Here is a 55,549-nt window from a genome sequence, read left to right as displayed (position 1 = left end):
TCCTTGCGGCGATGGCGGACGCGGCGCCGGCGCTGGTGAGCGGGAACGAGGCGAAATTCGTGAGCGACGTGGCGCAAGCCATGCACGATGTGCGCGCCCCGGCGAAGGAGCCGGCGCCCAAGCGCGAGAAGCCGCAGCCCGCCCCGCGCGCGCCCGAGCAAGAGGCGCCATCGGCGCCCACCGCGCTCGGCGAAAAGCTGCGCCGCTGGCTGACGGGCTAGTTTTCCGGATTTTCAGAACACGCGACAGGACGCACGAAGATGGGTTTCAAATGCGGCATCGTCGGGCTGCCGAATGTGGGCAAGTCGACGCTTTTCAATGCGTTGACCCGCACGGCAGCGGCCGAGGCGGCCAACTATCCGTTTTGCACAATCGAACCGAATGTCGGCGAGGTGCCGGTTCCCGACCCGCGCCTCGATAAGCTGGCGCATCTCGGCAAGTCGGCGCAGGTGATCCCGACGCGGCTGAGTTTCGTCGACATTGCGGGGCTGGTGCGCGGCGCGTCGAAGGGCGAGGGGTTGGGCAACCAGTTCCTGGCCAACATCCGCGAGATGGACGCGATTGCCTATGTGCTGCGCTGCTTCGAGGATGACGACATCGGCCATGTCGAGGGCCGCATCGACCCGATTGCAGACGCCGAGACGGTCGAGACCGAGCTGATGCTCGCCGACCTCGAAAGTCTGGAGCGCCGCAAGCCAGCGCTGGAGAAGAAGGCAAAGGCGCAAGGCGCCGAGGGCAAGGAGGCGAAGGCCACGCTGGCGCTTATCGACAAAGTGGCGGCTGTTCTGGCCGAGGGACGCCCGGCGCGCGTGGCGGAGATCAGTGAGGAGGAGATGTCCGGCTTCCGGATGCTACAGCTCCTCACGGCCAAGCCGGTTCTGTATGTCTGCAACGTCGAAGAGGAGTCTGCCGCGACGGGCAACGCGCTGTCCCGTGATGTCGAGGCGTACGCGGCCAGGGAAGGCGCCGGCGTCGTCGTCATCTCCGCGAAGATCGAGGCGGAACTCGCGCAGCTCGACGCAGAGGAACAGGCGGAATATCTCGATGAACTGGGGCTGGAGGAGCCGGGCCTGAACCGGCTGATCCGCGCCGGTTACGATCTGCTCGGCCTCATCACCTATTTCACCGTCGGCCCCAAGGAAGCCCGCGCCTGGACCGTCCCGCGGGGCACCACGGCGCCGAAAGCGGCCGGCGTGATCCATACCGACTTCGAGAAGGGCTTTATCCGCGCGGAGACGATTTCATACGAGGATTTCGTCGCCTACGGCGGCGAGGCGCGCGCCAAGGAAGCCGGCAAGATGCGGCTTGAGGGCAAGGAGTACGTCGTCCATGACGGGGACGTGATGCATTTCCGCTTCGCGACCTGATCCTCAGGCCGAGACACGGCGCTGTGCTGGATGGGCAACTTGCGCCTTGCGCCCCTTACTCATCTCCCGGGTGAGCCAGAACCCCGAGGCGAGCAGCAGCGCGCCGCCATAGACCATGCTCATCGCCGGGATCTCCCCGAAGACGAGATAGCCAAGGATTGCCGCCACGATCGGCGAGACGATAATGTCGACCAGCGCATAGCCGTTGGCGCTGATGCGCTTCAGCACGATCGAAATGCCGAAATACGAAAAGCCGGTCGAGATGACGCCGAGGCACACCGCCCATAGTATCACGGGCAGGACCATGCCGATCGTCGGGTAGGGGATCATGCGTGCGATCTCGCCCGGCCCCGCGATGAACAGCATTGGCGACAGCACCAGCGCCGCGGCCAGCATCGACCAGAAGATATCGTTGCCTGTCTCGGTCTTTCCCTCGTGACGCATGTAGGTGACCATCGCGGCATAGATCGCGCCGTCTCCCAGCGCGATGAGGTTGCCCAGCATGTAGCCCTCGGCCAGCGGGTTGGCGATGATCAGCCCGATGATTGCCAGGATGAAGATCAACAGATAGCTGCGTTTGGCCGGCTCTCCGAGGAACGCCCAGGAAAAGATGAACACGAAGAACGGTGCGACGCTCCAGAAGATAACGACATTCGCGATCGGGGCGAGCGTCATCGCATAGTTGAACACGCTGATCTGCGTGGCGATGAGCACCCCGATAAGCGCCGTGTCCGTCAGATTGTCCCAGGGAAAGCGCAGCCGCTCCTTCGTAGCGAGTGGCAGGGCGAGGCCGAGAAACCCCGCGGCGAAAACGAGCGCGTAGAAGTTCAGCGTCTGGATCGGGATCGCGCCGTCCGTCAACTTCACGAACACGCCAATCGTGGCTTCCGAGACGGTGATGAAGGCAAGGAGCAGAACGGTTTTCATCATGTGCCCGAAGACCGATGGCGGGACGCGCTCACTTACGGCTGTCTCGCTATCAGACGATCACGTCGTCAAGCGAACGGCGCAGTGAACGTGGCATCTCCGGCGCGCGGCCCACGCGGATGACGAGGTCCGGCCGACGATCACCGATGCCGAGATAGGACGCGAACTGCTCGCGCACCTCGGGCACCTCCACCGGCTGATTGACGAAGGCATGCTTGAGCCCGAGATGCGTGGCCACGAGCGCAAAGCGTTGATAGGCGCGGCCGACCTCGACCCAGTGCGCCCTGTCATTTTGCTTGGCGGTAAAGACGACGACGGCAGAGGACGAGTTGACATGCTTGATGTTCTTCTCGCGCTCGGCGTTTTCTGTGAAGACGAAGTCGAAAACGATGCGCCCGAGCCAGGGCGGAATGGTCGGGTTGCCCATGCAGCCCGAAAACAGGCCGTCGCGCTTTTCAAGGGCTTCGGCAGAGCTGAAACGGATCCACTCCTTCAGCTCGGCGACGAATTCGGGATCGCGCACTTGCGCATCGCTTCCCGTGGCGACGAACTCCGCGACCTCGCTGATCGGCTGTGCGGCGTTGAGGATGATCGCGTCGACGCCGGGCGTTTCGGCAGCCGCCTGAAGCTGGCGCAATTCGCTGGCGGTCAGCGGCGTGCCGTCATATTCGCTACGGGTACACTGACGCCGAGGGATCGCCTCGAATTCAGGACTGCGGCGGGTCGGTCCTGATCCCAGCGCCACCGCCACGCGCGTTTCGCCGTCCCGGGGTGTCACCTCCGGGACGGCTTCCATCCCGAAGGCTGGCGCGGCTGCCACCATGTTTTCTGCCGCGCAGCCAAGGCTGACGAACAGATGGTGATCGTCCGGGTCGACCGCGGGCGTGGCGCGCGTGAAGTCCGGGCGGATCTCGATCCGGTCTTCTTCAATCGCAAAGGTCCAGGGCTGGGTGTTGTGGCTGTTCGCGGCGAGCGTGCCGTATCGAACGATCTCGCGGCGCTTCTGCGCGGGCGACAGATCGCCGGCTTCGGTGTGCCGCCAGGTCTGCTGTGTCGCAGCACCGTAGGCGTCACTGATGCCGCAGCCCGTCAGCCCCACTGTAGCGATGCCCGTGGCGGCCAGGCCGAGGTTGAATTGCCTGCGACTGATGCGTGCCATGCCGTCCTCCCGCGCCACCCGAACAGACCCGGCAAGCTCTAGCCCTCCGCGCGCCCCGCGGTCAACTCCACGTGCCGCAAGCGGGGCGAATTGCTGGTGGGCAATCGTCGCTCGGCCGCGGGGGAGGCTGTGCTGTCGCTACAGCTTGATGCCCCTGAGCCGCAGCGAGTTGGTGATGACCGACACCGATGACAGGCTCATCGCCGCCGCGGCGATCACCGGGGAGAGCACGATGCCGAAGAACGGATAGAGGACGCCCGCAGCGATCGGCACGCCCAGCGCGTTGTAGCCGAAGGCGAAGACGAGGTTCTGGCGGATGTTGCGCATGGTCGCGCGCGCGAGATGCACCGCCCGGACGATCGCGTTGAGATCGCCGCGCAAGAGCGTCAGGCCGGCGCTTTCGATGCTGACATCCGCGCCGGTGCCCATCGCGATGCCGACATCCGAGGCCGCGAGCGCCGGCGCGTCGTTGATGCCGTCGCCGGCCATCGCCACGACCGCTTCACCTTCGGCCATCTTGCGCACCAGTTGGGTCTTGTCCTGCGGCATGAGATCGGCGTGAACTTCGTCGATCCCCAGCGCCTTGGCCACCGCTTGTGCCGTCTCCCTGTTGTCGCCGGTCGCCATGACGATGCGCAGGCCAGCATCATGCAGCGCGCGTACGGCCTCGGCGGCACGCTCCTTGATCGGGTCGGCCACGGCGAGCAGGCCGGCCAGTTCGCCGCCGATCGCGACGAAGACGACCGTCTTGCCCTGAGCGCGCATATCGTTCGCCGGCTTCTGGCCCTTGGCGGCGTCCACGCCTTCGGCTTCCATCAGGGCCGGCGTGCCGACGGCAATCGCGCGGCCCTCGACCTTCCCGATGATGCCCTGACCCGTCCGCGCCTCGAAGTCCTCCGTCTCCGCGAGCTTCAGATCGCGCTCTTTCGCGGCCTCCACGAAGGCTTCGGCCAGCGGATGCTCGCTCGCGCGCTCAAGGCTGGCGGCAAGGCGCAGCATTTCGTCCTCGCTGACATCGCCCAGCGTCACGGCGTCGCTGAGCTTCGGCGCGCCTTCGGTCAGGGTGCCGGTCTTGTCGACAATGAGCGTATCGACCGCCGCCAGCCGCTCGAGCGCCTGCGCCTCGCGCACCAGCACGCCGGACTGCGCGCCGCGCCCGGTCGCCACCATGATCGACATTGGCGTGGCCAGCCCCAGCGCGCACGGGCACGCGATAATGAGCACTGACACGGCGGCCACGAGCGCATAGGCCATCGCCGGCGGCGGGCCGAAGATCGACCAGGCGATGAACGCGATGATCGCCACGCCCACCACGGCCGGCACGAAATACGCCGCGACTTTGTCCACCAGCCGCTGGATCGGCGCGCGGCTGCGCTGGGCCTGCGCGACCATCTCGACGATGTTGGAGAGCATCGTGTCGCTGCCGACGCGCTCGGCGCGCATGATGAAGCTGCCCGAGGTGTTCAGCGTGCCGCCGGTGACCTCATCGCCCTCGGTCTTTTCGACTGCGACCGGCTCGCCGGTCAGCATCGACTCGTCCACGCTAGAGCGGCCGTCCTCGACCACGCCGTCCACCGGGATCGACTCGCCCGGGCGCACCCGCAGCCGGTCGCCGACATGCACCTGTTCCAGGGGCACGTCCTCTTCCGTGCCATCCTCGGCCACCCGCCGCGCGGTCTTGGGCGCCAGATCGAGCAGTTGGCGGATCGCCGAGCCGGTCTTTTCCCGCGCGCGCAGCTCCATCACCTGCCCGACGAGCACGAGCACGACGATCATCGCCGCGGCCTCGAAATAGACGCCGACAGAGCCATCAGGCCCGCGGAAGGCGTCGGGGAAGATGCCCGGCGCAATGGTCGCGACGACGCTGTAGGCATAGGCCGCGCCGACGCCCAGCCCGATGAGCGTCCACATGTTCGGGCGCATGTTGCGGAAGGAGGCGACGCAGCGCACGAAGAACGGCCAACCCGACCAGAGGACCACCGGGGTCGCCAGTATCAGTTCGGCCCAGCGCGCGATGTCCTCGCCGATCCACTGCTTGACCGGCAAGCCGAGCATAGGTCCCATCGCCAGGATCAGAACGGGCACGCCGAGGACCGCGCCAACGATCAAGCGGCGGGTGAAGTCCACGAGTTCCGGGTCCGGCCCGGAGGGCGCGGCGGCCGGGCTCATCGGCTCCAGCGCCATGCCGCAAATCGGGCAGGTGCCCGGGCCTTCCTGCACGATCTCCGGGTCCATTGGGCAGGTGTAGAGCGTGCCGGGCGGCGCTGGCTCGGGTTCGCCCCGATCGCTCAGATACTTTTCGGGATCGGCGGCGAACTTGTCGCGGCAGCCCTCGCGGCAGAAGTAATAGGTCGCGCCCTCGTAATCGTAACTGATGGCGTCCGGGCCGGGCGTGACCAGCATCCCGCAGACCGGGTCGGTGACTTGCCCGGCCGTTTCGCTGTCATTGTGATGGTGATGGCAGCACGCGCCGTGCGCGTCAGTGCGCTGTGTTTCCTGCATTTCGGGTCCCTTGGCGTCGCGTCATTTTTTCTGACGCGCGACTTGTCCGAAAACCGGTTCCCACTTTTCGGATCGCGCGTTAGCGATACGACTGGAAAACGTCGGTCTGGCCGTCCGCGTCGAAAGAGAGCACGTCGTACGGCTCGGTCCGGTTGCCGAACTCCATGCCCGGCGAGCCGATCGGCATCCCCGGCACCGCCAGACCCTTAACGTCCGGGTGTTCCGCCAGCAGGCGCTTGATGTCGTCTGCGGGCACATGCCCTTCGATGACGTAGCCGCCGACCGTTGCCGTGTGACAGGAGTCCAGGTCCTTCGGAATGCCGGCCAAGCGCTTGACCCCCCACATCTTGCGCGTCTCGGTGACCTTGACCTCGAAACCGGCTGCGCGGAGATGGTCCGCCCATTCGGTGCAGCAGCCGCACTGCGGATGCTTCGTCATTTCCACGATCGGCAGGCTCTGCGCGCGCGTGCTTTGATCCGACGCCTGCACGGGCGTCAGGGGCATCAGCGTGGTTGCCAGAAGGACCATCACCGCAGTGAGAAATGTCATCGCTCGCTCCTGAACGTTTATCACTTTGGTGCAACGTGGTGCTTCCAGCAACTGGAATGTCAAGCAGCGGTGCGTGTTAACCATCCGGGCTGCGCGTCCGAGGCATTTGATTAAAATATGGTTAATCTGCCGGCGAAGATCGGAAAGGGCTATTGATGGCATGGACGCCGGAGGACGAGGAAGATCTGCGGGGCGCGGACCTGTTCCGGGCGCTGCGTGCCGATGCCGTGCAGGCGGCGCTCAATGAGATCGAAGCGGACACCGGCTTGCCGCGCGAGCGGGTGATCGCCGAGGCGGTCGTGTTCGCGGGGCGGGATCGCCGGGCCTTCCTGGCGCATCTCCGCGGGCGGCCATCGAGAGTCCGCGGGAGTGAACCGGAGCGACGCGGGCGGCGCTTCCTGAGCGAAAATGCCGCCCAGATTCTGGTGGCGGGCATGTTTCTGTTGGGCGCGGCGCTGGCGGCGATCCAGATGCTGCTGAGGTGAGGACGGAGTAGTCAGATCATGCGCGTGCTCATCTTCGTCGTTGCCCTCGGCGCTCTCTGGGACGGCTATACCAGCTTTTACGGTATCGCCGAGTTCTACGACCTCGTGATGGGCCAGAGCGCGCCAATGCGCTTCGTTTTCGCCGGCGTCGCCGCGATCACCATCGTGGGCTTCATGGTTGCCACGCGCCTGATCTGGAGCGGGGCGGAGGCGAACAACACGATCTCGATCCTGTTGAAGGTCGCGTGGGTCGTGTGCTTCGCGATTGACCTCTACACCTCGTTCATCGGCACGCGGGATTTCGTGTTCGATGGCATGGCCGGCGGGAGCGCCAACGTCTTCGGCCTGCTGATCATGAGCTTTCTGGTGACGTCGTCTTCGGTGCTCCTGTCGCAGCTCATTACCGGGAAGGGCATCCGCAAGCGGTATCTGTACTAAGGCACGAGCCAGCGGCCGTGCCAATCGCCCTCCTGCCAGAGGAACTCCGCGCGCCGGTGGCCATGGGCGGCAAGGTAGAGCCATTCGATGCGCGTGACGAGCGCCGAGATGACGGCGAAATGGTCCCAACCGTCTTTGCTGTCGTCCGCTGAAAAGGGGACCTCGCGCGGATCGCTCACCGCTTCGCCCGGCCCTTGCATAACCTGATAACAGACGCGGCTGAAATCGCGGGTGGCGGCCCACGCCTCCTGCGCCAGCTCATCGCCGATATGAACGCTAAGCTGGCAGTCGAGCCGCAACTGGACCTTCTGCTTCGGGTCGTACACATGGACCGCGCCGGCCGGATCGGCCGCGATCTCCGCAACCTTATGGGAGCGCCGGTCCGTGTGAAAGCGCAGCCGCCGCGTCTCCGGATCGCAGGCGCGCAGCACCACCGTGCGCACACGCGGCCCGCTGTCGCCATTCGTCGCCAGCACGGGCGTATGCGCCGGCGCCTTGCGGTCCTTCACGCCGCACGCAAGCAGCGACCACGCCGCGCGCAGGCTCCGGTCGAGGTCGTTGTAGAAATCTGGCAGGTCCGGTTCGCCCATCGCGCGTCCCGTTCGTTGGTTGCCCCAAGTTATAGCCAGTCCTGAAGGATCGGGATCAGGGGCAAATCCGCCGGGGGCATCTCGTAGTCCCGCAGCCGCGCCGCGCGCACCCATTTCAGCGCCTGGAATTCCAGCGGTTCCGGATCGCCTTCCCAGGTGCGGGAGATATAGAGCGGCATCAGGAGGTGAAAGTCCTCGTACGCGTGGCTTGCAAAAGTCAGCGGCGCGAGGCAGCGGGCCGGCAAAGTGATGCCCAGTTCCTCCTCCAGTTCGCGGATCAGCGCGGATTCCGGTGTCTCGCCTTGTTCGACCTTGCCGCCAGGGAATTCCCAGAGGCCCGCCATCTTGCGGCCCTCCGGCCGCTGGGCCAGCAGGACGCGGTTGTCCGCGTCGATCAGTGCGCAGGCGACGACAAGCTTGATCGGCTTTGCCGGGGCGGTGGTCATGGCTACGCCCGCTCAACTCCGGTAATCGGCATTGATGTCGATATAGCCGTGCGTGAGATCGGTCGTCCAGACAGTAGCGGCGCCCGCGCCGCCAAGCCCGGCATAAACGCGGATCAGCAGTTCATCGCGCTTCATGTACGCCGCCGCTTCGGCTTCCTCGTAGTCGGGATGGACCTCGCCACCCGCAGCAACAGGAATTTCGCCGAACCAGATGGCCAGCTCGTCCGGGTCAATTTCAACACCAGCCTTGCCGACCGCCATGATGATGCGGCCCCAGTTCGGGTCCTCGCCGGCCAGCGCGGTTTTCACCAGAGGCGAGTTGGCGATGGAAAAGGCGATGGCCTGGGCGTCTTCGTCAGTATGCGCCCCATCGACGCGGACGGTGACGAACTTGGTCAGCCCCTCGCCGTCCTGGACCACCTGATGCGCAAGGTCGAGTGTGAGCTCATCGAGCGCCAGCCGGAATTCCTCCAGCCGCGAGTCATGGGGGTCGGTGATCTCCGGCACGCCCCTGTCGCGGGCCGCGCCGGTGGCGAACAGTAGCACGGTGTCGCTCGTGGAGGTGTCGCTGTCGACCGTGATGCGATTGAAGCTTTGGGCAACGGTGTCCGTGCACAGCGTTTGCAACAGGCCGCCGGGCAGCGGGGCGTCAGTGAAAAGAAAGGCGAGCATGGTCGCCATGTTCGGCGCGATCATGCCCGAGCCCTTGGCGATGCCGTTGATCGTCACCTCGACGCCGTCAATCTGGGTCGTTCGTGACGCCAGCTTCGGGAAGGTGTCCGTCGTCATGATCGCCCGCGCCGCATCTTCCCAGGCGTCAGGGCGGACGGCTTCATGAAGGCCGCGCAGCGTATCGGCAAAGGCGGAGACCTCCAGCGGTTCGCCGATCACGCCGGTCGAGGCCAGGAACACGTCCTCCGGCGCGCAGCCTTCGGTTTCCGCAGCGATCTGTGCGGTCAGGTGCACGGCATCGACCCCGCGCTGGCCGGTGAAGGCGTTGGCATTGCCCGAGTTGACGACCAACGCGCGCGCGTGCCGGCCACTATTCAGTAGGCTCCGGCACCAGTTAACCGCCGGCGAGGGTGTCCGCGATGTGGTCAGCGCGCCGCCGACCTCCGCGCCCTCGGCAAACCGCACCAGCAGCAGGTCCTTTCGACCCTGATAGCGGATGCCGGCTTCGGCGGCGGCCAGCGCCACGCCACCGACCGACGGCAGCGTGGGCAGAGACGCTGGCGCGAACGGCGACGTTTTTGTCATTGGGCGTTGCCGCCGTCCTGTTCGTTCTGCTTCAGGCTTTCGTCGAGGATCTCGACATTGGCCGCGCCACGCAGGTCTGACATCCGCTGCTGGAGCTGCTGGCGGATCAGCGAGGACTTCAGCCGCTCCTTGACATCGGCGAATTTCGGCGGCTTGCGGTCGCGCATCTCCTCGACCTTGATGACGTGCCAGCCGAAGCGGGTCTTGACCGGCTCGGAAATCTCGCCCTTTTCCATTGCAAAGGCGGCCTCGGCGAAGGGAGTCACCATCTGCTCCTTGCTGAAGAAACCGAGATCCCCGCCGTTGGCCGCGCTCGGGCCGGTCGATTCTTCCTTGGCCAGTTCGGCGAAGTCGGCGCCGCCCTCGAGCTTTTCGATGATTTCCTTGGCCTTGTCCTCGGTCTCCACGAGAATGTGCCGCGCGCGGACCTCTTTCTCGGGCTCGGCGCCGCCGATGCGCTCGTCATAGAGCTTCTGGGCCGCTTCATCAGTGACGTTGGCGCGGATCTCCTCCTGGAAAAACACGTCGCGCAGCGCGCGCAGCTCGTAATATCGCGACAGTCGCTTGTATTCCTTGGTCTGGTCCAGTCCGGCTTCGCGCGCAGCGTCGGCCAGCAGCGTCAGTTCGACGACATACTGGAGCACGACCTCGTCGCGCGTCTCCGACGGCAACTGCTCGAGGTCGGGCCCGAGTTCATCCTCAGCCAGATCGAGCTGGCCACGGGTTATCGGAGTACCGTCAACCCGCGCGATGACCTCATCCGGGTTGGCCTCCTGATCCTGGGCGCTGCTGAATGGGGCAAAGGCCGCGCCGGCAAGCGTTACGGCAAGTGTGGCGCAGGCTGCGATAGAAAGGGAACGGAAAGTCACGGAATTCACCTCGATTGACCGGGGTTTCACGGGATGTTTCGGGAGGAACTGGGCGGAGCGGCGCGGCATTTCAACCTGCGCTGGCGCGCCCACATCATTTGATCATGTCCCGGGATGCTTTCGACTTTGCCGCGCCCTTGTAGCCGTTTCGGCGGCGCGATGCAAAGCCGACGAACAAGGCCGGCGAGCAGCGCGGCTGCGCGTTGACAGGGGCAGACGCCCCCCTTATTTCCAAAGTATCCTGCGGCGTGGTCGCGCATGCGTCTGAAGGCAACGGAAAAAGAAACGCGCGGTGGCGATGTGCGCGCGTCGAACAGGCAGATATCATGGCCTCCATCCGAACGAAGATGCGGTCTTGAGAAAGCCGGACGCGGTCAAAGGCCGCTCTGGCACGGTTGCGGCAAGCCGATAACGAGGAAGGCTTTAGGATATGGTTTCGTTGAATGCGATCGTCGGCAAATTTTTCGGGAATCCGAATGATCGCAAGCTGAAGAAATATGCGCCCCGCGTTGAGGCGATCAACGCGCTGGAACCGGAGCTGGAGCAGCTTTCGGATGACGCGTTGCGCGCGCGCACCGATGCGTTCCGCGAGCAGCTGGCGAATGGGGCAAAGCTGGACGATCTGCTGGTGCCTGCCTTTGCGACCGTGCGCGAGGCCGCAAAGCGCACGCTGGGCCAGCGGCATTTCGACGTCCAGCTCGTCGGCGGCATGGTGCTGCACGAAGGCGACATCGCCGAGATGAAGACGGGCGAGGGCAAGACGCTTGTCGCCACGCTGCCCGTTTATCTCAACGCGCTGACCGGGCGCGGCGTGCATGTCGTCACCGTGAACGACTATCTCGCCAAGCGCGATGCCGAGTGGATGGGCGCAATTTACGAATTTCTCGGGCTTAGCGTTGGCTGCATCCTTCATGAACTCAACGACGATCAGCGGATGCAGGCCTACGGTTGCGACGTCACCTACGGCACCAACAACGAGTTCGGCTTCGACTATCTCCGCGACAACATGAAGTATTCGACCTCGGAGATGGTCCAGTTCGGCGGGCGTCCGTGGGAGCTTGCCGGCCATTACTTCGCCATCGTCGACGAGGTCGACTCGATCCTGATCGACGAGGCGCGCACGCCGCTCATTATCTCCGGTCCCGTGGAGGACCGCACCGAGCTTTACACCGCTGTCGACGCCGTCATCCCGCACCTGGAGGAGGATGACTACGAGCTCGACGAGAAGATGCGCACGGTCACGCTGACCGAGAAGGGTAACGAGCACGTGGAGGAGCTGCTCAAGAAAGAGGGGCTCATCAAGGACGACGGTTCGATGTACGACGTCGAGAACGTCACGCTCGTGCATCACGTCAACCAGGCGCTCAAGGCCCACACGCTGTTCCAGCGGGACCGCGATTATATCGTCAAGAATGGCCAGGTCGTCATCATCGACGAATTCACCGGCCGCATGATGGAGGGGCGCCGTTACTCCGAAGGATTGCACCAGGCGCTGGAAGCCAAGGAAGGGGTGAAGATCCAGCCGGAAAATGTCACGCTCGCTTCGATTACCTTCCAGAACTACTTCCGTCTTTATGACAAGCTCGCCGGCATGACGGGCACGGCGGTGACCGAGGCGGCCGAGTTCGCGGACATTTACGGTCTCGGTGTGACCGAGGTGCCGACGAACAAGCCGATGATCCGCGACGACCAGCACGACGAGGTCTACCGGACCTTCGAGGAAAAGATCAACGCGATCATCGAGGACATCAAGGACTGCCGCGAACGCGGCCAGCCCATGCTGGTCGGGACCACCTCGATCGAGAAGTCCGAGATGCTGTCCGCGCGGCTGAAGAAGCTGAAAATCCCGCACCAGGTCCTGAACGCGCGCTATCACGAGCAGGAGGCCTACATCATCGCGCAGGCCGGCGTGCCCGGCGCCGTGACAATCGCCACGAACATGGCCGGCCGCGGTACCGACATCCAGCTCGGCGGCAACCCGGAAATGCGCCTGCAGATGTGGCTGAACGAGCAGCGCGAAAAAGGCAAGGAGCCGAGCGAGGAGCAGATCGCGGCGCAGCGCGAGAAGATCTTCGCGGACGTGGAGGAAAAGAAGCAGAAGGCGCTGGAAGCCGGCGGCCTTTATGTCATAGGCACGGAGCGCCACGAATCTCGGCGAATCGACAATCAGTTGCGAGGCCGTTCGGGGCGTCAGGGCGACCCGGGCGCGTCGAAGTTCTACCTGTCGCTGGAAGATGACCTCATGCGCATCTTCGGTTCTGACCGCATGGACGGCATGCTGCAGCGGCTGGGCCTGGAAGAGGGCGAGGCGATCGTCCACCCGTGGATCAACAAGGCGCTGGAGCGCGCGCAGTCCAAGGTCGAGGCGCGCAACTTCGACGCCCGCAAGAACATCCTCAAATACGACGACGTGATGAACGACCAGCGCAAGGTCGTCTTCGAGCAGCGCATCGAGCTGATGCAGGAGGATGATCTGAGCGACACGGTCCGCGACATGCGTCATCAGGTGATCGACGATCTCGTGGCCAAGCACATTCCGGAAAAGGCCTATCCCGAGCAGTGGGATGTCGACGGCCTGAAGGACGAGATGCAGCGCATCTTCGGCCTGGACCTGCCGATCGCCGACTGGGCGGCCGAAGAGGGCATCGCCGACGAAGAAATCCGCGAACGGCTCATCAAGGAGGCCGACTCTGCAGCCGCCAAGAAGGTCGCGGAGATCGGCCCGGAGATGATGCGCCATATCGAGAAGGCGGTGCTGCTGCAGACCCTCGACAATATGTGGCGCGAGCATCTCGTGACGCTTGAGCATCTGCGCCAGGTCATCGGCCTGCGTGGCTTCGGTCAGCGCGATCCGCTCAACGAGTACAAGACCGAAGGCTTCGCGCTTTTCGAGACCATGCTGGCAAACCTGCGCGAGCAGGTCACCGGCCATCTGATGCATGTCAGCGTCGACTCGGCGCCTTCGGAGCAGGAACTGGAGATGGCTGAACTGCCCGAGATGAGCGCACACCACGTGGACCCGCTGACCGGCGAGGACGAATTCGAGCGCGAGCCGGAAATGGCCATGGAAGGGGCGGAACCCGCAGGGCCTGCCCGCGGCAAGCGCGGCAATGGCGGCACGCGCGCCCAGCCGATGCGTAACAAGCCGGCCGGCGTCGCACTCGATCCGAACGACCCGGCGACCTGGGGCAAGGTTTCGCGTAACGCACAGTGCCCGTGTGGCTCGGGCAAGAAGTACAAGCACTGTCACGGCAAGCTGAGCTGACGCGGCGGCTTCATTTGCGGCGGGAAACGTCGCTGACGAGACGGCCGGTGCGCGGCCGCGCTCGTTAAATGGGGCAAAGCCATCAAACGGGAGGAGAAACCGCCATGGATGTTCGCGCCGCCGTCGCCTTCGAGGCCGGAAAGCCGCTCGAAGTCACCACCGTCCAGCTCGAAGGCCCCAAGGAAGGCGAGGTGTTGGTCGAGGTCCACGCAACGGGTATCTGCCACACCGACGAGTTCACCCGCTCCGGTGCCGACCCGGAAGGGCTGTTCCCGGCGATTCTCGGCCATGAAGGCGCTGGCATCGTCGTGGACACCGGCCCCGGTGTGACCAGCGTAAAAAAGGGCGATCACGTCATCCCGCTCTACACGCCGGAATGCCGCGAGTGCGAATACTGCCTGAACCCCAAGACCAATCTGTGCCAGAAAATCCGCTCGACGCAGGGGCAGGGGCTGATGCCGGACGGCACTTCGCGATTCTCGCTCGATGGCAAGCCGCTGCACCACTACATGGGCACCTCGACCTTCTCGAATTACACCGTCCTGCCCGAGATCGCGGTTGCGAAAATCCGTGAGGACGCGCCATTCGACAAGGTCTGTTATGTCGGCTGCGGCGTGACCACCGGCATTGGTGCGGTCATCAACACGGCCAAGGTGGAGCCGGGCGCGAATTGCATCGTCTTCGGCCTGGGTGGCATCGGCCTGAACGTGATCCAGGGCCTGCGGCTGGTCGGGGCGAACATGATCGTCGGCGTCGACATCAACCCGGCCAAGAAGGAATGGGGTGAGCGCTTCGGCATGACCCATTTCGTGAACCCGAAAGAAGTCGAAGGCGATCTCGTGCCTTATCTGGTCAACCTGACAGGGGGCGGCGGCGACTACACCTTCGACTGCACCGGGAATGTCGATGTCATGCGCGCTGCGCTTGAGTCCGCGCACAAGGGCTGGGGCGAGAGCATCATCATCGGCGTGGCGCCAGCCGGTGCCGAGATTTCCACCCGGCCGTTCCAGCTCGTCACCGGTCGCGTCTGGAAAGGCACGGCCTTCGGCGGCGCGCGCGGGCGCACGGATGTGCCCAAGATCGTCGACTGGTACATGGACGGCAAGATCGAGATCGACCCGATGATCACCCAGACCATAGCACTGGATGACATCAACAAGGGGTTCGAATTGATGCATCACGGCGAGGGCATCCGCACCGTCGTCACCTTTTAGCCCGAAAGCCTCCAAGGGGGAGCATCATGGAGACCATCGGCGAACACCGCAGCTTTGCCGGCACGCAGTTCGTCTGCCAGCACCAATCGCAGAGCACCGGAACGCCGATGACCTTTGCAGCTTATGTGCCTGACAGCGCGCAAGACGCGCCCGCGCCGGTGCTGTTTTATCTCTCCGGGCTGACCTGCACGCATGCCAATGTGATGGAAAAGGGCGAGTACCGCCGCGCCGCGAGCGAGCATGGCGTGATCGTGATCTGTCCGGACACCAGCCCGCGCGGTGACGACGTGCCGGATGACGACGCCTACGATCTCGGCCAGGGCGCGGGCTTTTACGTCGATGCGACTGAAGCGCCCTGGTCACAGCATTTCCGCATGTGGCGCTATATCAGCGAGGAACTGCCCGCGCTGGTCGGCGACTCGTTCCCCGCGGACATGAGTCGTGCGGGCATTTTCGGCCATTCCATGGGCGGGCATGGGGCGCTCGTCGCCGGTCTGCGTCTGCCCGAGACGTTTCGCACCGTCTCCGCCTTCGCGCCGATCGTCGCCCCGTCGCGCGTGCCCTGGGGCGAAAAGGCGTTTTCCACTTATCTCGGCATGGATCAGGATGCCTGGCGCAAATACGACGCCGTGGCGCTGATCGAGGATGGCGCTAAGACCAGCGAAATCCTGGTGGACCAGGGCGAGGCGGACGTGTTTCTGGCCGAGCAGCTCCGCCCGGAACTGCTGGAAGAGGCCTGTGCGGCGGCGTCAATCCCGCTCACACTGCGCCGTCACGACGGTTTTGACCACTCCTATTACTTCATCTCAACCTTTATGGCCGATCATATCGCCTGGCACGCCGAACGCCTCGGCTGACCGCCTCAGCGGCCCTCTGCTTGCGCGAGCCCCCCGGCTCCGCTAAACCTGAGGGTTAACGGCGAAATCGGCGGGCCGAACCGCCGATGGGGGCATGATCCAACCCGGCGAGACACAATGGACAAGATTCGCGTGACCGGTGGCGTCCCGCTCAATGGCGCTATTCACATCAGCGGCGCAAAGAATGCGACGCTCCCGCTCATGATCGCCAGCCTGCTCACCTCGGACACCCTCACGCTCAAGAATGTGCCGAACCTTGCGGATGTCGCGAATCTCGCGCGTATCCTGCGCAATCACGGGGTCGACTCCGCGCTTGATGGCAAGCGCGCCAACGGCGCGCCGCAGCAGGGCGACACGCTGCACCTGACCGCCCGCGATATCGTGGATACGACGGCGCCCTATGACATGGTGCGCCGGATGCGCGCGAGCTTCTGGGTGCTCGGCCCACTTCTGGCGCGGTGTCGAGAGGCGCGTGTATCGCTCCCGGGTGGCTGTGCGATCGGTACGCGCCCCGTCGATCTGCATCTGGAAGGGTTGAAGGCACTCGGGGCGCAGATCGAGCTCGACGGGGGGTATGTCGTTGCCAAGGCGCCGGGCGGCTTGCAGGGCGGGCGCGTCACCTTCCCAAAGGTCTCTGTTGGCGCAACGCAGAACGTGCTGATGGCCGCGGCGCTGGCTAAAGGGGAAGTCGTCATTGAAAACGCGGCGATGGAGCCGGAAGTGAGCGATGTTGCCACGTGCCTGACCAAGATGGGCGCGCGGATCGAGGGCATCGGCAGCTCCACGCTGCACATCCAGGGCGTCGATTATCTCGAGGGCGCGGTGCATACCGTCCTGCCCGACCGGATCGAAACAGGCACCTACGCGATGGCCGTCGCGGCCACGGGCGGCGAGGTGATGCTGGAAGGCGCCCGCGCCGACCTGCTGGAAGCGCCGATCGGCGTGCTGCGCGAGGCTGGCGTCGAGGTGGACGTGACCAACTCCGGTATCCGGGTCGCGCGCAACGGCGCCGGGCTGGCGCCCGTTGATGTGGAAACCGAACCGTTCCCCGGCTTCCCCACCGATCTTCAGGCACAGTTCATGGCGCTGATGTGCAAGGCGGACGGCAGCTCGCATATCCGCGAGACGATCTTCGAGAACCGGTTCATGCACGTGCAGGAGCTGGCGCGGCTGGGTGCGCAGATCGACCTGGAAGGCGACACCGCCACGGTTCATGGCGTCAAGTCGCTGCGTGGCGCGGAGGTGATGGCGACTGACTTGCGTGCCTCGGTGTCGCTGGTAATCGCCGGACTGGTCGCCGAGGGCGACACGGAGATCAACCGCGTCTACCATCTCGACCGCGGCTTCGAGGAGTTGGAGCGCAAGCTGGGCGATTGCGGCGCGCAGGTCGAACGTCTCGCCGCTTGAGCGCGGGCTGCATTTCCGGCAGATTATCCTGCACGTGACGCAGCGCGCCCCTCATACACTGGCGCGCCAAGGGCGTTGGCCCCGTTTATTGCGCGACAGGATTCATCCATGACGGCACTGAAGCTGCATGCGCTGGATGAGGAGGACCTGCAGGTGATCTCCGCGCATCTGCAGGACGCCATCATGCGCGTGCAGGAAATGACCTATCTCCCGCGCCAGCAACGGTTTGCCGCGGTGCTCAATCGTTTCGACTGGCTGGACGCCGAGCGCGGCACTGGCAAGCAGGGACGATATCAGCGGCGCCAGTCCGCGCTGCGCTTCGATCGCGTGCTGGATGCCAAGATCCAGAACATCGACCGGCGGCGGAATGACGGTGTCTTCGAACTGCTGGCCATCCAGTTTCAACCCACCGACCCGCCCGGTGGCGAGGTGCTCCTGATCTTTGCCGGCGATGCCGCGATCCGGCTGACGGTCGAATGCATCGAAGCCGAGCTGCGCGACATGAGCGCGGCCTGGCGCGCGCGCAGAAAGCCTGAGCACGAGATCGACGATACGCCCGCCCAATCGGACCGTACCGATTGACCGCAACGCCGAAAGAGCTGAAATGCCCGTTTCCCTCAACACCGCCGACGCGGATTTCGCACGCCAGTTTGACGCCTTTCTCGCCGCGCGCCGTGAGGAAGAGGCCGACGTCTCCCAGACCGTCGCCCGGATCATCGCGGATGTGCGCGAACGCGGGGATGGCGCATTGGCCGAGCTGACGAAGCGTTTCGACGAAATCGATCTGGCCGCCGCCGGTATCCGCGTGAGCGATGCGGAGATGGCGACGGCCGTGGCCGAGGTCGCGCCGGAGACGATGGACGCTCTGAAGCTGGCGCGTGACCGGATCGAGGCATTTCACCGCCGTCAGCTTCCCAGCGACGATCGCTACACCGACGAGCAGGGCGCGGAGCTCGGCTGCAAATGGACGGCGGTCGACTCGGCGGGGCTTTACGTGCCGGGCGGGCAGGCGAGCTATCCAAGTTCGGTCCTGATGAACGCGGTACCGGCCAAAGTGGCGGGCGTGCCGCGGGTGGCGATGGTGGTGCCGACGCCGGCTGGCGTAATGAACCCGCTGGTGTTCGCCGCCGCGCAGCTTGCCGGCGTCGACGAGGTTTACCGCATCGGCGGCGCGCAGGCCGTCGCGGCGCTTGCTTTCGGCACGGAGACGGTTCAGCCGGTTGCCAAGATCGTCGGGCCGGGCAACGCCTATGTCGCCGAGGCCAAGCGGCAGGTGTTCGGGGTCGTCGGTATCGACTCCATCGCCGGGCCAAGCGAGGTGCTGATCGTTGCGGACAAGGACAACCGGCCGGACTGGATCGCCGCCGACCTGCTGGCGCAGGCCGAGCACGACGCCGCCGCGCAATCGATCCTCATCACCGATGACGGCGAACTGGCCGAGGCGGTCTCGCGTGAAGTCGAGAAGCAGCTTGCAACCCTGCCGCGCGGCAACATCGCCGGGGCAAGCTGGGAACGCTTCGGCGCGCTCATCACCGTTGCCGGGCTGGACGAGGCGCCGGACCTGGTCAACCGCCTCGCGCCGGAGCACCTCGAACTCGCCACCGCTGATCCCGAGGCGCTGATGAAAGACATCCGCAATGCCGGCGCGATCTTTCTGGGCCACTACACGCCCGAGGCCGTGGGCGATTATGTCGCCGGGCCGAACCACGTCCTGCCGACCTCGCGGACGGCGCGCTTCTCTTCGGGCTTAAGCGTTCTGGACTTCATGAAGCGTTCATCTATCCTGCGGCTGAGCGCAGATGCCTTGCGCGCATTGGGGCCTGCGGCGATGACGCTTGCGGACGCCGAGGGGCTGGATGCGCATGCGCGCTCGATCGAGATGCGCCTGAACCGCTGAACGCGGGAACCCGTGAGCCGGAGCCGATGACCGACGACCCCGAGACGCCCGAACGCCGCGATCGGCTCATCGACATCATGCTGGACGAAAAGTCCATCAGCCATAATTCCCCGGAGGTCCAGCACGAGCGCAAGGTGGCGATCTTCGACCTCTTGGAGGAAAACACCTTCATGCTGGCGAATGGCACGCCGGGGCCGTTTCGCCTGCATCTGGAGATCGTCGAGAACCGGCTGGCCTTTCACGTTGCGCAGGACGACGGCGCGCACGCCATGACCTTCCTGCTTTCGCTGTCGCCGTTCCGCAAGATCATCAAGGACTATTTCCTCGTCTGCGAGAGCTATTACGCCGCGATCAAGAGCGAGCCGCCCAGCCGCATCGAGGCGCTGGACATGGGCCGGCGCGGCTTGCACAACGAAGGCACCCAGCTCTTGCAGCAGCGGCTTCAGGGAAAGATCAGCGTGGATTTCGACACCGCCCGGCGGCTGTTCACGCTGATTTGCGCGCTGCACTGGAAGGGATGAGCCGTTGGACGCCCCGCCGCCCAGCGACAAGACGCCCAACCCCATGCCGGACCTGCCCGGCGCTGTGCTGTTCGCCTGCAACATGAACGCCGTGCGCTCGCCCATGGCCGCGGCGCTGTTCAAGCACTTGGCGCGCAGCCGGGTCTACGTCGAGTCCGCAGGCGTGCGCGCGGGCGAGACGGACCCCTTCGCCATCGCCGCGATGGAGGAGATCGGGCTGGACATCGCTGGCCACCGGCCGCATACCATCGCCGATCTGTTCGACACCTCCTTCGATGTGGTCATCACGCTCACGCCGGAGGCGCACCATCAGGCGCTGGAAATGACCCGCACGATGGCGGTGGAGGTGGAATATTGGCCGACGCTCGACCCGACGCTGACAGGCGGCAGCCGCGAGCAGATCATGGAGGCTTATCGCAGCTGCCGGGACTCGCTGTTGGAGCGCATTAAGGCGCGGTTCCCGTTCCCCGGCGCACCGCATGTGTGATGCCAAACGGCCTGCCGAGACGATGTCCGGACGCCGACTGCTAGCCCGCTTCTCGCGCCGCCCGGGCCGCCACGCCGTGCGGCTGAAAGGCTTCCTCCTTGAGACAATCCTGCAGCGCACGATAGCTCTTGACGCCTTCGCGCCGCAGCTCGCGCAGACAAGTCCAGCGGGCTCTGGGCGGGATGGTCACCCAGGGGGCTGAGACAATCCGGCGCGCGCGGCTTTCAAACTCCGCGCAGGCCGCATAGTCGGCTGCTGACGGGCAGACTTCCGACATGCTCCAGTCCGGCAGTTTCTGTGCCGTTGCGGGAGACGCCATAAGCGTCCCGAGGCAGAATGCGAAAATTGTTGCTCCTCTTCTCATCGCGTTCCCTCTTTGATGCGCTGGCCCATATGGCCGCAACATTGATTGCCGACCGCCAAGCTAAGGTTTTTTCGCCGATAAGCAAGCGCGTTCGGCGCAACACACTACGCCCCCTTTCTCGGCTGTCTGTCAGAGCCATGGGAGGACGCGAAGGCCGGCGTCAGACGGCAATATCATCGGGAATCTTCGCAGGGCTTCTGCGGGTGCCCTTGCTCAAGCCGGACCCCGTTTCGGTTTGCTGCCCTTCGCCGGTTCCCGGCGCGCTGCCAGCGTGGCTTACCGGCGCCGCGTTGGCCGTTTTCTCGGCGGCGCGTGCGAAGATCTCGCGGGTGGCTTCCAGATCGGGTGAATAGGGCATCATGCTGTCTGGAGTAAGCCCCATCCATTCGGCCTGCTCGTCGGGGGCGATGTCGGCGCCAAGGAAGATCATCTGCCAACCGAGGGCCTGCTTCTCCGAGACCAGCGTCCGGAGATCGGCCCAGCTATATTCAACCGAGGCGTTGTCCGCTCCATCGGACTGAATGCAGCAGACCACATTGATGGCCTCCGCCGGGCTGGGCATGGTGTCGAGTGCTTGCCCGGCAGGCAGGCTGTCCAGCAGGGTCGCCACGGCCATTATGGTCTTGCAGGCCGCATCGACAAGTGGCGTGCGTCCTTTCGGGAGAAACTCTTTCTGGCTCAGTGGCTCGACCTCGTGTATCGGGGCGCGCTGATAAATGGTATCTGCGCCGCGCCCATGGAACTGGACCATCGTGAACCGGATGTCCGCAGCATCGGATCGTTGCTGGAGGGCGGAAAGATAGCTGTTGAACCCCTCCAGATGGGTCGGTTTGAGGCGCGCCATCGATCCCGTGCGATCGAGCAGAAAGACCACGTAGGTTACGGCCATGTTTCTCCTTTGTGAGCTTGCACAGAATGCCACGCCTGCGACGGCGCGCGTTGCGCATCCGGACAGCCGTGCTTTACCCGCCGGCTCAAGGTCGTATTTCAGTCCTGGCGGCATCGCTGGTTCTTTTCTAACGTCCTTGCGCTAACCTGCGTTCCCGAGAACTGCTTTGACCGCTTGATTTTGGGGCGTGGCGCGCTCATTCTCGCGGCCTCGAATGCCGGTACGCAACGACGCTTTTACGGAGCCTGTGTCCAATCATGATCATGCCGAAGGACATCTCGTTGGCCGGTGCCAAGTCGCGCACGGGCGTCGCCAAGCCCGCGGAGGATGCAGTGACGCACCGTGCCGCGGACCTTACGGCGGCGCGGCGTCCGGGCGTGGAGCGCAAGCCCTTGGTGCTTGCCAGTGCTTCGCCGCGACGGCTTGCGCTGCTGGAGCAGATCGGCATCGAGCCCGACGCGCTGCGCCCGGCTTCCATCGACGAGACGCCGCGCAAGGGCGAGCGCCCGCGCACGCTGGCCCGTCGGCTGGCGCGCGAGAAAGCACGGGCGGCGCGATCGCGCCTGCACCGCGAACCGGAGCTGGCAGATGCCTGCGTTCTCGCGGCTGACACGGTCGTCGCGGTCGGCAACCGCGTGCTGATGAAGCCGGAATACCTGGACGAGGCGGCGGCAGCGTTGCAGCTTCTGTCCGGACGTTCGCACCGGGTCTATACCGCCGTGTGCTTCATCACGTCGGACGGCGCCATACGGATGCGCACGGTGGAGACACGCCTGCGCTTCAAGCGGCTGAGTTCGGAGGAGATGGAATCGTACCTTGCGAGCGGCGAGTGGCGCGGCAAGGCGGGGGGCTACGCGATCCAGGGCATCGCCGGGGCCTTCGTGCAGAAGATCGTCGGGTCCTATTCGGCAGTGGTCGGACTGCCGCTCAATGAAGTTGTGAGCCTGCTGGTCGGCGAGGGTATGCCGGTATATTTCGGCTGGCTCAACCGCGCCGAGATTGACCCTGCATGATGAGGGACGAAAAACATCGCACGCAGAAAGCGAGCAAGGCGAAATGCCCGGTCTGTGGCAAGCCGCGCGATCCGGAGTATCGCCCGTTCTGCTCGCGGCGCTGCGCGGACATTGACCTCGGGCGTTGGCTGTCGGAAGCCTACGCGATGCCGATGCCGGACAGTGAGGCGATCGGCGATCCGGACGAGCCGGAGCGCTGAGCGATGGGAAGGCCATGTCGAGTTCAGTCTATCCGGTAATACTGTGCGGCGGATCGGGCACCCGGCTATGGCCCCTGTCCCGCGCGCAGTATCCCAAGCAATTCATTCCGCTCATCGACGGCTCGGATGACAGCTTGTTGGTCGCGACGCTGCGCCGGCTGCATCCGGACAACGGCTTTCAGCCGCCGACGTTGCTGACGCATAACGACCATCGCTTCCTCCTGCGTGATGAGGTGCAAAGCGCCGGTATCCCGCCGCGCGAAATCCTGCTTGAGCCCGTTGCACGCAACACCGCGCCAGCGATCACGGCCGCGGCGCTGTCCATCACCGCGGACGACCCGGAGGCTGTGCTGGCAGTCATGCCCTCGGATCATTTGCTGGATGACGCGAACGCCTTCGCTGGAACGGTGAGACAGGCAGCGGCGATCGCGGCCGGGGCCCGGCTGATGCTGCTGGGCGTGACGCCGACCGAACCGAACACCGGCTACGGCTATATCCGAACCGGGGCGGCGCTGACCGGCGGCGCGTCGGAAGTTGCCGCCTTCGCCGAGAAGCCGGATGCCGAAACCGCTGCCCGGTATCTCAGCGAGGGCGGCTATCTCTGGAACAGCGGTATCTTCGTGCTGCCCGCAGCAGCGTTTCTGGAAGAGGTCGAGCGGCTGGCGCCGGAGATCATCGAGAATGCGCGGGCGGCTCTCGGGAACTCGGAACGCGATCTGGGCTTCCGCCGGCTGGCGGGCGAGGCTTATGCGCAGTGCCCGAATATCTCGGTTGACTATGCGGTTATGGAGAAGACCGCGCGGGCGGCGGTCATGCCGCTGGAGACCGGCTGGAGCGATGTCGGCTCATGGTCCTCGGTCTGGGCCGAAAGCGCGCATGACGCCAATGGCAACGCGGTGCACGGCGACGCCATGCTGATGGACACGCGCGGCAGCTATGTGCATTCAAACGGCGCGCTCGTCTCGACCATCGGCGTTGAGGACATGATCGTGGTCCACACGCCCGACGCCGCGCTCGTCGCCAAGCGCGACCGGGCACAGGATGTCGGCGAACTGGTCAAGCAGCTCCGCGCCGCGAACCGCCGCGAGCCGGAGCAGCACACGCGCTGCCACCGCCCTTGGGGGCACTTCGAGACGCTCAGTCTGGGCCCGCGTTTTCAGGTCAAGCTGCTGCACGTCAAGCCGGGCGGGCAGCTATCGCTGCAGATGCATCACCACCGCTCGGAGCACTGGGTCGTCGTGACGGGAACGGCCCGCGTGACCTGTGGCGACGAGACGCGCCTCGTCTGCGAGAACGAGTCGGTCTACATCTCCGCCACGCACTGGCACCGGCTTGAGAACCCCGGCAAGGTGCCGCTGGAAATCATCGAAGTGCAGATCGGCAGCTACCTCGGCGAGGACGACATCATCCGCAGCGACGACGTCTATCGCCGCGCCCCGCACGAAACGAAATAGCGCGCGTTTCCGAAGAGTGAGAGCCGGTTTTCGACCAAGAACGCGCGCCTGAATAGCCCCGCGCTAGGCCCGGACGTAATGGCCGGGTGCGTCTTCGATCGGTGGAAAGTCCGGCGCGCCCGGTTCGCGCGCAGAAACCTGTTCGCCGGCCTTCGCTGATAGCCACCGGTCAAAATCCGGCCACCACGAACCGGGCACCTCTTCCGCCGCGGCGATCCAGTCTTCCAGCGTTTCATAATCCCGGATGCTCGGCCCCGGGCTGTCGTCGCCACCCGCCCAGTGCATGTATTTCTCCTTGTAGGGCGGGTTAACGACGCCGGCGATATGACCGGATCCGGCTAGCACGAAGCGCACCGGTCCCCCGAACAGCTTGGACCCGATGAAAACCGAGTCAGGCGGGGCGATGTGGTCCTCGCGCGTGGCGATCTCGAAGATCGGGATCTTCACCTTCGACAGGTCGAGACGCTGTCCGCCCAATTCCATCTCGCCGCGCGCCAGCTTGTTGCGATGGTAGAATTCGCGCAGATAGAAGCTGTGGTTGGCGCGCGTCATGCGGGTTGAGTCGGAGTTCCAGTAGAGCAGGTCGAAGGGGAACGGCTCCTTGCCCAGCAGATAGTTGTTCACAACATACGGCCAGATCAGGTCGCGCGGGCGCAGCATGTTGAACACGGTTGCCATGCGCGAGCCGTCCAGATAGCCGGTCTGCTCCATCATCTTCTCGATTGCGTCGAGTTGCGGCTCGTCGATGAAGACCAGCAGATCGCCTGCCTTCGAGAAATCGGCCTGCGCCGCCAGGAAGCCCGCGGCCGGGAACCGGTCGTCGCCGCGCGCGGCGTTATAGGCCAGCGTCGTGGCAAGCAGCGTGCCGCCGACGCAATAGCCGATGGGGATGACGTGCTCGCTCGCGCAGATCTGCCGTACGACGTCGCTTGCGGTGAGCACGCCTTCGCGCATGTAGTCCTCGAAGGTCTTGTCAGCGAGTTCCGGACCAGGGTTGACCCAGGACACCATGAAGACCGTATAGCCCTGGTCCACGAGGTATTTGACGAAGGACTTCTTCGCCACGAGGTCGAGGATGTAGAACTTGTTGATCCACGGCGGGATAATCATCACCGGCGTTTCGTGGACCGTCTCCGTACTCGGGGAATACTGGATGAGCTGGATCAGCTCGTTTTGGAAGACGACCTTGCCCGGCGTGACCGCCAGGTTTTCGCCGACCTTGAACGCGCTCATGTCGGTCTGGCGGATCTTGAGCAGGTCGCCGGAACTCTCGAGGTCCGCCAGCAGGTTATTCATCCCCTCGACCAGGTTTTCAGCGTTGGAGGTGAGCGTGGTGCGAATTACCTCCGGGTTTGTGAAGGGGAAGTTCGACGGCGACAGCGCGGTGGTAATCTGCTCCAGGTAGAACTGGGCGCGTTTCTTCTTGCGCTCCTCCACGCCATCGGCCTTCTCGACGAGTTCCTCAGCCCAGTGCGAGGTCAGCAGATACGCCTGCTTGAGGAAATCGAACAGCGGATTTTCTTCCCACTCGGGATCGGCGAAGCGCCGGTCGCTCTTGTCCGGCTTGGCCACCGGCTCGACCTCATGCCCGAGAAACCGCTGATAGGTCCTGCCCCATAACTCGACAAAATCGCCGGCCAGCCTGGCTTGCTCCTGGGTGAACTTTTCCGGCTCGCTCAGCCAGTATTTCATGATCTCCGACAGCGCATGGCTCGCTTCGCTGGCCTCGCTCGGGGCGCTGTAAGGTCCGTAGACCAACTTGCGCTCATCAAGCATGCGCGCGAGTGCTTCCATTCCCCGGTCAATGGCCGTGACGAGATTGCGCGAGAACTGATCCGGGACCGTTGCCGGGAGCTGTTTGTCATCGGTTTCGCTTCCGGTCTCGCCCTTGGTGCCGTCCGCCATAATTTTCCCCAATGAATCGTGTCCGAATGAATTGGATAACGCGTTGCATATAGGCTTTCCGCAGTGCAGCGAAAAGCATGCCATGTCGGCAACCGCAAGTGCCGTCCAGGGATTGACCACAACCCGGCTCGGCATTCCGACATAAGTATTGCGGTTGCAGCGCGGCTGTGGAATTTTGCACGCAAAGCCTCCGGTGGTGTGCGTTGATCGCATAACAACGGCCAAAACGGAACCGGCGATGAGGGATAAATCAGCACTGAAGGGAGCCGCCACGGCGGCAATCGCGGTCTTGATGCTGGCAGGCTGTTCCAGCGTCAGCGAAATTCCCTATCCAGAACTGGCAGAGATTACGCCCGCGGAGGACCCGAGCCTGTCGCCTGAAGAGCGGGCGGCCATGATCGAGGATCTGAAGCAGGATCAGCAGACGCACAAGGCCGCCGCTACGGCGGCAATCGAAAAACGCTGACGGCGCGGCGGGCCAGACCGCCTCAAGATAATCCGAACCAATGCGCCGCCGCCGGCGCGGAGCAAATGCGTTTTTCCAGGGAGCGAGACCCCGATGGATATGGATTTTCACCGAATCAAGCGGCTTCCCCCCTATGTTTTCGAGCAGGTCAATACGCTCAAGGCAGAAGCCCGCGCCCGGGGCGAGGACATTATCGACTTCGGCATGGGCAACCCCGACATGCCCACGCCGCAGCATATTGTCGACAAGCTCGTCGAGACGGTGCAGAAGCCGCGCACGACTCGTTATTCGGCCTCGCGCGGCATTCCGGGGCTGCGGCGCGCCCAGGCCGCGTATTACGAACGGCGCTTCGGCGTGAAGCTCGACCCGGACACACAGGTGATCGCCACGCTCGGCTCCAAGGAAGGCTTCGCCAACATGGCGCAGGCCATCACCGCGCCGGGCGATGTGATCCTCGTGCCCAACCCGACCTATCCGATCCACGAGTTCGGCTTCATCATCTCCGGGGCGGCAATCCGCCATGTCCCGGCCTCGGCAGATGATGAATTCCTCGTGCATGTCGACCGCGCACTGCGCCACAGCGTGCCCAAACCGACGGCTCTGGTGCTCAATTTCCCGGCAAATCCGACCGCCGTCGTCGCCGACCGCGACTTCTACCGCGAGGTGGTCAACTACGCGCGCAAGAATGACCTGATCCTGCTGTCCGATCTGGCCTATTCGGAGATCTTCTTCGACATCGACCCACCGCCCTCGATCCTTGAAATCGAGGGAGCGATGGATGTGGCGGTGGAGTTCACCTCGCTGTCCAAGACCTATGCCATGCCCGGCTGGCGCATGGGGTTTGCCGTCGGCAATGAGCGGCTCATCAAGGCCCTCGGGCGTGTGAAGTCGTATCTCGACTATGGCGCGTTCACGCCGATTCAGGTCGCTGCGACGGCCGCACTGAACGGCCCGCAGGACTGCGTCGAGGAAATTCGTCAGGTCTACAAGGCGCGGCGCGATTGCCTCGTCGAGGCTTTTGGCCGCGCCGGCTGGCAGGTGCCTGCGCCGCCGGCGACGATGTTCGCCTGGGCCAAGGTGCCGGAACAGATGCGCGGCATGGCCTCTCTGGACTTCGCGAAGCTGCTGCTGGAAAAGGCTGGCGTCGCGGTCTCGCCAGGCGTTGGCTTCGGCGAGTACGGCGAGGGCTATGTGCGCATCGCGCTCGTGGAGAACGAGCAGCGCATCCGTCAGGCCGCGCGGAATATCAAGCGCTTTCTCGCGGAGTCGGACGAGACGCTGCACAACGTCATCCCGCTGGCCTCCTCGCAGGGCCGCTAGGCTGCTGCGCGCTGACGGGCTTGTCACGAGTGCACTCCGGCGGCTAAGACGGGGTTGATCCACAAGCCCGAACCTGTCTGGAGCTGTCATGCCGAAACCCTTGAGACTCGGCGTCGCGGGCGTCGGCACCGTCGGCGTCGGCGTGCTCACCATGCTGCGCGCCCATGCCGAGCGCCTTGCCACGCGCTGCGGCCGGGACGTTCAGGTCACTGCCGTGTCCGCGCGCGACCGGGAGAAGCGCCGCGGTGTCGACCTCTCCCCCTTCGAGTGGTTCGACGACCCGCGCGATCTGGCGCGCAGCCGCGACATCGACGTGTTCATCGAGTTGATCGGCGGGGCGGGCGATCCGGCCTATAGCGCAGTCGAGGCGGCGCTTGATGCCGGCAAGCATGTCGTCACGGCCAATAAAGCGCTGTTGGCGCATCACGGGGTCGCGCTGGCGGAGCTGGCCGAGGCGCGGGACGTCGCCCTGAAATTCGAGGCGGCGGTCGCCGGCGGCATCCCGGTGGTCAAGGTGCTGCGCGAGAGCCTTTTGGGCAACGAGGTCGCCCGCGTCTACGGCATCCTGAACGGCACCAGCAACTATATCCTCACGCGGATGCAGCACGAGGGGCGCGCATTCGACGAGGTGCTTTCGGAGGCCCAGGCGGCGGGCTATGCAGAGGCCGATCCAACCTTCGACATCGGCGGGCAGGACGCCGCGCACAAGCTGGCGATCCTCACCAGCCTGGCCTTCGGGACGCAGATTTCCTACGACAGCATCTATCTCGAGGGCATCGAGCAGATCGACGATGTCGATATCCGCTCGGCGGACCGGCTTGGGTACCGGATCAAGCTGCTCGGCGTGGCGATGAAAACCGAAAGCGGCATCGAGCAGCGCGTTCACCCGACCATGGTGCCCAAGCACACGGCGATCGCCGAAGTCGACGGCGTGACCAACGCCATCACCATCGAGGGCGATTTCGTCGGCGATATCATGCTGGTGGGGCCAGGCGCGGGCGCAGGCCCGACGGCTTCGGCAGTGGTCAGCGACATCACCGACATCGCGCGCGGTGTTGACGGCGCGCCGTTCATCGTGCCCGCTTCAAAGCTGGCGCTTTACGAGCGGGCGCAGATGCGCGCGCATGAGGGCGGCTACTATATCCGGCTGTCAGTCTATGACAGGCCGGGCGCGTTCGCCGCAATCGCGAGGCGGATGGCCGAGCAGGAGATCTCGCTGAAGAGCATCGTCCAGAGCCCTGAGGAGGGTGACGTCGCGCAAGGGGAAGAGGGCAGCGGCGCGCCGGTGCCGGTGGTGATGATCACGCACCGCACGACCGAGGCGGCGATCCGCCGGGCCTTCGACGCCATCGAGGGTGATCGCCACATCGACCGCCCGCCCAAGATGATCCGCATCGAGGGGATGTAGCCCCCTCTATGCCGTCTGCTTGCGGTCCTCGCGAATCATGTCGGAAGCCTTCTCAGCGATCATGATCGTGGGCGCGTTGGTGTTGCCGGAGGTGATGACCGGCATGATCGATGCGTCCACCACGCGCAGCCGGTCCAGCCCGCGCACGCGCAGGCGCTCATCCACCACGGCCATCGGGTCCGGCCCCATCTTGCAGGTCCCGACGGGGTGATAGATCGTTTGAGAGATCTGGCGCGCGGCGTCCAGCAGTTCCTGGTCGCTCTGCGCCGCTTCGCCCGGCAAGGTCTCGCGGACAACGAAGGGCTGCATGGCTTCGGCGCCCGCCAGATCGCGGCCCACGCGCATCCCCGCCACCGCCGTCTCCCGGTCATGCTGCGTGGCCAGGTAGTTCGGGTGGATGGCCGGGTAGGCCGTCGGGTCGGGTGATCGCACCGCGATATGCCCGCGGCTTTCCGGCCGAAGCTGGCAGACCGAAAGCGTCACGCCGGAATAGGGGTGCATCTCGATCCCCGGCTTGTCGGCGCTCAAGGGCTGGAAGTGGAACTGGATGTCCGGCGTTTCCAGCTCGGGCCGCGTACGCGCGAAGATGCAGACCTGGCTCGCACCCATCGCCATCGCGCCGCGCCGGAGCAACACGTATTGCAGCCCGATGCGCATGCGCAGGAAGAAGTTGTTGATCTCGTCGTTCAGCGTCGGCTCGCTGACCTCGTAGACCATGCGGATTTGCAGGTGGTCCTGGAGGTTCTGCCCGACGCCGGGCATCTCGTGCGCAACGTCAATTCCGGCGGCGCGCAGGGTCTCGCCCGGCCCGACGCCCGAAAGCTGCAGGATTTGCGGCGAACCGATCGCACCGGCGCTCAGGATCACTTCGCCGCCGGGGCGCAGGCGCGCCTCGCGCGGCTGCCCTCGCTGGAAAAAGGCGAGACCGGAGACGCGGCGGGGCTCATCCGGATCGAACAGCAAATGCCGCGCATGGGCGTGCGTGATCACAGTGAGGTTCTTGCGCTTGCGGGCCGGGCGCAGATAGCCGACGGCCGTGGAGCAGCGCCAGCCATTGCGCGCCGTCAGCTGGAAATAGCCGGCCCCTTCCTGTGTTGCGCCGTTAACGTCGTTGTTGCGGGGGATGCCGATCTCTTCGGCCGCGTCGATCAGGGCGTGGCAAACCGGACGGTGAACGCGCATGTTGGACACGGAGATCGGCCCGCCGACGCCGTGATAGTCGTCCTCGCCGTTCTCCTGGTCCTCGGCGCGTTTGAAATAGGGCAAGACATCGGCATAGGACCACCCCGCGTTGCCGAGCTGGCGCCAGTGGTCATAGTCCTGCGCCTGGCCGCGGATATAGAGCAGGCCGTTGATCGAACTGGAGCCGCCCAGCGTCTTCCCGCGCGGCCATTCCAGCGATCTCCCGTTCAGGCCGGGATCCGGCTCGGTCTTATAGCACCAATCCGTTTGGGGATTGTGCATGGTCTTGAAGTAGCCGACCGGCACATGAATCCACGGATTGCTGTCCTTCCCGCCCGCTTCGAGCAGCAGAACCCGGCACTTGCCATTCTCTGTCAGTCGATTGGCCAGCACGCACCCCGCGGAGCCGGCGCCGACGATAATGTAATCGTATTCCATCCCTGCTTTATCTTTGTTGGACCGGGGTTCGGTCGGCGGCGTTAATTCCGCTTGAATCGCTTTTTGGCTTGGCATAAAAATGAGACTGTCAGTATCAAAATTATAACACCCCCGCCCGGACGGGCAATCAGAAACTTGGGAGGAAACCCGTGAAGACAATCTCTGAAAAGCTCCAGGGCATCTCGCGCCGCGACCTGCTCCGCCTGACAAAGCAGTTCGGCATCACCTCGACGATGCTCGCGGCCGGCAGCCTGACCGGGGCCGTCACGTTCTCGCGCCTTGCCGAGGCGGCCAACTCGACCTACGAAAAGCGCTTCAAGACGCCGGCCAAATATGAGTGGAAGTTCGGCGCGGCTGGCTTCAACGAGCAGAACCTGCTGATCGAGCGCGCGGGCTGCCTGCAGTTCGTCCGCGACCTGGAAGAGCGCACGGATGGTGCCATCCGCATCGAGTTCATTGGTTCCAATCAGATCTGCGGCCAGCTCGACTGTGTGAAGAAGACCCAGCAGGGCATCACTGACGTGTTCTCCGCCTCCACCCAGAACTCGGCGGGCGGCGCGCCGTATTACAACGTGCTTGACTATGCCTACATGTTCCCGAGCCGGGCGTCGCAGTACTACTTCCTCTATCACCCGGGCAGCCAGAAGGTGCTTCGCGATCCGTTGCGCGAGCGTCACGGCATCCACTTCCTGTTCAGCCACGCGGAACTGCGCGGCATCCAGCTCGGCCTGAAGTGGAAGGATAAGCCGCTGGTCACGAGCGTGAAGGACCTCGCGGGCACGAAGAACCGTGTGACCGGCACTCAGCTCGGCCGCATCGCCATGGAGCTGATGGACCTCAACCCGACGCCGATTGCCTGGGAAGAGACGCTGGACGGCCTCAAGCAGGGCCTGATCGACGGCGCGGAAACCTGGGCTGCGGCCGTGGCCTACGCCAACATGTCGCCGGTGGTGTCCCAGTGCGTGAACCTGGGCTTCTTCTGCGGCACGGAGCATACCGCGATGAGCGCCTCGAAGTTCGACGAGCTGCCGGGCAACCTCCAGGACGCGGTCATGGAATCGGCCTATCTTGCGCAGGTCTACGTCCAGCACGCCAACGAGGCGTCGCTTGTCAACACGGTCGGCTTCTCCGATCCGCAGCTGCCCGACACGCTGTTCGCCAAGAACAACACGCGGGTGGCGATGCTCACCGATGAAGCCCGCCGCGAAGCCGAAGAGATGTGCTCGCCCGAGTTCAATCCGGAGCCGTGGGCACAATGGCGCGAGCGGCTCGACAACTGGGCCGGCGGCATGGACACCTACAAGTTCATCTACGACATCGCACGCGAAATCCCCAAGGATACGCTGGCGGAGAATGTCGAGCCACGTCGTTGGTGGCTCTCGGCTTAAAGTCCCAAAGCGGAGCCGGTGGGAGGGGCTCCGTCGCGGGCGCCTCCCCCTTCCATGACCCAACTTGTCTCAAGATAGCCGCTGCGACTTGCGGCGCCGCGCCAGGAGTGATCCGCGCGACGAGGGGCATCGCTCATGTTCGTTCTCAGATGGCTCGATAACAACGCCGAAAAGACCATCATCCTCATCAGCTACGTGGTGATGGCGGGGATCATCTTCGTTGAGGTCATCCGCCGGTTCGTCTTCAACGAGCAGGCGCCCTGGAGCAGCACGATCCCGGTCTATCTGTTCCTGTGGGTGGTGTGGGCCGGCTGCGCGCAGAACGTCAAGCTGCGCACGCATCTGCGCTTCGAGGAGTTCCGCTCCCGGTTCGGCTATACCGGCCAGTTCGCCTGCCTGATGCTGGATGCGGTCCTGTGGATCGTCTTCTCGCTGATCGTCATCTACTACACGGCCGAACAGGTTCAGCTCAGCCGGCAGAACTTCGCGATCGTGCCCGGCACCAACGACACCATGCAGTGGTGGTTCTACCTGGCGACGCCGGTGTGCTTCTCGCTTCTCATCATCCGCGTCCTCCAGAATGTCTGGCGCGACATTGCCTGTTATCGCCAGCGGCAGCCCTTCAACCTGCCCAGCAACATCATGGCCGATTGAGGGGGCGAAGATGGACGAAGGAACGCTGATCCTGCTGGTTTCGCTGGGCGTGATGGGCCTGTTTCTCCTGGGCGTGCCGATCTTTCTCGTCATCGGCTTCTGGGTGATCGGCGTCAGCCTGGTGATCGACTTCACGCTCGCCAATCTCGGCGTGACGCTTTACGAGGGGCTCAACTTTTTCGGGCTGCTGGCCCTGCCGCTGTTCATTCTGACCGGCGACCTCATCAACGGCGCCGGGATCGCCAAGCGATTATCGGATTTCGCCTATTCGGTGCTAGGCTGGCTCCGCGGCGGGCTGGCGATGGCCGCGCTGGGCGCGTGCGGCATGTTCGCGGCGATCTCCGGTTCGAACTCGGCGACGACTGCCGCGATCGGTTCGATCATGCACCCGGAGATGACCAAGGCCGGCTATGACAAGAATTTTGCAGCGGCGACGGTGGCCGCTGGCGGCACGGTCGGCATCATCATTCCGCCGAGCATCATCTTCATCGTCTACGGCTTCCTGATGAACCTGTCGATCAGCGACCTGTTCATCGCCGGCCTGTTACCCGGCGCGCTGATGGTGATCGCGATGCAGCTTGCCACCTGGTACGTCTGCCACCGCAACGGGTGGGGCCAGCTCGTGCCGATCTATCCCAAGCGCATCATCAAGACCGCGCTGAGCGCCTGGCTCGGCTTCTTCGCGATCGGCCTCGTGCTGTGGGGCATCTACACAGGTGCGTTCTCGCCGACGGAGGCAGCGGGCGTCACGGCAGGCTTCTGCATGATCGCCGGGCTGCTGAGCTTCCCGATCCACCGCTACCTGATCTCGCCGCGGCAGAAGGCGCGCACGGCGGGCCTGAACGATCTCGAAGCCGACCTTGAGGCGATTGATAACCGCAGCTTCGCCGGCAGTCTGATCGTCGAGGGCTTCAGCCCGGCCCGGCTGCCCCGGCTGATCCTTCGCTCGGGGCAGATCACCGGCCTGCTCGCGCCGCTGATCGCCGTTTCGGTCGTCATGCAGCAGATCCTTACGCTGCTGGGCGCCGAAGCGTTCGTCACCGGGCTGATCAACCAGCTCGGCGGGTTCTATCCGGTCCTGTTCGCGTGCATGATTATCGTCATGGTCGTCGGCACGCTGCTCGAAAGCCTGCCGGTGACGATCATTCTTGCGCCGATCCTGGCACCGATCGCGGCGGGCATCGGCGTCGATCCAGTGCACTTCTCGGTGATCTTCCTCGTGGGTGCAGCGATCGGCTTCGTCACGCCGCCTTACGGGCTCAACCTCTATGTTGCCAGCGGCATCACGGGCATCCCGTATTTCCAGATCGTGCGGCACATCCTGCCGTTCCTGTTGGCCCTGATAATTGCATGGCTGATCATCGCGCTGGTTCCACAGCTATCGCTGGGGTTGCTGGCGCATGAAGGTGCGGGCGTGTTTCAATAGGTGAGACCGATGGGACCGGCCAAGACACTGGTCAGCGCAACCGGAGCGGATATGGACCGAACGCCCGAAAAGGACGGGGAGCACGTGCCGACCGGCGTGCGTTCGCTCTACATTCTGGAGGCGCTCGCCAGGGCCGGGACGCCTTTGACGCCCACCGACATCAACGAGACGCTTGGCCTGCCGAAGCCGACCATTCACCGCCTGTGCAAGCGGTTGGAGCATGAGGGCTTTCTGGAGAAGGACCTCGACGGTCGCCGCTACCTGCCCGGCAAGCGCCTGCGCACAGTGGCGCGGGACGTGCTCGGCTTCAACCGCTTTCTGCAGGCGCGGCAGGCCGTGCTGAGGCGACTGTCCGAGCGGGTCGGGGAGACCTGCAATATCACCCTGCCGGAAGAAGGCGGCATGGTCTATCTGGAGCGCATCGAGACGCGCTGGCCGCTGCGCGTTCAGCTTCCCGTCGGCTCGCTGGTCCCGTTTCACTGCACGGCGAGCGGCAAGCTGTATTTGTCCAGCCTGCCGCCGGCACGGCGCGAAAACCTCGTGCGCACGCTCGACCTGACAGCACATGCGCCCAACACGATCACCGATCCCGAGGAGCTGCTGACCGCGCTCGAGGCCGTCGCGCAGACGGAGATAGGTACCGACAAGGAGGAATTCGTCGAGGGCATGGTGGCGGTCGCCGTACCGATCCTTGATGACAGCGAGCGGCTTGTGGCCACGCTCGCCATGCACGGGCCGACGCAGCGGATGAGCCTGGATGACGCCCTGGCCTTGATCGACCCGCTGCGCGAAGCCGCCAGCGAACTGTGCGGGTTGATGCCGGCGGATGATGCTGATCGCGGTCACGGCTCAGCGGCATAAGCAAAGGCAGTGTTCAGCGGTACGGAGAAGGACGCGACACGAGAAAATGAACACATTTTCATTTTTGGCTGCACGGGCGTAAACGCCGTGCTATAACCAGCCGAAATGTCCGAGCGTGGCACATGGGGATGGGCCGTTCGGATGTGCGGCACCGGGCCATCAGTCCCGAAACGATCGAGGAACGTGTAAAGGCAGGATAAAGGACTTTTTTCATGACACGTATGACCCCGAGCGAAGCATTTGTCGAAACTCTGGCGGCCAATGGCGTGACCGAAGTGTTCGGCATCGTCGGCTCCGCCTGCATGGACGCGCTGGACCTTTTCCCGGCCGCGGGCATCCGCTACATCCCGACCGTGCATGAGCAGGGCGCGGGCCACATGGCCGATGGCTATGCCCGCGTCAGCGGCCGTCACGGCGTGTGCATGGCCCAGAACGGTCCGGGCATCACCAACTTCGTCACCGCCATCGCGGCGGCCTACTGGGCACACACGCCGGTCGTCTGCATCACGCCAGAAGCGGGCTCCATGGGCATGGGGCTTGGCGGCTTCCAGGAGACGAACCAGCTTCCGATCTTTTCCGAGATCACCAAGTACCAGGGCCATGTGAATCACCCCGCGCGCATGGCGGAGATCACCGGCCGCTGCTTTGACCGCTCAATGCTCAAGATGGGTCCGGCGCAGCTCAATATTCCGCGGGACTTCTTCTACGGCGAAGCGGATTACGAGATCCCCGAACCGATCCGTGTCGAGCGCGGTCCCGGCGGCAGGGAGAGCCTGGAAAAAGCCGCACAGCTTCTGGCCAAGGCGAAGTTCCCGGTCATCCTGTCGGGCGGCGGCGTCATCAACGCCGAAGGCGTCGAAGCCTGCATCCATCTGGCCGAGCATCTGAACGCGCCGGTCGTGACCAGCTATCTGCACAACGACGCCTTCCCGGCAAGCCACCCGCTATGGGCCGGCCCGCTCGGCTATCAGGGGTCCAAGGCCGGCATGAAGCTGATCGCGCAGGCCGACGTTGTGCTTGCGTTGGGCAGCCGCCTTGGCCCGTTCGGCACGCTGCCGCAGCACGGCCTCGACTACTGGCCGAAAGACGCGGAGATCATCCAGGTCGACGCGGACCCCGAAATGCTGGGGCTGGTCAAGAAGATTTCCGTGGGGATCAACGGCGACGCGAAGGCCGCGGCCGAGGCGCTCTACGAGGGCCTGCAGAACCGCGAGCTTGCCTGCCGCACGAATGAGGCGGAGCGCCTGGCCACGATCAAGGCTGAGAAAGAGGCCTGGGAAGAAGAGCTTTCCAACTGGAAGCATGAAACCGACCCCTACAGCCTCGATATGATCAAGGCCGAGCCGGACATGATGCATCCGCGCGAGATGCTGCGCGAGTTGGAAAAAGCCATGCCGGCGGATGCGGTCGTTTCCACCGACATCGGCAACATCTGCTCGGTGGCGAACAGTTATCTCCGCTTTGACCGCCCGCGCTCGATGCTGGCGGCGATGAGCTTCGGCAACTGTGGTTACGCCTTCCCGGTGGCCATCGGCGCGAAGGTCGCGCAGCCGGAGCGTCCGGCGGTCGCCTATGTCGGCGAGGGCGCCTGGGGCATGAGCTTCGGCGAGATCCTCACCTGCGTGCGTGAGAACATCCCGGTCACCGCGGTGGTGTTCAACAACCGCCAGTGGGGTGCGGAGAAGAAGAACCAGGTCGACTTCTATAACCGCCGCTTCCAGGGCACCAATCTGGAGAACCCGAGCTTCGCCGAAATCGCCAAGACCATGGGCGCCGACGGCCACCGTATCGAGAAGCTTGGCGATGTCGGCCCGGCGCTGCGCGCGGCCTGCGAGGCCCAGAAGGATGGCAAGACCACCGTCCTGGAAGTCATGGTCAGCCGCGAGCTGGGCGATCCGTTCCGTCGCGACGCCCTCAAGAAGCCTGTGCGCTACCTCGACAAGTACAAGGCTTACGCGTAAAAAAGCCTTAACCATTCAAGATGCGCGCCCGCCGTCCCCCGCGGATGGCGGGCGCTTCCATACGTCCGCCAGCAGGCTGGAGCCACTCGCATGAAGCCTTTCGACGATCTTCTTGAACGCGCGCGCGCCAACCCGAAGCATATCGTCCTGGCAGAGGGCGAAGACCCACGCATTGTGCAAGGGGCTGTTCGTGCGGTGCGCGAGGGGCTCGCGCGAGTCACGCTTCTCGGCGATGAATCGACCGTACGCGAGGCGATCGCTGCCGAAGGCGGCGATGGTCTGGGCATCCAGGTGGTCGATCCGGCCAAGTCACCGGATTTCGACAATTTCGCCGAACTGTTCTGCGAGATGCGCCGGCACAAGGGGATGGACCCGGAGTCGGCCCGCGCGACGATGCGTCAGCCGCTTTACTTCGCCAACATGATGGTGCGCGGTGGTCAGGCCGATGGCACCATCGCGGGCGCGGCTAACACGACCGCCGATACCGTGCGCGCGGCCATTCAGGTCATCGGCGTGGGCAAGCGCTATGACATGGTCTCAAGCTTCTTCATCATGATGCTGTGCGAGCCGCACCACGAGTCGCCGCGCGGCGCGGTGATCTTTGCCGACTGCGCCCTGGTGGTGGCGCCGGACGCCGCCCAGCTCGCCCAGATCGCCCAGGCCTCGGCCGACAGCGCGGCGGAACTTCTGGGCATGGATCCGCGCGTGGCGATGCTGTCCTTCTCCACACGGGGCAGCGCGGCGCATGAACTGGTCGACAAGGTCAGCCAGGCAACAGAGATGGTCCGTGCCGCGAGGCCGGACCTGGTCGTGGACGGCGACATCCAGCTCGACGCGGCGCTTGTGCCTGAGATCAATGCCAGCAAGGCGCCCGGCTCGCCGCTTGAAGGCCGGGCCAACGTGTTTGTCTTTCCCGGGCTGGAAGCCGGCAATATCGGCTACAAGCTCTCCGAGCGGCTTGGCGGCGCCAAGGCGATCGGCCCCATCCTGCAGGGCCTTGCCCGCCCTGCCAACGACCTCTCGCGCGGCTGCTCCGCCGAAGATGTCTACCGCCTCATCGCGGTGACGGTGGTCCAGGCGCAGGCAGCCGACAAGACGGCCTAAGACCACAGTTTCCTTTCGGAAAATCGAAGTTCGTCATCCGGGCGGCGCGTCGCGCGCACGCTGGCGATAGCGCGCGACTTCCCGCGCATGGCGGCCTGGATCGGCGTTGCGCCTGCGCGCACGATGGTGCAGAATGCGCAAGTCTGCACTTTGTGCGTAAGGAATGCATAATTATGCAGGATTACGGAGATGCGCTCTGGCTGGCGCTCGGGCTGCTGGTCTCGGGCGACCCTGAGCTGCTGGAGATCATCGCGCTTTCCCTCCGCGTCAGCCTCAGCGCCATGGTGATCGCGTGCATCATCGGCTTCCCGCTCGGCGCGATCGTTGCGATCAGCCGCTTTCCCGGGCGGGGCGCCGTGCTGGTGCTTATGAACACGCTGATGGGGCTGCCGCCGGTCGTGGTGGGTCTGGTGGTCTATCTGGCGCTGTCGAACGCGGGGCCGTTCGGCTGGCTTCAGCTTCTCTATACGCCCACCGCGATGATCATCGCGCAGACCATCCTCATTACGCCCATCATCGCGGCGTTGTCGCGCCAGGTGATGGAGGACCTGCACAACGAATATGCCGAGCAGTTCCGTTCGCTCGTCGTGCCCCGGTTCACGGCGATGGGCGCGCTGATCTGGGATGCCCGGATTTCACTGCTGACGGTCGCGCTCGCAGGCTTCGGCCGCGCCACGGCGGAGGTGGGCGCCGTCATCGTCGTCGGCGGCAACATCAAGCATCTGACGCGCGTCATGACCACCACGATCGCGCTCGAAACCCAAAAGGGCGAGCTGGCGCTCGCGCTCGCGCTGGGGGCTGTGCTGATGCTCATCGCCATCACCGTCAACGCGCTCGTCATGTCGCTGCGCGCAACCGCGTCGAGGCCCGCCTATGCTTGAGGCGCAACGCTTTGAGGCCGATGTCGCGCGGCTCGCTGATGCCGCGCCGGGGCAGGCGCTGTGCCACGCCAGCGACCTGACTTTCACGATCGACGGCAAGACCCTCGTCGATCACGTCAATCTCACGCTGGCTGACGACACCTTCACCGTCATCATGGGCCCCAACGGGGCGGGCAAGAGCCTGCTGGTGCGGCTCCTTCACGGGCTGATCCCGCCGACGGAAGGGCAAATCCTGTGGGCCGGCGAGCCCATGACGCCGGACATCCGCAAGCGTCAGTCGATGGTGTTCCAGCGGCCCGTTTTGCTGCGCCGCTCGGTCGCCGCGAATATCGACTTTGTGCTGCGCCTGAGGGGGCGTGCGGACAAGGCGCGGCGGCGTGAAATCCTTGAAATGGTCGGGCTGGCCGACCGTGAGCGCCAACAGGCGCGCTTGCTTTCCGGCGGTGAGCAGCAGCGCCTTGCGCTGGGCCGCGGGCTCGCCACCGACCCTGAGGTCCTTTTTCTTGATGAACCGACTGCCAGTCTCGACCCGGCTTCCGTGCTGATGATCGAACAGATCGTCACCAAGGCGCGGGAAGAGCGGGGTGTGAAGATCATCTTCATCACCCACGACATGGGCCAGGCCAGACGGCTGGCCGAAGATGTCATCTTCATGCATCGCGGCAAGCTGGTCGAGCACACCCCGGCGGAGCGGTTCTTCAATGAGCCGGTGTCCCGTGCGGCGCGTGACTACGTCGCCGGGCGGATTGTTTTGTAAGCCCAAGAAAGAAGGAGGAACGTGAAACGATGAAGAAGATGTTCATGAGCGTGCTGGCGGGCGTTGCGCTCGCGCTGGCGACAGCCGTCAATCCGCTGGCGGCCGAGGACTCCATCATCGTCCAGTCGACGACCTCGACCCAGAACTCCGGCCTCTACGACCACATTTTGCCGATGTTCGAGGAAGAGACCGGCATCAAGGTCAATGTCGTCGCGGTCGGCACGGGCCAGGCGCTGGAGAACGGCCGCCGGGGTGACGGCGATGTCCTGCTCGTGCATGCCAAGCCGGCGGAAGAAAAGTTCGTCGCGGAAGGCTACGGCGTCGAGCGTTATGACGTGATGTACAACGACTTTGTCATTGTCGGCCCGGCGGACGATCCGGCCGGCGTGAAGGGCATGGACGACGCCCCCGCTGCGCTTGCCAAGATCGCCGAGGAGCAGGCCGCATTTGCCTCGCGCGGCGATGACTCCGGCACGCACAAGAAGGAGATGAGCCTGTGGGACGTTGCCGGCGTCGATCCCACCAGGGCCAGCGGCACCTGGTACCGCGAAACCGGCTCGGGCATGGGCGCGACGCTCAACACCGGTGTTGGCATGGACGCCTATGTGATGACCGACCGGGCGACCTGGATCAGCTTCGGCAACAAGGGCGACCATGAAATTCTGGTCGAGGGCGATCCGTCGCTGTTCAACCAGTACGGCATCATCATGGTGAACCCGGAGAAGCATCCGAACGTGAACGTGGAGGCCGCGCAGAGCTTCATCGACTGGATCCTGTCGGAGGAAGGCCAGAGCGCCATCGCGTCCTTCGAGGTGCAGGGCCAGCAGCTCTTCACTCCGAATGCCGACAGGGGCGAGGGCTAACGACGCTCTGACGCTCGCTAAACCAACGTCATTGCGAGCGTAGCGAAGCAATGCAGCGTCGTGCACTTGGCTGGATTGCCGGGCCTCGCAATGACAAAGTTGCCGTTCAGGCGCTGTTGAAGTGGACCGTCCCGAAGCCGGAAACGTCATAGCCGCCCAGATCAGCGGCCTTTTCGGCGAATTCGGGCCGGCGGCAGAAGCTCAGCAGGGTCTGGAACGGCGGGTCGAACCAGGCGCGCCGCGACACCAGCAGGTCGAAGCGTTCCGAAATCAGCGGGACGAAGGCCAGCCGGAAGCGGCGCGCCAGACATTTGAGGCCAAAGGCGGCGTCGGCCTTGCCGTCGACGACAGCCAAAACCGCGTCGGCCTCGCTGCGGGCCGGCGCGATGAGTTCGATGTCGTCGTGCTTCAGGCCGGCTTCAGCGCGCAGCGTCTCGAAGAGCGTCTGGCTGCCGGTCTCCGCCGCGCGCGGGGCAAAGACACGCCCCTTCAGATCGGCCAGTTCGCGCACCTCAGCCGCCAGCGTTTCGGGCAGGATAAGCCCGCGCTGGCGCCAGGCCCACTCCACCAGCACGCAATCCCCCTCGGCAAAGCGCGCCGACGCCGTCTCGGTGTTCCAGCCACCCGCCTCATGAATATGCAACCCGGCTGCTATGCCTTCACCACGCGCAAACCGCTCGAGCCCGTCGTGGCTGCCGCCAAGAAAGCTCGCCAACTGAGCGCGGGATTCGAGCAGTGCCCATTCCAGCAACGGGTCATGGCTGCCCAGCACCACGTTCGGCCGCGCAACGCGCGGGGCGGCGGAAAACTGGCCCCCCTCGCCCTGCAGCCAGGCCTCCACCTCCCGACGGGGGAACAAAAGCTTGCCGAGCGCGCGTGAACAGGGGATCGCGCCGCTCGCGGCCAGGTCATAGACCTTGCGCTCCTTGATGCGCAGAAGCGCGGCGACCTCCTTGGTGGTCAGGTATTCCTGCTGCTCGGCCATTGACGTATCGTGTGCACTGTCCTGCAGAATGTCTTTCTCAGCCGAAAATTATGCACCCATCAAGGCCGGACACCGAACTCGGTGAAGGGGATGAAGGCGATGGGATCGCCCGGCGCGATCTCGGTGGTCTTTTCGGGCAGTTCGATCAGCCCGTCCGCTTCCCGGAGCGAGGTGATGAGCCCGGAGCCGGTGCGCTCATAGTTGCGCGCGCGCAGCTCGCCCTCGGTCTCGTCCAGCATACCGCGGATGAATTCGCGCCGCCCCGGCTTCTTCGTCATCGCGAAAGCGGCGGGCATGGTGTACCGCCGCGCCCGGCGCCAGCCCGCGCCGCCGAGACTCTGAATGAGCGGATAGACATAAAGCAGGAAGCAGACGAACGCCGCGACCGGGTTGCCCGGCAGCCCGACGATCGCACTCCCGCCGATCCGACCGGCGCAGATCGGCCGGCCGGGCTTGATCGCCACCTGCCACAGGCTGACTTCGCCGGCGGCGTGAAGCGTGGCGGTCAGGTGGTCCTCCTCACCCAGGCTGGCGCCGCCCGAGCTCAGGATCAGCGGATAGTCCGCCGCCGCCTCCTTTAGCCGGCCTTGCACGGCCTCGCGGCTGTCGGGCAGAACGCCGAGGTCCGTGATCTCCGCGCCGGCGAGATCAGCCAGCGCCTCCAGCATTGCCGCGTTGGAATCGTAGACCGCACCTGGACGGAACGGATCGCCGGGACGCAGGAGTTCATCGCCGCTGGAGAACAGCCCAACCCGCACGCGCCGATAGCAGCGCGCCTCCGCAAAGCCCAGCGACGCGATCGCGGCAATGTCCTGGGGGCGCAGCAGGCAGCCGGGGCGCAGCAGGGTCTGGCCGGCCCGGACGTCCTCGCCCGCCTTGCGCCGGTTCGCGCCCTGTTTCAGTCCCGGCGGGATGTTGACGCCATCGCCGTCGTCGTAGGTGTCCTCCTGCATGGCGACCGTATCGGCGCCGTCGGGCATGACAGCACCTGTAAAGATGCGTGCGGCGGTCCCCCGGTCCAGGGCGCCGTCGAGTGGGTGACCGGCGGCGATGCGTGCGCTCACTGGCAGGTCGGTGCCGTTTTCCGGGTCGTAATCGCTGAATGCAAACGCGTACCCATCGACCGCCGCGTTGTCATGCGCGGGAATGTCGCGCGGCGCGCTGATCGGCGCAGCCAACACGCGTCCGCAGGCCTCAACCAGCGGCAGTGTCTCAGTCGGGGCCACGACGCCGAGCGCATCAGCCAGCATCCGCGCGCGCTCAAGCGATTCCTCGAAGGGCATGCGCGTCGGGTTCGCCTCGAAACAGTCGTCACGGGACATTTTCGTCATGGGCGGTTCGGCAGGATTTCGCGCATCGCGCGCATTTCATATCTGCGAGAGATTGGCAGCGTCCGGGGCCAAACGCAAATGCGCGATGATGAAATCGGCGATGCCGGAGATATCGTCGCGCCGGAAATGCGGGCGTGGATCGTCCTGCGGGTCGTCGGCGGCGAGGGCCACGATGTTCGGCGCGATCTCGTCCATGGGGCGGGTGTCAACCGCCTCGGCACTGCGCACCTCCAGCTTGGGATGTGGCGCGCGCTTGAAACCCTCCACCACCACAAGGTCATTGCTGGCCAGCCGTGGCAGCATGTCTTCCAGGCTCGGTTCGGGCTCGCCATCGCGCAATTCGTGGATCAGCGCCCAGCGGCGGGCCGAGACGATGGCCACCTCGTTCGCGCCGGCTTCGCGGATGGTGTGCGAGTCGCGGCCCGGATGGTCAATGTCGAAGGCATGATGCGCGTGCTTGATGACGCCGACCTTCAGGCCGCGCCCGCGCAGTTCCGTCACAAGCCGGGCGACCAGCGTTGTCTTGCCGGAGTTCTTCCAGCCCGTGATGCCGAACACTGCGGGGGTCACGATGGCATCTCCACGATGCGCTGCGCGCGCTCCAGGTCTTCCGGTGTGTTGGCGTTGAAGAACGGGTCAACGTCCCCGTCCGGCCCGTCGATCATGTCGAAGGATACGGTGACCGTCGTGTGCCGGTCGGTCCAGTCGAGAATCTTGCGCGTGCCGGCTTCGAGTGCGCTGCGCAGATCGCCGATCAGGGCCACCGGCCAGAGCGAGAAAACCGGATGCTCGCGCCCGCCCGATGCTGCCATGGCGATCGCCGGGTGGTGGGGCTGCGCTGCTTCGAGCAGGCGGGCGACATAATCGCGCGGGAAAAAGGGCGTGTCGGAGGCCGCTGTGGCGATCCAGCGCGCGCTTGGCCGGTTGCGCCGCGCCCATTCCATGCCCGCGAGCACACCGGCCAGCGGTCCGGCATAGCCCGCTATAGGATCCGGCACGACATCCAGTCCGAACGCGGCAAAGCGCGCCGGGTCACCATTGGCGTTCAGCACAAGCGCGTCGGTCTGCGGCGCGAGCCGCTCGATGGCGTGGGTCAGCAGCGGCTTGCCCGCCAGTTCCAGCAGGCATTTGTCGCCCCCACCCATGCGCCGCGCCAGCCCACCGGCCAGCAGCACGCCGATGACGGGGTCGTCCCTCTCGGACACGCGTCTTTCTCCTGTCTAATGATCGGGGCGGCTGCCCTTGCGCCGCAGATGTTCCGGTTCGGCCGGGGCGTTTTCGGGCGGGGCGTCGAAAACCACACGCTCCTGACCCGACAGCACGACGAAGCGCTGGCCGCGCATCCGCCCGATGAGCGTCAGGCCGGCTTCACGCGCCAGTTCCACGCCCCAGGCGGTGAAGCCCGAGCGCGAGGCCAGTACCGGAATGCCCATCTTCACCGTCTTGATGACCATCTCGCTGGTCAGCCGCCCGGTGGTGTAGAACAGCTTGTCGTCCGGCTTGATGCCATTCAGGAACATGTAGCCGGCGATCTTGTCCACCGCGTTGTGACGGCCGACGTCCTCGACGTACAGAAGCGGTTTGTCGCTCTGGCACAGCACGCAGCCGTGGATGGCGCCAGCCTTCAGATAGAGCGAGGGGGCCGTGTTGATCTTCTTCTGCAGGGCGTAAAGCTCGGAAGTGCGCACGCGCGCGTTCTTGCTCAGCTCGATCTCGTCGATCTGCTCCATCAGGTCACCGAAGACGGTGCCCTGCGCACAGCCGGAGGTCTGTGTCTTCTTGCGCAGCTTGTCCTCGTAATCCGTCTCGCGCGCGGTTCGGACCACGACCGTCTCGATGTCGTCGTCGTAGTCGATGCCGATGATCTCGTCGTCCTGGCGCAGCATGTTCTGATTAAGCAGATAACCGACCGCGAGCAGCTCGGGGTAATCCCCGATGGTCATCATGGTCACAATCTCCTGCCCGTTCAGGAACAGGGTCAGCGGCCGCTCCGTGACGACGGTGGTCTCGACCTTCGCGCCGGTATGATCGATTCCCGTCACCGGCACTGACAGCCGCTCATCCTCCGGGTCTGGCCGGACCGTGAACTCATCCGGCTCGGAATTGCGCGGCGCGATCGCCTGAACGTCTGCGTGGGACATGCCGGAAAACTCTCTGTTTTTGTGGTCCATGTGGCCCCCGGGACGCCTCTGCGGCCGGGGCTTTCATCTGGCGGCATCATAGCAGGATGGTGCCGGCGTGCCCTTATTATACGAAAGTCTGATGGGCTGGGGTGATCCAGGTGAATGCCTATCTGTTGGGCGCTCTGCCTACCGCCAAACCATTGATTTGCTTCATGTCAATCTGCCACCACACCATAAGTTTCACTCCGGGGCGTTGAAAATCAAGGGTTTGACCCATGTGTCAGCCAAACCATCCGCTTGCCAAGATGACGATACTGTGTAAGCTTCTTGAATTAGAGTTAGAACAATTCCGCCCTTTCGAGTGGCAAGAGGGTGGGTGCGACAATGAATCAGGCCGTATCGAGGAATATGAGTCCATCGGACAACACCGGGAGCGCGGTGCAGCAGATTGCGCCGGAAGACGAGTCCCGCGCCGCGATCTATGCGATGCTGGCCAAGCTGCTCTCGGCGCCGCCCAGCTCGGAGCAACTGGCCGATCTCGCTAAGCTCCAGGGCAGCGACACTGATTTCGGCCAGGCTATCGCCAAACTCTCCCAGGCCGCGCGGGACACGACCGTCGAACAGGAAGACGACGCCTACCACGACCTGTTCATCGGCCTGACGCGCGGCAAGCTCTTGCCGTACGGCTCCTATTACCTCACCGGATTTCTGCACGAAAAACCGCTTGCGCGCCTGCGCAATACGATGGCGCAGCTCGGCATCGAGGCGAACCCCGACGAGAAGGACCCGGAGGATCACATCGCCTCCGTGCTCGACATGATGGGCGGGTTGATCCGCGGGGATTTCGGCCAGCCCGTGCCGGTAGCGCAGCAGCGGATTTTCTTTCAGGAACACGTGCAGTCCTGGGCACCGTATTTCTTCCGCGACCTGGAAAAGGTCGAGGATTCCAAGCTTTACGCCGCGATCGGTACCGTCGGCCGCGTCTTCCTAGAGTTGGAAGAGGCGGCTTTTTCGATGGACTGACGGTCGTGGCGTGAAGGCGCGTTCGTTGCGTTGGGCCGTTCGCGCAAACTGCAAGGAGGAAGACCGATGGGTGAGAAGAAGAGCGAACTCCGCTCTGACCGCCGCGACTTCCTGAGGCTCGCGGGCCTTGGGGCGACGGCGGGCGCGGTTGCTGTGGCGACCGGCGCAAGCACCGAGGAGGCCGAAGCGGCCGAGCCCTCGAAAGGCGCCGGTTACCGGGAAACCGCGCACATCCGGCAGTACTACAAGCTGGCTTCGTTCTAGGTCGGTTTGAGTCTGTTGTCCTGGGCCGGACGGGTTCGTCCGGCATGATCGAAACGTGAGGAAGGAAACGTCATGCTGAAGAAGAAAAACGGGGTTGCGACTGGCTCCCGTTTGTCATCAGCGCTTGCTGCGATGGCAGATGGCGCCGTGGACCGGCGTACATTTCTGCGCCGCTCGGGCCTGGCCATCGGCGGCCTGGCCGCAGCGACCACGCTGTCTACGGGCCGCGTCAAGGCGGCGGAGGGCGTCGGTTCGAGCGACGCGCCGATCGAGATCAAGAAGTCCGTTTGCACGCACTGCTCGGTTGGCTGCACGGTCCTCGCCGAGGTGCAGAACGGCGTCTGGGTTGGGCAGGAGCCCGGCTTCGACAGCCCGTTCAACATGGGTACCCACTGCGCCAAGGGCGCTTCGGTGCGCGAGCACGCGCATGGCGAGCGCCGGCTCAAGTACCCGGTCAAGCTGGTTGACGGCAAGTGGAAGCGGGTCAGCTGGGAGCAGGCGATCAACGAGATCGGCGACAAGATGCTCGAGATCCGCGAGAAGTCCGGCCCGGACTCGGTGTATTGGCTGGGCTCGGCGAAGTTCAACAACGAGCAGGCCTATCTGTTCCGGAAATTCTACGCCTTCTGGGGCACCAACAACGGTGACCATCAGGCGCGTATCTGTCACTCGACCACGGTCGCGGGTGTGGCGAACACCTGGGGCTATGGCGCGATGACGAACTCCTACAACGACATCCATAATTCGCGCTCGATCATCCTGTTCGGCTCGAACCCGGCCGAAGCGCATCCGGTGTCGCTGCTTCACTTGCTGAAGGCGAAGGAGGAGAACAACGCGCCCTTCATCGTTTGCGACCCGCGTTTCACCCGCACGGCCGCGCACGCGACCGAGTATGTGCGGTTCCGTCCGGGCACGGACGTTGCGCTAGTCTGGGGTATCCTCTGGCACATCTTCGAGAATGGCTGGGAGGACCGCGACTATATCCGCCAGCGCGTCTGGGGCATGGATGAAATCCGCAAGGAAGTCGCGAAGTGGAACCCCGACGAAGTCGAGCGCGTCACTGGTGTTCCCGGCTCGCAGCTGCGCCGGGTGGCCCGCACGCTGGTGAACAACCGCCCGGGCACGCTGGTCTGGTGCATGGGCGGCACGCAGCACACCAACGGCAACAACAACACCCGTGCCTACTGCGTGCTCCAGCTGGCTCTCGGCAACATCGGCAAGCCGGGCGGCGGCGCCAACATCTTCCGCGGCCATGACAACGTTCAGGGCGCGACGGACCTTGGCGTGCTGTCCCATACGCTGCCGGGCTACTACGGCCTGAAGAAGGGCTCGTGGCAGCACTGGGCGCGCGTCTGGGATGTCGACTACGAGTACCTGAAAGGCCGCTTCGCCTCGCAGAAGCTCATGGAGTCCAAGGGCATCCCTGTCAGCCGCTGGGTGGACGGCGTGCTCGAGGACAAGGCCAACATGGACCAGCAGGACAACCTGCGCGCCATGGTGTTCTGGGGTCACGCGCCGAACTCGCAGACTCGCGGCCCGGACATGAAGAAGGCGATGGAGAAGCTCGACCTGCTGGTCGTGGTGGATCCGTTCCCGACAGTGTCTGCGGTCATGCACGACCGGAAAGACGGCGTCTACCTGCTCCCGGCGTGTACGCAGTTCGAGACCTACGGCTCCGTGACGGCCTCCAACCGCTCGCTCCAGTGGCGTGAAAAGGTTGTCGAGCCCCTGTTCGAGTCGCTGCCGGACCACACGATCATGTACAAGTTCGCGAAGAAGTTCGGCTTCGACAAGGAGATGTTCAAGCACATCAAGGTGAACGGGGAAGAGCCGCTCGTCGAGGACATCACCCGCGAGTTCAACCGCGGCATGTGGACCATTGGCTACACGGGCCAGTCGCCCGAGCGCCTGAAGGCTCACATGAAGTACCAGCACCACTTCGACAAGACGACGCTCCGTGCGAAGGGTGGTCCTCTGGATGGCGAGTACTACGGCATGCCTTGGCCGTGCTGGGGCACGCCGGAGATGAAGCATCCGGGCACTGCGATCCTCTACAACCCGCAGCTGCCGGTCTCCGAAGGCGGTCTGTGCTTCCGTGCCCGCTTCGGCGTCGAGGCGCCGGAAGAGTGGGGCGGCGGCAACCTGCTCGCCGAAGGCGCTCAGGAAGGCTCGTCCTACCCGGTTGGCTCCGAGATCAAGGACGGCTATCCGGAGTTCACCATGGCCATGCTCAAGAAGCTTGGCTGGGACAAGGACCTGACCGACGAGGAACGTCAGACCATCGAAGCGATCGCCGGTGACAAGACGAACTGGAAGACCGACCTGTCGGGCGGTATCCAGCGCGTCGCGATCAAGCATGGCTGCGCGCCGTTCGGCAACGCCAAAGCCCGCACGGTGGTCTGGAACTTCCCGGATCCGATCCCGCTGCATCGCGAGCCGCTTTACACGCCGCGTCGCGATCTTCTGCCGAAGTATGCCACCTATTCGGACCGGCAGATGTATCGTCTGCCCACCCGCTACGCCTCGATTCAGGAAACGGACTTCTCCAAGGATTATCCGATCATCCTGACGTCGGGTCGTCTGGTGGAATACGAAGGCGGCGGCGACGAAACCCGCTCGAACCCCTGGCTGGCCGAGCTGCAGCAGAACATGTTCGTCGAGATCAACCCGATCGACGCGAACAATCTGGGCATCCAGGACGGCCAGATGGTCTGGGTTGAAGGACCGGAGAAGGGCAAGGTCAAGGTCCAAGCCATGGTCACCGAACGCGTCGGACGTGGTGTGGCATTCATGCCGTTCCACTTCGGCGGCTGGTTCCAGGGCGAGGACCGGCGCGCGAAATATCCCGAGGGCGCCGATCCGTACGTGCTCGGTGAGGCGTGTAATACGGCCCAGACCTACGGCTACGACTCGGTCACCAACATGCAGGAGACCAAGGCCACGCTGTGCAAGATCTGGCTGGCTTAGGGAGGATTCGTAAATGGCTCGAATGAAGTTCCTTTGTGACGCTGAACGCTGCATTGAGTGCAACGCCTGCGTCACGGCTTGTAAGAACGAAAACGAGGTGCCGTGGGGCATCAACCGCCGCCGGGTGGTGACCATCAATGATGGTGAGCCTGGTGAACGGTCGATCTCGGTCGCCTGCATGCACTGCTCCGATGCGCCGTGCATGGCGGTCTGCCCGGTCGACTGCTTCTACCAGACCGATGACGGTATCGTCCTGCACTCCAAGGACCTGTGCATCGGTTGCGGTTACTGCTTCTACGCGTGCCCGTTCGGCGCGCCGCAGTTCCCGCAGGCGAGCAATTTCGGTTCCCGCGGCAAGATGGACAAATGCACCTTCTGCGCCGGCGGTCCGGAGGAGGACATGTCTGCGGTCGAATTCCAGAAATACGGCCGCAACCGCATCGCGGAAGGCAAGCTGCCGCTGTGCGCCGAGATGTGCTCGACCAAGGCGCTGCTGGCGGGTGACGGCGACCAGGTCGCCGACATCTACCGCAAGCGCGTCGTGGCCCGCGGCTTCGGCTCCGGCGCCTGGGGCTGGGGACGTGCCTATCCGGGTCAGTCCGGCTAAAGGACGTCTCGCCTTATCGACCGAAAAAGCGGGGCGGTCCCAAGCGGGGCCGCCCCCATCATCTGGCCTATCGCCACCCGAAGCCGGCAAGAGGCCAGAGGAATGCGCCCGCAGGCGACGCTCGGCTTGCGAGAGGCGAGCGCGGGTTGACCGGGCGGTCAGTTTCCCGTCCTTGGAACAAGGTTTGTGAACCCCACAAGGTGTGTCCATGCAACGAATTGGTTTGACCAGGTTTGGCGCTGTCCGCCTCCTGAGTTTTCTCGTGCTCGCGGCGCTGCTGCTCGGTACTGTCGCCGCGGACTCGGCCAGCGCACAAAGCGTGCGGCCGCCGTCTGACGCAACGACGAATGTGGTCCCCGGCCAGCCGGGTGATCCGGAAAGCTCGCGTCCGCCGCAACGGTTCGAGAAGGGGCCAGAAGCCCGCGAGGTATTTGGAAACACGCAGGGCGAAGTTTCCGATGCGGATTTCTGGAGCAAGCTGCGCCACGGCAGCGAGGGCTACACCGCCGTTACTGGCCCCGGCGGGCAGGCCGGGCTGGCCATCCAGAGTACTGGCGAGAGCTGGCGCCAGTTCCGCAACACCGAGCTTGCAACCTACGGCTGGTGGGGGCTGGCGGCGATAACCGCGTTGTGCCTGCTCTACTACCTGATTGCCGGGCCGATCCGCATCGAGGCCGGGCGTAGCGGCAAGGTCATCGAACGTTTCGCCTTTGCCGAGCGCACCGGTCACTGGGTGCTGGCCATCTCCTTCATTGTCCTGGCGCTCACCGGGCTCAACATGCTCTATGGCCGTGCCACGCTCATGCCCTTGATCGGCAAGGACGCATTCGCGGCGCTGACGCTGGGGGGGAAGTGGGCGCATCACATCTCCGCAGCGTTCTTTGCTGTCGGCCTGGTGTGGATCACGCTTCAATGGATCCGCTACAACATTCCTGACTGGACGGACGTCAAATGGCTGGCGATGGGCGGCGGCTTTTTCTCGAAAGGCGTGCACCCGCCGGCCAAGAAGTTCAACGCCGGCCAGAAGATCATTTTCTGGCTCGTTGTTCTCGGTGGCGTGTCCGTGACCCTTTCCGGAATTGCGCTGCTGCTGCCGTTCGAGTTCGCGATGTTCGCCAAGACCTTCGCCGCGATCAACAGCGTGTTCGGCACCGAACTTCCGACGCAGCTCTCGGCGATGGAAGAAATGCAGCTCAGCCAACTGTGGCACACGATTGTGGCGCTCTTCCTGACAGCCGTCATCATCGCGCACATCTATATCGGCTCGATCGGTATGGAAGGCGGCTTTGAGGCAATGGGCTCCGGCAAGGTCGATCTCAACTGGGCCAAGGAACACCACAGTCTTTGGGTCAAGGAGATCGCGCAGGGAGACATCGAACAGCCCAAAGGCACCCCCAGTGGTGCCCAGCAGCAACCGGCTGAGTAGCGTCCCGGGTGATGCGCGCTCTGGCGTTCAAAGCGTCGCGCTGGCTGTCGGGAATATTGGTCGCCGCCGTTGTCCCCCTGGGGCTTGCGACGGCGGCCGCGCAGGACAAACCCGACGCCAGCGGCACACGCAATCTCGTTGGCCATGGCGGGCCGGTGCGTGGCCTGGCGATTGCGGACGATGGTCGTCACGCGCTCACCGCCAGCTTTGATTACGCCGCGATGTACTGGGACCTTGGCGCGAAACCGCCCAAGGCGGTCCAGCGGCTGATCGGCCATGACGGTCCGGTCAACGAGGCTGTCTTCGTGCCGGGCGGTCAGGCGCTCACGGGCAGTGACGACGGTACACTTGCCCTTTGGGATCTGGACACCGGCGAGATCGTGCACCGCTTCGAGGGCCATGACGCGAAGGTCGTCGACGTCGCGGTCTCGCCCGATGGCGAGCGCGCGGCAAGCGCAAGCTGGGATCGCACGGTCCGCCTGTGGCGTATTGCCGATGGCAAACTGATCGCGGAACTCAAGGGCCATACCGGACCGGTCAACGCGGTCGGCTTCTCCGAAAATGGCGAACACCTGTATTCCGGCAGCTATGACGGCAGTATCCGCCTCTGGCACGCTGACGGAAGCGAAGCCACCGCGATCCGTCCGGTCGTCGAATACGGCTGGGGCATCAATGCCATGCGGCTTTTGCCGGGCGCGCGCATCGCCTTTGGCGCGCAGAACGGCGATGTCCGGGTGATCGACAGGGACGGCAACGAGATCAAGGTGCTCGCGCCTCACGAAGGGCCGGTGCTGTCACTCGCGGTGTCGCCGGAGCGTGACGTGCTCGCGACGGGGGGCGCGGACGGCATGATCCGTCTGTGGCAGACAGACGACTGGGCGGTGGGGGAGACCTACAGCAACCCGACTGGCCCGGTTTGGGCGCTGGCGTTCAAGAGCGCCGGCGAACTCTACTATGGCGGGCTGGACGACTTCGCCATCTACTGGCGCGCCAACCCGCGCGAACCGTTCGAGCCGGTGCCGAGCAAGTATCCGCGGCGCTTCCAGGTGAGTGGCGAGATGTCCCTGGGCGAGCGCCAATTTGCACGCAAGTGCAGCGTGTGCCATACCCTGACGCCAGCGGACGGCAACCGGGCCGGCCCGACGTTATATGGCATTTTCGGGCGCAAGGCCGGGGCCCTGCCGGATTATCCCTACTCCGAGGGCTTGAAAGACGCCGATATCGTCTGGAATGAGGAGACGATCGGCGAACTGTTCGACAAGGGGCCCGACCACGTCACCCCCGGTTCGAAGATGCCGCTTCAGGTGATAACCGACGAGAAGAAGCTTGAGGCGCTGGTGGCCTTCCTCAAGAAAGCGACACGCAAGACCGAGGACGCCGAGCGCCCGGCCGAACGACAATAGGTGTGATATGGATGAAGACCGTCTGAACATGGCGATCCGCAAGTTCCTCAAGGAGGTCGGCGTGACCTCACAGCGCGAGATCGAAGAGCTTGTGCGCGCGGGTAAGACCGGCGACAAGCTCAAGCTCCGCATGACGCTGACCGCCGAGGGGACCGATCTGGAGCACGTGGTCGAAACCGAGATCGACGTGAAATAGCGACTCAGGGCCCTTACCAGCATGGTGCACACGGAGATCGAGTTTCCGCCGCTTCTGACCGGCCATCCTTTCCCCGCCACCGAGCCGCCGATGCGCGTGGCGTGCGAGGGCGCTGCGGCCGGGCGCTTCGGTGCCGGCGACGTGATTTGGAGCCTGGAAGAGGCGCATGCGGGCCTGGCTATCGTGCTGGAGCCGGATGTCCCGCTGACGCGGGCGCTGGAGATGGTCCCGCTCGGCGTGGTGGCTTGCGGAGACTGTCTCGCCGCGCTTGCCCCGCCCAAGGTCGCCATCACCTTCGGCTGGCCGGGCCTGATTTATGCCAATGACGGGGCAGTCGCGCAGGTCAGTGTCGCGGTGGACCGGGCTGCCACCGAGGACAGCGTCCCGCAGTGGCTCGCCCTAGGGCTTGAGGTGCGTCTGACGCAGCGTCCGGGCGAGCCGGAACCGGGCAACGATCCGAGCGTGACCACGATGGCCGAGGAGGGCTGCCCGGAGCTTACAGCCGAACAGCTCATCGAATCCTATTCCCGCCACTTCCTGACCTGGCTCGACACCTGGAACACCGAGGGCTTCGCGCCTATCCACAACGCCTGGGAACAGCGCGCCGACCACCGAGAGCGGACGTTTGCCGATGCCGGTGGCGGCGCTGGGGTGACGGGCGCTTTCGTTGGACTGGACGAGCACGGCAACCTCATTCTCAAGCGGGATGACGGCAAGCATGTCTCGTTGCGTCTGCTGGACGCCGCCGCGCGCTGGCCGGAGGAGACGGCGCTGCAATGAAGTTCGCGCGCACGATTCGCTTCGACAATTCCGACGACAACGTCTTTCCTCAGGCCGCGCAACCGGGCGAGTGGGCGATTTCCGGCGCTTTCGCCTTCGCGGACCTGCCCCCGGATGCACTGATCGGCAAGGAACGGCAGGCTTTTGCGAACGGGTTTCTGGGTCTTAGCTCGTTCGGCCGCTCGACCTTCGTCGTTGCCGCAACGATCACGCCGGAGCAGCTCGAAGCGGCCGAGAGCGTGCTTGCGCGCCATCTGCTCAGCGAATACGGCGCGCCGAACCTCGCCGCTGCCCTCGAAGCCGCGCGCGAGGAAACGGCCTTCATCAGCGACCTCTGCGCCGAGGTACGCCCGGGCGTCATCTTCGCGGTGTCGCGAAGCGTCAACGAGGCGGGCGAGATCGAGGAGTCGTTCCGCAAGATCGACCAGCCGCAGAGTGCGCCGCTGGTCCCCACGCAGATCTGGGGTATCGAGAGCGATGACGGGTAGGGATTTCTGGCGCTCTGCCGGCCTGCATCTGACCGAGCCGGACGCGCAGGGCTGGCTGCGCGTTACGCCGGACTACCTGCGCGCGTACTATCTGCGCCCGGAGATCCACCCAATCGAGGAATCGTGTGATGCCGAGCGCCGTCTCTTCGAGGCGCTGATGGAGGACCCGTTCCGGAATGTCAGCGAGGCTGAGCTGGAGGCGATGGCCGACCCGGACGCGCGCGAGAACTACCGTGCGGTCCTGCGCTTTCGCGAGCATCTGACCGAGTCGGGCACGGTGGAGGGCGCTTATCTCTCGCTGTTCACGAGCGGGCAGGTGAATGTGCCGCCGCTGTTTCTCGATCAGATGGCGCATCTGACCCTGCGGCACATCCTGCGTGACTGTGACGATCCTTTCCGGCTGCGCGCAGCCGAGATTTTCTTCCGGGACCAGAACGTCAATGTCGACGAGGGCCGGGTTATGCTCGCGGATCAGGAGATCGTCGAGATGCGCGCGCAGTCCGGCGCGCCGGGTCAACTCGTGCTGGCGGAGTTGTCGCGGGGCGGGCAGGTCGAGATGGACGTGCTCGGCGAGCAGAACCAGGATCAATACTGGGAGCGCTCGGAGCAATTCGACTTCGTGGTCGATTTCCGTTTCGGCCAGCCGGCCATCGACGCTTTCGCCCGCGTGGTCGAGGCTTGGATCCGCCACTTCCTGAAGGTCGAGGTCCGCGTTCAGCCGCGCACGGCAATCCAGAACGAGGACTGGCGCTGGCATATCGGGCTGGACACGCAGGCCACGGCGCTTTTGAACGCGCTTTATCGCGGCGAAACGCTGGAGCCGGACGCTGAAGCGCGGATCATCGCCCTCTTCGATATGAGGATCCCGGATGAGACCGTTGTTCTGGAGCAGGCGCGCGGCCAGCCGATCCACCTGGCCATGGCTATGACGCCGGACAAGCGCCTGAAGATGAAGCCGCAGAACCTGCTGTTCAACCTGCCGCTTATCTCGAAGAATTAGCGAGTCGCCCGAATAAGGTCATTGCGAGCGAAGCGGAGCCGCAGGCCGGCGCGAACGCGACGACGCAATCCAGCGACGTGCCTCTTAGTTGGATCTACCATGTTTTGAGCATGGCGTGATCGCGCAGTTTGGCGTTGGCAATGGTGATGAGTTTGCGCATGACGGCGGTCAGGGCGATGAGCGG

General features: G+C 64.6%; 54 protein-coding genes (1 of these 54 cut by a window edge). 37 read left to right on the top strand and 17 right to left on the bottom strand.

All coding sequences use genetic code 11. From position 1 onward, the window contains the following. Window positions 1–221 carry the 3' end of an aminoacyl-tRNA hydrolase gene (gene pth, locus BXY53_RS12880; RefSeq protein WP_119062417.1) on the top strand. The gene continues 478 nt to the left of window position 1, outside the view, so 221 of the gene's 699 nt are visible here — the last part of the coding sequence; its start codon lies beyond the left edge, outside the window; the stop codon is at window positions 219–221. A gap of 39 nt (window positions 222–260) precedes the next feature. Beyond that, on the top strand, window positions 261–1,367 hold the full coding sequence (gene ychF / locus BXY53_RS12875) for a redox-regulated ATPase YchF (protein ID WP_119062416.1): 1,107 nt from the start codon (window positions 261–263) through the stop codon (window positions 1,365–1,367). Window positions 1,368–1,370: 3 nt separating this feature from the next. Here ychF and BXY53_RS12870 read toward each other — a convergent pair whose 3' ends face one another. The 4 genes from BXY53_RS12870 to BXY53_RS12855 all read right to left on the bottom strand — a co-directional run bounded on the left by BXY53_RS12870 (window position 1,371) and on the right by BXY53_RS12855 (window position 6,505). Further along, the gene (locus tag BXY53_RS12870) at window positions 1,371–2,297 is read right to left on the bottom strand and encodes a DMT family transporter (protein ID WP_245410473.1); all 927 of its coding nucleotides are present in this window, start codon (window positions 2,295–2,297) and stop codon (window positions 1,371–1,373) included. A 49-nt stretch (window positions 2,298–2,346) separates the two neighbouring features. After that, entirely contained in the window at window positions 2,347–3,453 is a 1,107-nt protein-coding gene (locus tag BXY53_RS12865) for an Acg family FMN-binding oxidoreductase (protein ID WP_119062487.1), read from the bottom strand. Window positions 3,454–3,591: 138 nt separating this feature from the next. Then, window positions 3,592–5,955 carry a heavy metal translocating P-type ATPase gene (locus tag BXY53_RS12860; RefSeq protein WP_119062415.1) on the bottom strand — a complete coding sequence of 788 codons (2,364 nt, stop codon included), beginning with the start codon at window positions 5,953–5,955 and terminating at the stop codon, window positions 3,592–3,594. A gap of 79 nt (window positions 5,956–6,034) precedes the next feature. Then, complete coding sequence (locus tag BXY53_RS12855; RefSeq protein WP_245410472.1) at window positions 6,035–6,505, bottom strand: DUF411 domain-containing protein; 471 nt, start codon at window positions 6,503–6,505, stop codon at window positions 6,035–6,037. A gap of 155 nt (window positions 6,506–6,660) precedes the next feature. Between BXY53_RS12855 and BXY53_RS12850 the strand changes: the two genes are divergently transcribed. Further along, a complete protein-coding gene (locus tag BXY53_RS12850) occupies window positions 6,661–6,990 on the top strand; it encodes a hypothetical protein (protein ID WP_119062414.1) in 330 nt (109 codons plus the stop codon). A gap of 18 nt (window positions 6,991–7,008) precedes the next feature. Then, the gene (locus BXY53_RS12845) at window positions 7,009–7,428 is read left to right on the top strand and encodes a hypothetical protein (protein ID WP_119062413.1); all 420 of its coding nucleotides are present in this window, start codon (window positions 7,009–7,011) and stop codon (window positions 7,426–7,428) included. Here the strand turns inward: BXY53_RS12845 and BXY53_RS12840 are convergent. Genes BXY53_RS12840 through BXY53_RS12825 form a run of 4 tightly spaced genes read right to left on the bottom strand, consistent with a single transcriptional unit; the run spans window position 7,425 to window position 10,590 of the window. Then, window positions 7,425–8,018 carry a pyridoxamine 5'-phosphate oxidase family protein gene (locus tag BXY53_RS12840; RefSeq protein WP_170144454.1) on the bottom strand — a complete coding sequence of 198 codons (594 nt, stop codon included), beginning with the start codon at window positions 8,016–8,018 and terminating at the stop codon, window positions 7,425–7,427. The genes BXY53_RS12845 and BXY53_RS12840 overlap by 4 nt on opposite strands. Window positions 8,019–8,047: 29 nt before the next feature. Continuing rightward, window positions 8,048–8,464 (bottom strand): (deoxy)nucleoside triphosphate pyrophosphohydrolase, encoded by a 417-nt coding sequence (locus BXY53_RS12835; RefSeq protein ID WP_119062411.1) that lies wholly within the window; start codon window positions 8,462–8,464, stop codon window positions 8,048–8,050. Between the two features lie 12 nt (window positions 8,465–8,476). After that, window positions 8,477–9,721: a bifunctional glutamate N-acetyltransferase/amino-acid acetyltransferase ArgJ gene (gene argJ, locus BXY53_RS12830; protein WP_119062410.1), complete on the bottom strand. Its 1,245-nt coding sequence runs from the start codon at window positions 9,719–9,721 to the stop codon at window positions 8,477–8,479. Then, entirely contained in the window at window positions 9,718–10,590 is an 873-nt protein-coding gene (locus tag BXY53_RS12825) for a peptidylprolyl isomerase (RefSeq protein WP_170144453.1), read from the bottom strand. The genes argJ and BXY53_RS12825 overlap by 4 nt, the downstream gene beginning before the upstream one ends. 430 nt (window positions 10,591–11,020) lie before the next feature. Between BXY53_RS12825 and secA the strand changes: the two genes are divergently transcribed. The 8 genes from secA to BXY53_RS12785 all read left to right on the top strand — a co-directional run bounded on the left by secA (window position 11,021) and on the right by BXY53_RS12785 (window position 20,238). After that, window positions 11,021–13,855, top strand: a complete 2,835-nt coding sequence (secA, locus tag BXY53_RS12820) for a preprotein translocase subunit SecA (protein WP_119062408.1) — start codon at window positions 11,021–11,023, stop codon at window positions 13,853–13,855. Between the two features lie 104 nt (window positions 13,856–13,959). Then, entirely contained in the window at window positions 13,960–15,069 is a 1,110-nt protein-coding gene (locus tag BXY53_RS12815) for an S-(hydroxymethyl)glutathione dehydrogenase/class III alcohol dehydrogenase (RefSeq protein WP_119062407.1), read from the top strand. A 26-nt stretch (window positions 15,070–15,095) separates the two neighbouring features. Beyond that, complete coding sequence (fghA, locus tag BXY53_RS12810) at window positions 15,096–15,926, top strand: S-formylglutathione hydrolase (protein ID WP_119062406.1); 831 nt, start codon at window positions 15,096–15,098, stop codon at window positions 15,924–15,926. 117 nt (window positions 15,927–16,043) lie between these two features. Then, window positions 16,044–17,333, top strand: coding sequence for a UDP-N-acetylglucosamine 1-carboxyvinyltransferase (gene murA, locus BXY53_RS12805; RefSeq protein WP_119062405.1), 1,290 nt, complete (start codon window positions 16,044–16,046; stop codon window positions 17,331–17,333). A 108-nt stretch (window positions 17,334–17,441) separates the two neighbouring features. Beyond that, the gene (locus BXY53_RS12800) at window positions 17,442–17,915 is read left to right on the top strand and encodes a DUF2948 family protein (RefSeq protein WP_119062404.1); all 474 of its coding nucleotides are present in this window, start codon (window positions 17,442–17,444) and stop codon (window positions 17,913–17,915) included. 22 nt (window positions 17,916–17,937) lie between these two features. Then, window positions 17,938–19,230 carry a histidinol dehydrogenase gene (hisD, locus tag BXY53_RS12795; protein WP_119062403.1) on the top strand — a complete coding sequence of 431 codons (1,293 nt, stop codon included), beginning with the start codon at window positions 17,938–17,940 and terminating at the stop codon, window positions 19,228–19,230. Window positions 19,231–19,256: 26 nt separating this feature from the next. Beyond that, complete coding sequence (locus tag BXY53_RS12790; RefSeq protein ID WP_119062402.1) at window positions 19,257–19,751, top strand: UPF0262 family protein; 495 nt, start codon at window positions 19,257–19,259, stop codon at window positions 19,749–19,751. A 4-nt stretch (window positions 19,752–19,755) separates the two neighbouring features. Next, a complete protein-coding gene (locus BXY53_RS12785; RefSeq protein WP_425359189.1) occupies window positions 19,756–20,238 on the top strand; it encodes an arsenate-mycothiol transferase ArsC in 483 nt (160 codons plus the stop codon). Window positions 20,239–20,278: 40 nt separating this feature from the next. Here BXY53_RS12785 and BXY53_RS12780 read toward each other — a convergent pair whose 3' ends face one another. Both BXY53_RS12780 and BXY53_RS12775 read right to left on the bottom strand, forming a co-directional pair. Continuing rightward, entirely contained in the window at window positions 20,279–20,602 is a 324-nt protein-coding gene (locus tag BXY53_RS12780) for a hypothetical protein (protein ID WP_147361563.1), read from the bottom strand. Window positions 20,603–20,762: 160 nt separating this feature from the next. After that, complete coding sequence (locus tag BXY53_RS12775) at window positions 20,763–21,491, bottom strand: hypothetical protein (RefSeq protein ID WP_119062399.1); 729 nt, start codon at window positions 21,489–21,491, stop codon at window positions 20,763–20,765. A 257-nt stretch (window positions 21,492–21,748) separates the two neighbouring features. On the opposite strand from BXY53_RS12775, the gene BXY53_RS12770 reads away from it, so the two are divergent. From BXY53_RS12770 to BXY53_RS12760, 3 genes are read left to right on the top strand one after another with little or no spacing between them, the layout of a single operon-like run. Continuing rightward, a complete protein-coding gene (locus BXY53_RS12770; protein WP_119062398.1) occupies window positions 21,749–22,504 on the top strand; it encodes a Maf-like protein in 756 nt (251 codons plus the stop codon). Continuing rightward, window positions 22,501–22,704, top strand: a complete 204-nt coding sequence (locus BXY53_RS12765; RefSeq protein WP_210209242.1) for a DNA gyrase inhibitor YacG — start codon at window positions 22,501–22,503, stop codon at window positions 22,702–22,704. Before BXY53_RS12770 ends, BXY53_RS12765 begins: the two co-directional genes overlap by 4 nt. A gap of 14 nt (window positions 22,705–22,718) precedes the next feature. Then, complete coding sequence (locus BXY53_RS12760; RefSeq protein WP_119062397.1) at window positions 22,719–24,158, top strand: mannose-1-phosphate guanylyltransferase/mannose-6-phosphate isomerase; 1,440 nt, start codon at window positions 22,719–22,721, stop codon at window positions 24,156–24,158. 63 nt (window positions 24,159–24,221) lie between these two features. Here the strand turns inward: BXY53_RS12760 and BXY53_RS12755 are convergent, their stop codons facing one another. Continuing rightward, window positions 24,222–26,063 carry a PHA/PHB synthase family protein gene (locus tag BXY53_RS12755; RefSeq protein ID WP_119062396.1) on the bottom strand — a complete coding sequence of 614 codons (1,842 nt, stop codon included), beginning with the start codon at window positions 26,061–26,063 and terminating at the stop codon, window positions 24,222–24,224. A gap of 238 nt (window positions 26,064–26,301) precedes the next feature. On the opposite strand from BXY53_RS12755, the gene BXY53_RS12750 reads away from it, so the two are divergent. The 3 genes from BXY53_RS12750 to BXY53_RS12740 all read left to right on the top strand — a co-directional run bounded on the left by BXY53_RS12750 (window position 26,302) and on the right by BXY53_RS12740 (window position 29,257). After that, window positions 26,302–26,529, top strand: a complete 228-nt coding sequence (locus tag BXY53_RS12750; RefSeq protein WP_119062395.1) for a hypothetical protein — start codon at window positions 26,302–26,304, stop codon at window positions 26,527–26,529. Between the two features lie 93 nt (window positions 26,530–26,622). After that, a complete protein-coding gene (locus BXY53_RS12745) occupies window positions 26,623–27,849 on the top strand; it encodes an LL-diaminopimelate aminotransferase (protein ID WP_119062394.1) in 1,227 nt (408 codons plus the stop codon). A gap of 88 nt (window positions 27,850–27,937) precedes the next feature. Then, window positions 27,938–29,257: a homoserine dehydrogenase gene (locus BXY53_RS12740; protein ID WP_119062393.1), complete on the top strand. Its 1,320-nt coding sequence runs from the start codon at window positions 27,938–27,940 to the stop codon at window positions 29,255–29,257. A 6-nt stretch (window positions 29,258–29,263) separates the two neighbouring features. On the opposite strand, the gene BXY53_RS12735 is transcribed toward BXY53_RS12740, so the two are convergent. Continuing rightward, window positions 29,264–30,877 (bottom strand): GMC family oxidoreductase, encoded by a 1,614-nt coding sequence (locus BXY53_RS12735; RefSeq protein WP_119062392.1) that lies wholly within the window; start codon window positions 30,875–30,877, stop codon window positions 29,264–29,266. 149 nt (window positions 30,878–31,026) lie between these two features. Between BXY53_RS12735 and BXY53_RS12730 the strand changes: the two genes are divergently transcribed. The 9 genes from BXY53_RS12730 (at window position 31,027) to BXY53_RS12690 (ending at window position 40,772) form a co-directional block, all read left to right on the top strand. Continuing rightward, window positions 31,027–32,265, top strand: a complete 1,239-nt coding sequence (locus tag BXY53_RS12730) for a TRAP transporter substrate-binding protein (RefSeq protein ID WP_210209241.1) — start codon at window positions 31,027–31,029, stop codon at window positions 32,263–32,265. Between the two features lie 135 nt (window positions 32,266–32,400). Continuing rightward, window positions 32,401–32,919, top strand: coding sequence for a TRAP transporter small permease (locus BXY53_RS12725; protein WP_119062391.1), 519 nt, complete (start codon window positions 32,401–32,403; stop codon window positions 32,917–32,919). A 10-nt stretch (window positions 32,920–32,929) separates the two neighbouring features. Further along, window positions 32,930–34,345: a TRAP transporter large permease gene (locus tag BXY53_RS12720; RefSeq protein ID WP_119062390.1), complete on the top strand. Its 1,416-nt coding sequence runs from the start codon at window positions 32,930–32,932 to the stop codon at window positions 34,343–34,345. Between the two features lie 9 nt (window positions 34,346–34,354). Beyond that, window positions 34,355–35,206 (top strand): IclR family transcriptional regulator, encoded by an 852-nt coding sequence (locus BXY53_RS12715; protein ID WP_245410471.1) that lies wholly within the window; start codon window positions 34,355–34,357, stop codon window positions 35,204–35,206. Between the two features lie 212 nt (window positions 35,207–35,418). Then, entirely contained in the window at window positions 35,419–37,167 is a 1,749-nt protein-coding gene (gene xsc / locus BXY53_RS12710) for a sulfoacetaldehyde acetyltransferase (protein WP_119062388.1), read from the top strand. A gap of 90 nt (window positions 37,168–37,257) precedes the next feature. Then, window positions 37,258–38,271 (top strand): phosphate acetyltransferase, encoded by a 1,014-nt coding sequence (gene pta / locus BXY53_RS12705; RefSeq protein WP_119062387.1) that lies wholly within the window; start codon window positions 37,258–37,260, stop codon window positions 38,269–38,271. Between the two features lie 173 nt (window positions 38,272–38,444). Beyond that, window positions 38,445–39,152 (top strand): ABC transporter permease, encoded by a 708-nt coding sequence (locus BXY53_RS12700; RefSeq protein WP_119062386.1) that lies wholly within the window; start codon window positions 38,445–38,447, stop codon window positions 39,150–39,152. Then, entirely contained in the window at window positions 39,145–39,909 is a 765-nt protein-coding gene (locus BXY53_RS12695) for an ATP-binding cassette domain-containing protein (RefSeq protein ID WP_119062385.1), read from the top strand. The genes BXY53_RS12700 and BXY53_RS12695 overlap by 8 nt, the downstream gene beginning before the upstream one ends. 29 nt (window positions 39,910–39,938) lie before the next feature. Further along, entirely contained in the window at window positions 39,939–40,772 is an 834-nt protein-coding gene (locus BXY53_RS12690) for an ABC transporter substrate-binding protein (protein WP_119062384.1), read from the top strand. A 106-nt stretch (window positions 40,773–40,878) separates the two neighbouring features. Here BXY53_RS12690 and BXY53_RS12685 read toward each other — a convergent pair whose 3' ends face one another. From BXY53_RS12685 to fdhD, 5 genes are read right to left on the bottom strand one after another with little or no spacing between them, the layout of a single operon-like run. Beyond that, window positions 40,879–41,757, bottom strand: coding sequence for a helix-turn-helix transcriptional regulator (locus tag BXY53_RS12685; protein ID WP_119062383.1), 879 nt, complete (start codon window positions 41,755–41,757; stop codon window positions 40,879–40,881). Between the two features lie 59 nt (window positions 41,758–41,816). After that, complete coding sequence (locus BXY53_RS12680; RefSeq protein ID WP_119062382.1) at window positions 41,817–43,088, bottom strand: molybdopterin molybdotransferase MoeA; 1,272 nt, start codon at window positions 43,086–43,088, stop codon at window positions 41,817–41,819. Window positions 43,089–43,124: 36 nt separating this feature from the next. Further along, a complete protein-coding gene (mobB, locus tag BXY53_RS12675; protein ID WP_119062381.1) occupies window positions 43,125–43,658 on the bottom strand; it encodes a molybdopterin-guanine dinucleotide biosynthesis protein B in 534 nt (177 codons plus the stop codon). Beyond that, complete coding sequence (gene mobA, locus BXY53_RS12670) at window positions 43,655–44,293, bottom strand: molybdenum cofactor guanylyltransferase MobA (protein ID WP_210209240.1); 639 nt, start codon at window positions 44,291–44,293, stop codon at window positions 43,655–43,657. The genes mobB and mobA overlap by 4 nt, the downstream gene beginning before the upstream one ends. 15 nt (window positions 44,294–44,308) lie before the next feature. Next, a complete protein-coding gene (gene fdhD, locus BXY53_RS12665; protein ID WP_119062482.1) occupies window positions 44,309–45,229 on the bottom strand; it encodes a formate dehydrogenase accessory sulfurtransferase FdhD in 921 nt (306 codons plus the stop codon). A 390-nt stretch (window positions 45,230–45,619) separates the two neighbouring features. Between fdhD and BXY53_RS12660 the strand changes: the two genes are divergently transcribed. From BXY53_RS12660 to BXY53_RS12615, 10 genes are all read left to right on the top strand, one after another. Further along, window positions 45,620–46,234, top strand: coding sequence for a TorD/DmsD family molecular chaperone (locus BXY53_RS12660; protein WP_119062380.1), 615 nt, complete (start codon window positions 45,620–45,622; stop codon window positions 46,232–46,234). Window positions 46,235–46,300: 66 nt separating this feature from the next. Further along, a complete protein-coding gene (locus BXY53_RS12655; protein ID WP_119062379.1) occupies window positions 46,301–46,498 on the top strand; it encodes a twin-arginine translocation signal domain-containing protein in 198 nt (65 codons plus the stop codon). Between the two features lie 72 nt (window positions 46,499–46,570). Beyond that, entirely contained in the window at window positions 46,571–49,465 is a 2,895-nt protein-coding gene (locus BXY53_RS12650; protein ID WP_119062378.1) for a formate dehydrogenase subunit alpha, read from the top strand. A 13-nt stretch (window positions 49,466–49,478) separates the two neighbouring features. Then, a complete protein-coding gene (fdh3B, locus tag BXY53_RS12645; protein ID WP_119062377.1) occupies window positions 49,479–50,072 on the top strand; it encodes a formate dehydrogenase FDH3 subunit beta in 594 nt (197 codons plus the stop codon). 208 nt (window positions 50,073–50,280) lie between these two features. After that, on the top strand, window positions 50,281–51,498 hold the full coding sequence (locus tag BXY53_RS12640) for a formate dehydrogenase subunit gamma (protein WP_119062376.1): 1,218 nt from the start codon (window positions 50,281–50,283) through the stop codon (window positions 51,496–51,498). A gap of 11 nt (window positions 51,499–51,509) precedes the next feature. Beyond that, window positions 51,510–52,901 (top strand): c-type cytochrome, encoded by a 1,392-nt coding sequence (locus BXY53_RS12635; protein WP_119062375.1) that lies wholly within the window; start codon window positions 51,510–51,512, stop codon window positions 52,899–52,901. Window positions 52,902–52,908: 7 nt separating this feature from the next. Next, entirely contained in the window at window positions 52,909–53,097 is a 189-nt protein-coding gene (locus BXY53_RS12630; protein ID WP_119062374.1) for a DUF6494 family protein, read from the top strand. A 21-nt stretch (window positions 53,098–53,118) separates the two neighbouring features. Then, on the top strand, window positions 53,119–53,877 hold the full coding sequence (locus tag BXY53_RS12625) for a biotin/lipoate--protein ligase family protein (protein ID WP_119062373.1): 759 nt from the start codon (window positions 53,119–53,121) through the stop codon (window positions 53,875–53,877). Continuing rightward, on the top strand, window positions 53,874–54,365 hold the full coding sequence (locus tag BXY53_RS12620) for a DUF6505 family protein (RefSeq protein WP_119062372.1): 492 nt from the start codon (window positions 53,874–53,876) through the stop codon (window positions 54,363–54,365). Before BXY53_RS12625 ends, BXY53_RS12620 begins: the two co-directional genes overlap by 4 nt. Next, window positions 54,355–55,365 carry a DUF6352 family protein gene (locus BXY53_RS12615; protein WP_119062371.1) on the top strand — a complete coding sequence of 337 codons (1,011 nt, stop codon included), beginning with the start codon at window positions 54,355–54,357 and terminating at the stop codon, window positions 55,363–55,365. The genes BXY53_RS12620 and BXY53_RS12615 overlap by 11 nt, the downstream gene beginning before the upstream one ends. Window positions 55,366–55,549: the final 184 nt, after the last annotated feature.

Origin of the sequence: Dichotomicrobium thermohalophilum (genome assembly GCF_003550175.1) — a bacterium.
GTDB lineage: Bacteria > Pseudomonadota > Alphaproteobacteria > Rhizobiales > Rhodomicrobiaceae > Dichotomicrobium > Dichotomicrobium thermohalophilum.
This window is presented reverse-complemented; position numbering and strand designations above follow the sequence as displayed.

Bases quoted from the DNA above. Each gene is read 5' to 3' on its own strand.
- secA (WP_119062408.1), top strand. From the start codon at position 11,021: ATGGTTTCGTTGAATGCGATCGTCGGCAAATTTTTCGGGAATCCGAAT.
- BXY53_RS12740 (WP_119062393.1), top strand. From the start codon at position 27,938: ATGCCGAAACCCTTGAGACTCGGCGTCGCGGGCGTCGGCACCGTCGGC.
- BXY53_RS12735 (WP_119062392.1), bottom strand. From the start codon at position 30,877: ATGGAATACGATTACATTATCGTCGGCGCCGGCTCCGCGGGGTGCGTG.
- BXY53_RS12845 (WP_119062413.1), top strand. From the start codon at position 7,009: ATGCGCGTGCTCATCTTCGTCGTTGCCCTCGGCGCTCTCTGGGACGGC.
- murA (WP_119062405.1), top strand. From the start codon at position 16,044: ATGGACAAGATTCGCGTGACCGGTGGCGTCCCGCTCAATGGCGCTATT.
- fdhD (WP_119062482.1), bottom strand. From the start codon at position 45,229: ATGTCCCACGCAGACGTTCAGGCGATCGCGCCGCGCAATTCCGAGCCG.
- BXY53_RS12870 (WP_245410473.1), bottom strand. From the start codon at position 2,297: ATGATGAAAACCGTTCTGCTCCTTGCCTTCATCACCGTCTCGGAAGCC.
- BXY53_RS12660 (WP_119062380.1), top strand. From the start codon at position 45,620: ATGAGTCCATCGGACAACACCGGGAGCGCGGTGCAGCAGATTGCGCCG.
- BXY53_RS12680 (WP_119062382.1), bottom strand. From the start codon at position 43,088: ATGACGAAAATGTCCCGTGACGACTGTTTCGAGGCGAACCCGACGCGC.
- xsc (WP_119062388.1), top strand. From the start codon at position 35,419: ATGACACGTATGACCCCGAGCGAAGCATTTGTCGAAACTCTGGCGGCC.
- hisD (WP_119062403.1), top strand. From the start codon at position 17,938: ATGCCCGTTTCCCTCAACACCGCCGACGCGGATTTCGCACGCCAGTTT.
- BXY53_RS12800 (WP_119062404.1), top strand. From the start codon at position 17,442: ATGACGGCACTGAAGCTGCATGCGCTGGATGAGGAGGACCTGCAGGTG.
- argJ (WP_119062410.1), bottom strand. From the start codon at position 9,721: ATGACAAAAACGTCGCCGTTCGCGCCAGCGTCTCTGCCCACGCTGCCG.
- BXY53_RS12620 (WP_119062372.1), top strand. From the start codon at position 53,874: ATGAAGTTCGCGCGCACGATTCGCTTCGACAATTCCGACGACAACGTC.
- BXY53_RS12615 (WP_119062371.1), top strand. From the start codon at position 54,355: ATGACGGGTAGGGATTTCTGGCGCTCTGCCGGCCTGCATCTGACCGAG.
- BXY53_RS12755 (WP_119062396.1), bottom strand. From the start codon at position 26,063: ATGGCGGACGGCACCAAGGGCGAGACCGGAAGCGAAACCGATGACAAA.
- BXY53_RS12850 (WP_119062414.1), top strand. From the start codon at position 6,661: ATGGCATGGACGCCGGAGGACGAGGAAGATCTGCGGGGCGCGGACCTG.
- BXY53_RS12770 (WP_119062398.1), top strand. From the start codon at position 21,749: ATGATCATGCCGAAGGACATCTCGTTGGCCGGTGCCAAGTCGCGCACG.
- BXY53_RS12690 (WP_119062384.1), top strand. From the start codon at position 39,939: ATGAAGAAGATGTTCATGAGCGTGCTGGCGGGCGTTGCGCTCGCGCTG.
- BXY53_RS12655 (WP_119062379.1), top strand. From the start codon at position 46,301: ATGGGTGAGAAGAAGAGCGAACTCCGCTCTGACCGCCGCGACTTCCTG.
- BXY53_RS12640 (WP_119062376.1), top strand. From the start codon at position 50,281: ATGCAACGAATTGGTTTGACCAGGTTTGGCGCTGTCCGCCTCCTGAGT.
- BXY53_RS12775 (WP_119062399.1), bottom strand. From the start codon at position 21,491: ATGGCCGTAACCTACGTGGTCTTTCTGCTCGATCGCACGGGATCGATG.
- BXY53_RS12715 (WP_245410471.1), top strand. From the start codon at position 34,355: ATGGGACCGGCCAAGACACTGGTCAGCGCAACCGGAGCGGATATGGAC.
- BXY53_RS12840 (WP_170144454.1), bottom strand. From the start codon at position 8,018: ATGGGCGAACCGGACCTGCCAGATTTCTACAACGACCTCGACCGGAGC.
- BXY53_RS12860 (WP_119062415.1), bottom strand. From the start codon at position 5,955: ATGCAGGAAACACAGCGCACTGACGCGCACGGCGCGTGCTGCCATCAC.
- ychF (WP_119062416.1), top strand. From the start codon at position 261: ATGGGTTTCAAATGCGGCATCGTCGGGCTGCCGAATGTGGGCAAGTCG.
- BXY53_RS12815 (WP_119062407.1), top strand. From the start codon at position 13,960: ATGGATGTTCGCGCCGCCGTCGCCTTCGAGGCCGGAAAGCCGCTCGAA.
- BXY53_RS12650 (WP_119062378.1), top strand. From the start codon at position 46,571: ATGCTGAAGAAGAAAAACGGGGTTGCGACTGGCTCCCGTTTGTCATCA.
- fdh3B (WP_119062377.1), top strand. From the start codon at position 49,479: ATGGCTCGAATGAAGTTCCTTTGTGACGCTGAACGCTGCATTGAGTGC.
- BXY53_RS12700 (WP_119062386.1), top strand. From the start codon at position 38,445: ATGCAGGATTACGGAGATGCGCTCTGGCTGGCGCTCGGGCTGCTGGTC.
- BXY53_RS12635 (WP_119062375.1), top strand. From the start codon at position 51,510: ATGCGCGCTCTGGCGTTCAAAGCGTCGCGCTGGCTGTCGGGAATATTG.
- BXY53_RS12835 (WP_119062411.1), bottom strand. From the start codon at position 8,464: ATGACCACCGCCCCGGCAAAGCCGATCAAGCTTGTCGTCGCCTGCGCA.
- BXY53_RS12750 (WP_119062395.1), top strand. From the start codon at position 26,302: ATGAGGGATAAATCAGCACTGAAGGGAGCCGCCACGGCGGCAATCGCG.
- BXY53_RS12790 (WP_119062402.1), top strand. From the start codon at position 19,257: ATGACCGACGACCCCGAGACGCCCGAACGCCGCGATCGGCTCATCGAC.
- fghA (WP_119062406.1), top strand. From the start codon at position 15,096: ATGGAGACCATCGGCGAACACCGCAGCTTTGCCGGCACGCAGTTCGTC.
- BXY53_RS12685 (WP_119062383.1), bottom strand. From the start codon at position 41,757: ATGGCCGAGCAGCAGGAATACCTGACCACCAAGGAGGTCGCCGCGCTT.
- BXY53_RS12855 (WP_245410472.1), bottom strand. From the start codon at position 6,505: ATGACATTTCTCACTGCGGTGATGGTCCTTCTGGCAACCACGCTGATG.
- BXY53_RS12780 (WP_147361563.1), bottom strand. From the start codon at position 20,602: ATGAGAAGAGGAGCAACAATTTTCGCATTCTGCCTCGGGACGCTTATG.
- BXY53_RS12745 (WP_119062394.1), top strand. From the start codon at position 26,623: ATGGATATGGATTTTCACCGAATCAAGCGGCTTCCCCCCTATGTTTTC.
- BXY53_RS12630 (WP_119062374.1), top strand. From the start codon at position 52,909: ATGGATGAAGACCGTCTGAACATGGCGATCCGCAAGTTCCTCAAGGAG.
- BXY53_RS12765 (WP_210209242.1), top strand. From the start codon at position 22,501: ATGATGAGGGACGAAAAACATCGCACGCAGAAAGCGAGCAAGGCGAAA.
- BXY53_RS12865 (WP_119062487.1), bottom strand. From the start codon at position 3,453: ATGGCACGCATCAGTCGCAGGCAATTCAACCTCGGCCTGGCCGCCACG.
- BXY53_RS12725 (WP_119062391.1), top strand. From the start codon at position 32,401: ATGTTCGTTCTCAGATGGCTCGATAACAACGCCGAAAAGACCATCATC.
- BXY53_RS12625 (WP_119062373.1), top strand. From the start codon at position 53,119: ATGGTGCACACGGAGATCGAGTTTCCGCCGCTTCTGACCGGCCATCCT.
- BXY53_RS12695 (WP_119062385.1), top strand. From the start codon at position 39,145: ATGCTTGAGGCGCAACGCTTTGAGGCCGATGTCGCGCGGCTCGCTGAT.
- BXY53_RS12720 (WP_119062390.1), top strand. From the start codon at position 32,930: ATGGACGAAGGAACGCTGATCCTGCTGGTTTCGCTGGGCGTGATGGGC.
- pta (WP_119062387.1), top strand. From the start codon at position 37,258: ATGAAGCCTTTCGACGATCTTCTTGAACGCGCGCGCGCCAACCCGAAG.
- BXY53_RS12760 (WP_119062397.1), top strand. From the start codon at position 22,719: ATGTCGAGTTCAGTCTATCCGGTAATACTGTGCGGCGGATCGGGCACC.